The following is a 57,671-nucleotide window of genomic DNA, read 5'->3' as shown; positions in this document are numbered from 1 at the left end:
ATTTTATGGTTATGGGCAAGAAATAGCAAGATACGTAACAGACACTTCTAAGGTATTAAATGATGCTTTAGATGAAGGTCGTCGAGTATTATTTGAAGGCGCTCAAGGGGTTATGCTGGATATCGACCAAGGAACATATCCTTTCGTAACGTCTTCTAACCCTGTTGCTGGTGGAGTAACTATTGGTGCAGGTGTAGGACCTACTAAGATTTCTCAAGTGGTGGGTGTATGCAAGGCTTATACATCTCGAGTAGGAGATGGACCATTCCCAACCGAACTATTTGACGAGGTAGGAAATCAAATAAGAGAAGTTGGGAAAGAATATGGTACAACTACTGGGCGTCCACGTCGTATAGGTTGGTTTGATACAGTAGTTGTGAGACATGCTGCGAGAGTAAGTGGTCTTACGGATCTAACAGTAAATTCAATCGACGTATTAACGGGGCTTGAAACAGTAAAAATCTGTACTGCTTATAAATATAAAGGGGAAGTCATTACGGAGTATCCTGCAAACCTACGCATTCTTTCTGAATGTGAGCCGGTTTATGAGGAGCTTCCTGGATGGTCTGAAGATATTACAGGCTGCAAGTCATTAGATGAGCTTCCAGCAACAGCGAGACATTATTTAGAGCGAATCTCCCAGCTAACAGGAGTGCCTCTCTCTATATTCTCTGTTGGACCAGATAGAAAACAAACAAACATTGTATCCAGTGTCTGGAGATAAATAGTTCCTAATGCCACCAATAAGACTTGGTGGCATTTTTTTATGCTTGAAGCATAGTAGTTGGGTAAAGGAAGGCCCATAACATCATTAACTAGTAGGGGGGAAGTGAGAACTTGTCACTCACTTCCCCCATTTTTCTATCTTTCATTTCCACTGTGTTATGGCTGAACTTGAGGAAGAAAACATCATCACTATAAATACCACTTTTTTGATTTGTTTATTTCGATTTTCTCAGAGTAGTTATTATCTCTACCTACTTGTTGGTTCGAAGAAAGGAGTAAGTTCTTATCTTATATGTCCATTCTATTAGAACCGATTATGACAATTGTAACAAAAAGAGAAAAGAGAGGATGGGGAGAGAAATAAAATAAAGAGGAAAAATATAAAAATACACAGTATTACTTACTAGTTAATAGCATTTATTTTCCAAATAAAATATCTAAATAGGAAATATTGGGATGAAAAATACATTTTCTTTACAAGATAGATTATATTAACACAGACCTATTAAAAATATGATAAATTAGTGGAGTGTGAAAAAAGTAGTTTGGAAGGGGCTTTATCATGTTTTGGAAGATAAAGAAAGAAGGACTATCGTCATTTAAGACAGCACCTTCTAACAGAAAAACTAATATAGCAAAAAAAGCATCTATAGCTATGTTACTAATATTATGTCTATCCTTTAATATGGCGTTTGCCAAGGAAGACAGACAACATAACGTAAAAGAGATTTATCATATATACTTAGAAGATCAATATTTAGGGGCATTATCTAATAAAGAAAAAATGCAAGCATTATTAGATTCTAAGCTTAAAGAATCTAGCTCCCAGCATGAAGCTCTTCCCTTGAAAATAGGAACTGATTTATCAGTAGTTCCAGAGCAAGTATTCACTCCTACTACAAATGATGAAGCAACTCTTCAAAAGTTAAACGAACAGGTTGAAGTAAAGACATCAGCATTTGCGCTTCTAGTTAATGACGAGATGGCGGTCTACGTTAGAGACATAGAAGAATACCAAGAAGTGATACGTAAGGTAAAACTAAATTATATTTCAGAAGAAGAATATTCTATACTTGAAGCTAGAAAAAATGCTAATGAAGATTTACCCAAATTAAAAGAGGGTGAAACCCGAATTGCGGATTTAATTTTAAAGCAAAAGGTTTCAGGAGTAACAGTAGAAGTCGAGCCGAATAAAGTAATGGCTGTGGATGAAGCTGTGCAGTTTTTATTAGACGGCACACTGAAACAAGAAACGTATCAAGTTCAAGAAGGCGATGTGTTAGGTAAGATTGCGAGCAAGTTCAATCTATCTATATCTGAATTGAAGGAAATCAATCCTGGAATTACAGAAGACAGCTTATTGAAAATAGGACAAGATATAAATGTTACGGTATTAAAACCTCTTATTAATGTAGAAGTCCACTATGAGAAAAAAGAGTTAGAAGTTATCCCACATGCAAAAGAAGTTATTGAAACTGATGACATGTTTAAAGGGGATAAAAAAGTAAAACAAGAAGGTTCTGATGGTAAAAGGCTTGCTACTTATCTAATAAGAAAAGAAAATGGAGTGCAAGTAGGATCTTCTACGATGGAAGAGAAGGTTCTTGTAGAGCCTCAAAACCGTATTGTATTAAAAGGAACAAAAGTGATACCTTCTCGTGGATCCGGTTCATTTGCATGGCCAGCTGAGGGAGGCTATATTTCTAGTAAAATGGGTTATCGTTGGGGACGTAAGCATGAAGGAATTGATATAGCTCGTCCAAGTGGTTATAATATTAAGGCCGCTGACAATGGTGTAGTAGTGGCTGCAGGTAGAGACGGCACATATGGCAATCGTGTTATTATTAATCACCAAAATGGATATAAAACAACCTATGCCCATCTATCTTCTATAAGCGTAAGCGTAGGGGATGTCGTTCCACAAGGCTCTGTAATAGGAGTAATGGGGAACACGGGAAGATCAACAGGAATTCATTTGCATTTTGAGGTAGAAAAGAATGGTGTAACCATCAATCCTCTTTCTGTGTTAAGATAATAAATAGAGAAAAAGACAGTCAATTGTTTGGCTGTTTTTTTTTATAGATTAAGCGAGAAAACCAAGTAATGACTAGTTTAGATTTAATAGAGTAGTCCACGATTCTATCGTTTCTTTAAAAAGAGTGTATGTATAAAACGCAATACCTCATCATGTGAAAATGGAAGATGAAATTATTCCTCGCTAAATTTCCTGGGAAATAATCCGACAAAACTCGACTGAAGGGTCCAAACAGTTTCAAGGATGCATCTAGATTAAAAGCATGATAGAGTAAAGGAAAGATTACTTGATTACAATAATTTAATTTGCTACAAATATATATTTTCAAGAGAGAAAGGGGTCTATCATGATGAGTAAGAAAATTTTAGTCGTAGATGATGAAAAACCAATTGCAGATATTCTACAGTTCAATCTTAAAAAAGAGGGCTATCAGGTATATTGTGCATATGACGGAGACGAAGCTTTAAAAAAAGTAGACGAAATACAACCAGATTTAATGCTTTTAGATATTATGTTACCGAACAGAGATGGTATGGAGGTTTGCCGAGAAATAAGGAAACGTTTCAATTTCCCTATTATTATGCTGACAGCGAAGGACTCAGAAATTGATAAAGTACTTGGATTAGAGCTTGGTGCAGATGACTATGTAACAAAGCCATTTAGCACAAGAGAACTAATTGCTCGAGTGAAAGCTAACATGAGAAGACATCAAACAGTTCAAGAGGATACCGAAGTTGTAACCAATGATATTACCATTGGTCCTTTAACTATTCAGCCAGACGCTTATTTAGTATTAAAGCGTGACGAGACAATCGAGCTTACTCATCGTGAGTTTGAACTACTACATTATCTAGCAAAGCACATAGGTCAAGTAATGACTCGTGAGCATTTATTGCAAACTGTATGGGGCTATGATTATTTTGGAGACGTAAGAACAGTCGATGTTACGATTAGGCGTTTAAGAGAAAAAATCGAGGATAATCCAAGTCATCCAAACTGGATAGTGACAAGAAGAGGCGTCGGCTACTATTTACGTAATCCTGAACAGGAGTAACGAAATGCAAAAAGTAGGTTATTTCAAATCAATACACACGAAGATCGTGTTTATTTATATCTTACTGATTCTTATTGCCATGCAGATAATTGGGCTTTACTTTGTCAAGGAGCTTGAAGAAAAGTTAACAGATAATTTTCAGGATTCCATTAGAGATAGAGCAGGGCTACTAGAATTTAGTGCTAGAGAAGAAATATTAAGGGTGCGAAATGAAGGGGACGTAACGCTGGAACAAAGCTTACGTTCTATTTTAACAGGTCTAAATTCCGAGGATATCAAAGAAGTTCGTGTAATCGATGCAAACTATCAGGTTTTAGCTACTTCTAATCATAACAACCAGGATATAGTTGGGCAAAAATCTATGGATGAACTGGTCCGTCTTTCCATCAGTCTACCGGACGAGTTTAATGGAATAGCCCTTGACGATGGGAAAAGAATTTGGAAGCTAGCAACTCCTATCGTTTCCGAAAATGAGGCAATAGGGACACTTTATATTGAATCAAATATAGAAAATGTTTATGCACAAATGAATGAGATTAATCAAATTCTTGCAGTAGGAACTGGTATTGCTTTAGTTATTACAGTCATTCTAGGAATACTAATTGCTCAAACCATTACTCGTCCAATTTCTGATATGAGAAAACAAGCTCAAGCAATGGCTAAGGGGAACTTCTCAAGAAAAGTAAGGGTTTATGGAAATGACGAAATTGGTCATTTAGCTATCGCCTTTAACCACTTGACTAATCGATTACAGGAAGCAACCTCTACTACGGAGGCGGAAAGAAGGAAACTGTCTTCTGTACTAACGAATATGACAGACGGTGTAATTGCCACTGACCGTAAAGGGCGCATTATCCTTATTAATGACCCGGCCTTGCGTCTACTTCGAACTCCAAGAGAATTAGTTTTAAATAGACCAATACATTCCGTTCTAGGATTAGACTCTCAATATTCCTTTGAGGATCTTATTCATTTAAATGAATTTTTAACCTTAGATTTTAGTACACAGGAACAGCCTTTTGTCCTTCGTGCTAGCTTCTCTGTTATTCAAAAAGAAACAGGCTTTGTCAATGGACTCATTGCAGTTTTACATGATAATACGGAGCAGGAGAAAATTGATATGGAACGAAGAGAGTTTGTTGCTAATGTATCTCATGAGCTACGGACCCCACTTACTACAATGAGTAGTTATTTAGAGGCTCTAGCAGATGGGGCTTGGAAGGACGAGGAAATAGCTCCTTCCTTCTTGCAAGTGACACAAACGGAAACCCAGCGGATGATTCGCTTGGTAAATGATTTGCTTCAGTTATCAAAAATGGATAGTCACGAATATGATTTGAATAGAGAAATTGTAAACTTTAACAAGTTTTTCGACCGAATAATAGACCGTTTTGAAATGGCTAAATCTCAAAATGTCACCTTCCAACGTATGCTCCCGGAAACACCATATTACGTTGATATTGATACCGACAAGCTAACACAGGTTATTGATAATATCATCTCAAATGCTATTAAATATTCTCCAGATGGAGGAAATATACGGTTTGGCTGTGTAGTCAAGGATAACCAGCTGCAGGTAATGGTCTCAGATGATGGAATGGGTATACCTTCAGAAAATGTAAATCGAATCTTTGATCGCTTCTATCGTGTAGACCGTGCAAGAGCAAGGTCAATGGGAGGTACTGGTCTTGGACTAGCAATTGCCCGGGAAATGATAGAGGCACATGGCGGAAAGATATGGGCAGAGAGTGAAGAGGGCAATGGAACAACTATTTTCTTTACGTTAGATATTGTAATGGACGAGGAAGGTGAGTGGGAATGAAATATCTAGAGCATGTAAAATCTGCTGTTTTACTGTTGTTGATAATTATGAGCCTAACTCTCACCTTCTCTATTTGGACATACTCTCCATCCTATGAGAAAATTGAGGATCCCGTTGTAAATATAGCAATAGCAGAGAAAAAGAGGATGGAGGATGTCATTAAGCCTTATCGTCTAATAGTCAATCAAGGGGACGTCCTTCGAGGTACTAGCTCCTCTACAGTCATTGAAAGAGAAATAAATATCATAAAGGCGTGGGAAGTACAAACAGTGACTCTGCTTAATAATCAGGCAAATGCAAAGCAAATAAATGAATATGTAAGTGGACCAGATAGAATGACCTTCTTTTATCCAGCAGGGGTTCCAATTAAGACACTTGCAACTATCTTACCTTTCACGGATACTGTTTTTCCGGAAAGCTCCTTTAATCAATTGGTCATTGACTGGTCTAAGGGAGCGAAAGAAGGTATCTATGTATATTTCATCAATACCACAACCCATAAGGTGTATCAAGCTGCGGTAGACAAAGAAGATAGAGATGCTTATGTTGAACGTCTTAATAGTCAATTAACGTCACTGCCAGTGTATAATGAAATAGAGAGAGCAGGAAAACTTTCTCTATATATTTCTGCATCACCTGAGAAACTGACAAGATCTACTTATTACATGGAGGATATACCGACAGATCGCTTTAAAAATGCTTTGTTTAGTAATCCATCCTTAGTCCGAACAAATCCTCTGCGAACAAATGGCTTAGAGTATACGGATGATAGCGCGATGATGGAGGTAGATTTTCAGAATCGCAGCTTAAATTATGTTCATCCAGCATCTGAGAGTAACATTTCTATAAATCCTTCAGATTTAATCCAAAATAGCTTAAGCTTTGTAAATGAGCATGATGGATGGACAGATGATTATCGTTATAGCAGGCTTAATATAAACAATCAGCAGGTGGTCTATCAGCTTTATTTTAGTGGTTTGCCAGTTTTCAGTAATGATACTGCAACAGAAATAATTCAATATTGGGGCGTAAATCGAGTATATCGGTACAACCGTCCTTATTATACGTTAAGTCCGCTTCCTACAAAGCAGGAGGTTGTGTTGCCCTCTGGACAGGAAGTATACGATTTGCTGTCTTCTATTCCAGATGTTTCAATCTCATCGATAATGGATTTAACACTTGGCTATCAGTTATCGAGAAATGAAAACCAACCTTTAATAACTTTGGAGCCGAATTGGTACTATTCCTTAAACGGGACATGGATTCGTGTTTCAGAGGAGATTTTAGGAGGTGGCAGATCTGGACTGGAATAAAACGAAAACGATATTTATTATCGTGTTTTCTATATTAAATGTCTTTCTATTTTCCCTCTATTTAAATCGATATAATGAGCAATACGAGGTAGTAATTGATACTCCATTAGAGGAAAGGCTTTTACTGGAGGATATAGATATTTCAAAGGCGGAAGCAGTCAAAATCCAGGAAGCCTTTTATGTGTCGGGCTTCGTACACCAGTTTGATCCTGAAGAGCTAGAGAGTTTAGAAAACCAACAGGTAGAGATTAAATCTTCTTTTCAACTAATCGGAAATTTTGAGGAGCCAGTTTCCTTTACAGATAAAACAGACCTAACGGAATATATTCATCAAAACATTTTTCAGGGATCGTCCTATCAAATATGGAAGATGGATGAAGAAAAAAACATGGCCACTTTCTTTCAAACTGTAGAGGACCGAGTGGTATTTTATAATCAAAATGCAAAACTAGTTGTTTATTGGAACGAAAATAAAGAACTGACTTCTTATGAGCAAACGCTTCTAGATGATTTAGAAGAATTTAATGAATTGGAAAAGCTTCTTACACCACAAAAGACTATTCAACCTTTGTATAATCGAGGCTTCTTAAAGAGTAAATCCAAAATAGTAGAGTTTGAATTAGGATACTCCACATTAGTACAAGAAGCTGAGACACAAGTATTGGCACCAACTTGGCACATTTTAATTGAGCTTGAAGATGGTACAATAGAAGAGCATTTTGTTAATGCAGTAGAAGGTAAAATAATTGATATACCAAAAGAGATAGAACAAGCAGTAGTTAAATAAGGAGTTTTTCAATATGAAGTTTAGTGTATTAGCTAGTGGGAGCAGCGGTAATGCCATCTATGTAGAAAGTGGCGAGCATTCCTTTCTAGTCGATGTCGGACTAAGCGGTAAGAAAATGGAGGAGCTGTTCCAAGGAATCGGACGAGAAATGAAAAACCTTTCCGGAATCTTTGTGACGCATGAGCATAGCGATCATATTAAAGGTCTTGGTGTCATTGCTCGTAAGTATGGAATCCCTGTTTTTGCGAACAGTAAGACTTGGCAAGCAATGGATCCTTTAGTGGGCAACATTCCTGTGGATCAACGCTTTCATTTTGATATGGAAACAGTCAAAACATTTGGCTCTGTAGATATTCAATCGTTTGCCGTATCGCATGATGCCGCAGATCCTATGTTTTATATATTTCATGAAAATAATCGAAAGCTAGTCCTCATAACAGATACTGGATATGTGAGTGATCGGATGAAAGGCCACATTAAAGGAGCAGATGCTTATGTATTTGAGAGTAATCATGATGTGAGTATGCTTCAAATGGGACGTTATCCTTGGTCAGTTAAACGTAGAATTCTTAGTGATGTAGGACATGTATCTAATGAGGATGCAGCTGTTGCAATGAGTGAGGTTATTGATATCAAGAATACAAATGTGTATTTATCCCACTTGAGTCGAGATAACAATATGAAGGACCTTGCTCGTATGAGCGTTACACAAACTCTTCAATCCTGCGGAATTATCGCAGGGGAATACGTTCACTTACATGATACAGATGCCAATATACCAACAGAATTAGTTTTAGTTTAATCGAAGCACTAAAGGTTTTCATCGCCTTTAGTGCTTTTTATTTAACTTTTAAATAATTTTCATTTAATTTTAATCTCCGATGGGTAAATTAAAGCTATGAATAGCACATATTATAACGTGAACATAGAAAGGGAGAATGAAAATGGAACATGAAACGATATATGGACCTCAGGAGCCACCTAAGGAGCCGAATTCTAAAAGGAAGGAAAAGAAAGGATTAGCAGGTTACTTTATTAGCGGGCTAGCAGGTGTACTTGTTGGTGCTTTGCTGGTATGGTTTTTTATCCCTTCCGTTGTTTCCAACCTGACGGACTCTGGTACAAAAAACTCTACTGGCATTGGAAGTTCAGAGCGGGTGAGTATTGATATTACCACAGATGTTACTACTGCAGTAGAAGAAGTCTCTTCAGCAGTTGTAGGTGTGACCAATATTCAATCGGTTAATAATTTTTGGAGTCACTCAACAAGCCAGCAAGAAGCGGGTACTGGATCGGGTGTTATTTATAAAGTAGATAACGGAAGAGCATTTGTCATCACAAATTACCATGTGATTGAGGGTGCAGAGGCACTGGAGGTAACTTTGGATAATGGTTCAAAGGTAGAAGCAACGCTTGTCGGCAGTGATATATGGACCGATTTAGCTGTGTTAGAAATGGATGCAAAGGGAATCGATACTGTCTTAGAGTTTGGCGATTCAGATGCCCTTAAGCAAGGTGAAACAGTAATTGCTATTGGAAACCCACTTGGCCTCGACTTTTATGGATCAGTGACAACAGGGGTAGTGTCAGGTAAAGACCGTGCTATTCCGGTTGACATTAACGGTGATGGAGTAGAGGATTGGCAGGCAGATGTTTTACAGACAGATGCGGCGATTAATCCAGGAAACAGCGGAGGAGCTCTTATAAACGTTGCAGGACAATTAGTTGGCATTAATTCTATGAAGATTTCTGAATCAACTATTGAAGGAATCGGCCTAGCCATTCCTATTAATTCAGCAATCCCGATTATTGAGGATTTAGAAACAAACGGGAAAGTTAATAGACCTTCAATGGGTGTGACATTGGTTGATTTAACAAATGTACCAGCGTATCATCAACGAGATACTTTAAAATTACCTGTAGAAGTAACTACTGGTGTAGTGGTGGATGAAGTTCTAGAAAATACACCGGCTGCTCAAGCAGGAATGAAAACATACGACGTAATTGTAGAAATGGATGGAGAAAAGATTGAGAGCACAATCGACCTTCGAAAACATTTATATAACGAAAAAGAAATTGGGGATACGATGAAGGTGAAGGTATATCGCCAAGGAGAGTTAGTGGAATTAAACTTAACCTTAAAGGAATCCAACAATTTATAAACATGTGGATAACTTAATGTTACAATTGAAACAAATTCACAACGAGTAGGTGACGGGATATCTTGTCTTTCCTACTCGTTTTCTATTTGTTACAATGGATTGTGGATAAATAATGTGAATTGTGAATAAGTTTGTGAATAGTTAATAAACCGAGAGGAAAGATAAATTATGAGAATATTCAGTTGCGAAACCCATATAAATCAAGCTTTAGACATGTTTGTGGCAGAAGAGAAAACCTTTCCGATGATGGAAAAGATAAAAGAAGAAGAAAAGTTATCCACAACCTGTACCTATTGTAACAGTCCTGCAATATATATTGTGGCACATGAAAAGTGAAACACAATATGTAGATAACTATTGTGGATATGTGTATAAGTGCTGTGAATAACATGTTTGTAAACAAAATGTAAAGGTGGATAACCTGTGAATATACAAATAATAACGGTAGGAAAGTTAAAGGAAAAATATCTAAAAATGGGGATGGACGAGTATACGAAACGATTGGGTAGCTATGCAAAAATGGAGCTAATCGAAGTAGCAGATGAAAAAGCACCCGAGAATCTAAGCGAAGCAGACATGGAGATTGTAAAGAAGAAGGAAGCAGATCGTATCCTTTCCAAGATTGCCCCCGACACTTACGTCATAGCCTTAGCAATTGAAGGAAAAATGAAATCGTCTGAGCAGCTAGCAGCTGATTTGGAGTCATTGATGACATACGGTAAAAGCAAGATTGCTTTCGTAATCGGAGGATCTTTGGGGCTGCATGAGGAAGTCATGAAGCGTAGCGACGAGAAGCTGTCCTTTTCAAAGATGACTTTGCCCCACCAGCTGATGAAGCTAGTGTTACTGGAGCAGATTTACCGAGCATTTCGAATCATGCGAGGGGAACCGTATCATAAGTAGGGACGGTTTTTGAAAAGAGCTTAAAGGACATGAAATATCAATGTCCTTTAAGCTCTTTTGTCATATGGTAACGGGTTGATTTATTAGTTGCAAAATTGTTTCTGGGACAGCTTCCTTTGTGATTTTTTTCGAAGCAAATTGATGCACTTCATTGTCACCAACACATACACTATAATTTGCTTTTTCAAATAAACATTGGTCGTTGCTATCATTTCCGAATGCGATAAAGTCATGTACGTTTAGTTTTTCAAGTCCAAATACTTTATTGATACCTAATGGACTTATATCAATCGCGTCTTCGTTTTTGTAAGCTGTTATAGAAACTGGTAGTTGTTCAAGTAAAGTGATTACCTGGTGTGTAGGATTGAATATGACTAATTTGCACATTTTCTTAAGGTCTTTAATCGTTATATTTCTTGCAGAGCTTTGGTCAATATTTTTATAGATAGGATGTTCTAAACTTCCAGTATAGGTATAGTCCCATTCGCCATCAGCTAAATAAGTAAGCTGGTGAGTTTGAATAATATTATGTAACTGATCTAGCAAATTAGTTGAAAACACAATTGCAGAAACAAAGCTATCGTCTGATATGAAACATCCGTTACCACCAACTAATTTACCTTTTCTATATTGAGCTGGAATAACGGGAACTAAATCGCGAATAGGTCGTGCAGATGCAAAAATAATTTCATGTCCTGCATTGGATAGTTTGGATAAAGCATCTACTATTGATTGATCAATCGTTTTTCCATCAAAGCAAAGTGTACCATCAATATCAAAAACAAAGTTCATTCGAATCGCCTCCTGCAAATAGTATAATAATTACAAATAGCGGCTGAAAGGACAGGTGTCTTGGTAATGGATTTAGAAAAATTTATTCAGTATTATACATATAAGTTTCCAAATGAAGTCATAAAGGACCTTCAACTAAAAAAATATCAACGAAATGAATATATATTAAAAACTGGTGATGAAATTGATGGATTATATTTTTTAATAGAGGGTCAATATTATGTCTCAAGCATTGAAATTACAGGCAGAGAATTGTTGTTGAGGTATTGCAAAGAGCCTGCCATATTAGGGGATATTGAATTAATTGAACGATGTATTATTCAATCAAATTGTATCGCAGCAGAAGCTTGTGAATTTCTATTTATACCGCTTCACACATATAAAAAACATTTACAGTATGATGCCGATTTTACACAGCTCCTTTTAAAAGAACTTGCTTATAAATTAAAAACCTGTACGATATCTTCGAGAGTAAATGCCCTATCTTCTGTATCTACACGTTTAGCAGCCTATTATTGTACATTGGCATCAGTTGAGACAAGTAGTGATTATATTGAAACACGAACTTTAGATGAAGTAGCTTCATTAATTGGAACAACAAAGAGACATTTAAATCGCATATTAAAAAAATGGATTGAAGAAGAGGCTATTATTCGAAATGGAGATACGCTTCAAATTTTAAATTGGGAAAAAATCAAGCAATATTCACATGATGTGAGATTTGAATAATAATTAAAACCGCACTTAGTCCTATTACAGAGAACCGTATCATAAATAAAGGCGGTTTTTTATGAAATAACAGCACCATTCCAGTTAGTGTGGAAGGTGCTATTTTCGAATTTGAGGCATAAATATTGCTTGTATTTTTATCAAAGGTAATTAGGCTTTTATTTTTTTCGATTCGTAATAGGGCAATCCATATGATAAAGGTTTTGGTAACGTGGATTGTGGTGCACTAATTGTTGATGAGTGCCTTCCATTTCAATGCGACCTTGATCAATAAAGAGCACACGGTCCATTTTTTCTATACCTATTAAATGATGAGTAATCCAAATAATAGTTTTTCCTTCTAAATTTCGAAAAATTGTATCGAGTAATTTCTTTTCCGTTATAGTATCTAGGCCAATTGTTGGTTCATCTAAAATAACAATAGGTGTTTTTTGTAATAAAATACGTGCAAGTGCGATTCGTTGGCGTTCTCCACCTGAAAAACGCTCTCCTAATTCTTGCATTTTCGTATAATAGCCATGTGGAAGTGAGTGAATATAATCGTGAAGCTGCACTTGTTTAGCAACTTCAATTACCTCTTCGTCTGTCGCATGGATATTTCCTAAACGTATATTGTTCATTACACTAGAGTCAAATAAATGTGGCTTTTGCTGTAGAACAGAAATAAATTTAAACATCTCATCAGTCAATTTACTTGTTGGAATATGATTGAGTGTTACCTGTCCATTTGTTGCTTTAATAGAGCCAAGCAATAGTTTAGCTATCGTACTTTTTCCAGCACCACTTTTTCCAAGAATCGCAATTTTTTCACCTTGTTCAATTGTTAGATTAAGTTGCTGAAGAACAAGTGGTTGGTTTTCATGATAGCGGAAATCTACATCTTTCATCGTTAGTGTAAAATTCGTATCTTCATTTAAACGTTTTACTATTTCTTCATCCACTTGCTGATGATCGATACTAGACTGTTCAATTTCTTCAAGTCGTTGTAGTGATTGATTGTAATTTGGTAGGTGTGTTACGGCTCCTGAAATGGGGGCAAATGCTTCCATTAACGGGAATACAATAAGCACAAAGGCTGCTATCCATAAATGATTGAATACACCAGCTTCCACATGGTTATAAGCAAAAACAATCATTAACACGACAATGAAAGCAATTATTATTTGAAATAAGAAATCACGCCAGCGATTAAATTGCTCCATCTTGAATTCTAACTCGTCTTGTTGTTTTTCAACGTTTTCATAGGATGCTAAGAAATCTTGTTGGCGACCACTTATTTTCCAATCACTCAATCCCATTACAGCATCTGTTAACGTTTGGTAAAGGTGCGTACGAACAGATTTCATTGTCATTTGTCGTTTTCGATTGGCAAGTACAGAAACAAGTGGAACAAGCACAACTAGTACAAACAACATGATTAGCGTGAATAAGGCGAATGGTATGGAGAAAAAACCAAGAGCAATGACAATTAGAAAATAGAGTACAAACCCAACGACACTTGGAAAAATTGTTTTTAAATATAAATTTTGAAGGTGTTCTAAATCGTCTGCTAATACGCCGAGTAAATCCCCTGTTTTAAAGCGTGATTTGAGCAGTAGGCTTTGTGTTTCTAATTTTTGATACAATCGAACACGCATTTTCGATAAAACTTTTAATACAAAATTATGACTTGTTAATTGTTTACCATAGGCCAAAACGGGTTGTGCAATCCCGAAGGCACGAACTAAAACAATCGGTATATAGACAAGGAAAATATTTTGTGGACGTGTCGCAGATTTCGAAATAAGATAACCCGATGTAAACATTAAAGCACCAGCACTACAAACTGTAAGAACACCTAACAAAATAACGATCAAGAGTAATTTTTTATTTTGTTTCACATACGGTTGGATCCACGAATGGTTTAATATACTTGTTCGACTTTCTTTCAACATCATTCCACCTCCGAATGGAGCCCGGCTTTAACAAAATCATAGTAAGTGCCTTGTTTTGCAAGAAGTTCCTCGTGGGTACCCATCTCTATGAGTCGTCCTTCATCAAGGACAAATATCCAATCCATTTCTAACATCCAATGAAGACGATGTGTAGCAAAAAACACTAATTTGTTATCGAATAGCGGTAACATACTTTGTTTCATTTCATATTCCGTTTCAATATCTAAGTGAGCAGTTGGTTCATCAAACAATAATATATTTCGCGTTTGATCTAAAAAGCCACGAGCGAGTGCAATTCTTTGTTCTTGTCCGCCACTTACGACCCGTCCACTTTCACCAATGACTTCATCCAATCCGTTTGGTAAACGTTCAATCATGTCAGTCAAACCAGCTAATTTGCAAGCATTTTCTATTTGTTCCCTCGTTACATTCGGTGTGTAAAATGATACGTTTTTTGCAATCGTATCATTGAAAATATATGGTTTTTGTGGAATATATAAAATTTGTTGCTGCCAGTTTTCTGCTCTTAAACTTGATATTCTATTACCGTTTACTTCAATTTCACCGTTTGTCGGTTGTAAAAAGCCACTTAACACATTAATGAGTGTCGATTTTCCTGATCCACTTGCACCGACGATCCCTATTTTTCCAAACCCTGTCCATGAAAAGGAAAGCTGTCGTAAAGATGGTTGATTGCTTTCTTTATGTTGGACGGCAACATTCGAAAGGGTGATGGTAGATTGTTCATTCCACCGTTTCAATTCAATCGACTGTTTGTTGTGTTCAGGAAGATTAAGTATGTTATATATAGCACTCATTGCATTTTTTCCGTCTAGTGTTGCGTGATAATCAGTCCCAAAATCACGGATTGGTTGGAAATATTCTGGTGCTAAAATTAAAATCGTTAATGCTGGAAACAATAATATTTCTCCATCTATTAAACCTAGCCCTAAAAACAATGCAACAATGGCTACTGATAAACTTGTGAAAAATTGAAGAGCGAAAGATGATAAAAAAGCAATCGCCAATGTACCCATTGTTGATTTTCGGTAGCGTTCACTTACTTGCTCGACATTTCTATCGTAATTTTTACTTAAGCCAAGTAATTTTAATGTTTCTAACCCTCGAAGAGAATCTACAAAGTGATTAGAAAGAACCTGATATGATTCGTATTGTTTATCCGCTCGAATTCTGGCTGCTCTCCCTAATAAAATAAGGAAAAATAGTAGGGTAGGTAAGACAAGCAGCAAAATAATAGCTGATCGAACATCTAACGATAGTGTGTACAGAAAAATAACAATAGGAATAATCAGCATATTGAATAGTTTTGGTAAAAATAATTTAATATAGTTTTCTACTTGGGAAACCCCTTCTAACGCCATTGTCACAATATTGCCTGTACCCTCTGTTGACGTAATATTTGGACCGAGTTGAAACAATTTTGTGTTTAATTTTTTGCGCAAATCGGCACCACTTTGAATGGAAAAAGTGACCATTATTTTATCGCGTAAAAAGATGAGGAAGTGTTTTCCGACATAGAAAACGATAAACAAAAGTAGGGGAACAAGTTGAGTAGTCAACTTTTCCCCATTAAATAAGTTCGTAATAGTCATTGCGAGAGCAACGGCTTGTAAAACAGTCATTACACTTTGTAAAAGTGCAATGACAAATAAAATGGTTAACGTTTTTTTTATGCCATTTAATGTTAATATTGATCGATTGAGCATTCATCACACAACCTTTTCAGCTATTTCTTAGGATGAATACGTTTACGGAACACGTAGTAACTCCAAATTTGATAACCAACCACAAATGGTAATAATGTAACTGCCACCTTTGTCATAACAGAAAGTGTATATTCACCACTAGCTGAGTTGAAAATCGTTAAGTCAAATGAAGGGCCAAAACTACTAATCATTACGCGTGGGAATAGCCCTATAAATAGCATCGCTACTGTAAAGATAATAGTGAAGCCAGTCATTGCAAAGGCAAATCCTTCTTTCTTTTTATTCACAAAAACGAATCCAAGAATAGCACTAATGACAACTAACACTAAAAGTAATGGTGTTGCGACAGGTCTTGCCTCAAATAAATCTGTTTCTATATACGTTAATACCGCAAATGCAACTAAACCAGCAAATAATACGATATAAACCTTATTTAACATTTTAATTGCTCGATCATGTACAGGCCCTGTTGTACGAAGTCCTATAAATGTTATACCGTGAACAAGTGATAACAGAACAACAGCAAGCCCACCAACAACAGAGTATACGTTCACATAGTCAGAAAAACTTCCGTATAGCGTCATCGTTTCATCGATTGGCATGCCACGCACTAAGCTAGTAAATAACATCCCTAATAAGAAAGGGGATAAGAAACTACCAATCGCTATACACCAATGCCAAACATTTATATACTTGTCCGTTTTGGTATGGTGAACATATTCGATCCCTACTCCTCGAGCGATAAGCGCAAGTAGGAAAATAACGAATACTGTATAATATCCGCTAAACATAGTTGCATACCAGTTAGGGAATGCAGCAAACAAAGCACCACCAGCTGTTATTAACCATACTTCATTGGCATCCCAGAACGGTCCAATTGTTTTTAAAAGCTGTTCACGCTCCAGTTTGTTTTTTGCGATTAAGCGAGTGGACATCCCGACACCGAAGTCAAATCCTTCAAGGAAAAAGAACCCGATAAATAATACGGCAATTAGGACAAACCATAATTCAGGTAAACTCATGACTCAAACGCCTCCTTGCTCAATAAATCAACATCATTGTTATTTTCAACTTGTTGATCTGGTCCTTGTTTCGCAACGCGAGCTGTCATATAAATCATAACAATCGCTAAAACAATATAGGCAGTTGAGAAGGAAATAGTTGAAAATAAAATTTGACCTGCCGATACATTCGGTGAAACCGATTGAGCTGTTGTATAGTAACCAAATACTGTCCATGGTTGACGTCCGATTTCTGTCATAATCCAACCTGCCGTATTTGCAATGAATGGCAGTGGAATAGTGTAAAGTAATACTTTTAATAACCATGATTTCTTCTCAAGTGTTTTTTTGTAAGAGAAGAATAGACCTAACATACTTAGTAAAACCATTAATCCACCGAAAACAACCATTATTCGGAAGCTCCAGAATACCGTCTTAACAGGAGGAATATAATTGATTCCTTCACCATATTTCTCTTCATATTCTTCTTGAAGTGTCAGCATTCCTGGGACAGCACCTTCGAACTTGTTATATGCTAGAAAGCTCAAAGCATAAGGTACATCAATTTGCCATGTGTTTTGATGATTTTCTACATCAATACCACCAACGACAGTCCAACCTGCAGGGTCTTCACTATCTTCCCACAGCGCTTCACTTGCTGCCATTTTCATTGGCTGTGATTGCATTAGATGTTGTGCTTGCGAGTGACCAGTAAATGCAATTGCAACTCCACTAATAAAAGCAATAACCATCGCGATATTAAACGATTTACGGAAAAATTCCATGTGACGTTTTTTTAATAAGTTATATGCACTAATACCGCCGACTACTAAACCACCAGTTGCAAGTGCTCCAAAGATAGTATGTGGAAATTCAACGAGTAATTGTGGATTTGTTAAAAGCGCCATAAAGTCAGTTAGTACTGCTTTTCCGTTTTGAATTTCAAATCCGACAGGCTCTTGCATAAATGAGTTGGCAGCTAAAATCCAAAGAGCGGATATCATCGTACCAATACTTACAAGCCACGCTGATGCTGCAATAGCCCATTTAGGTAGTTTGTCGCGACCAAACATCCAAACCCCGATAAAGGTAGATTCCATAAAGAATGCAAGTAATGCCTCTACCGCTAACGGTGCTCCGAAAACATCTCCCATAAAGCGAGAGTATTCAGACCAGTTCATTCCAAATTGAAATTCTTGTAAAATCCCTGTTACAACACCAACTGCAAAGGATAATAGAAATATTTTTCCCCAAAACTTAGACATCTGTAGATAAACTTCTTTTTTCTTCACAGCATACAATGTTTCCATAATGGCCACTATAAAAATCGTTCCGATTGATAGCGGAACAAAAAAGAAGTGGAAAATAGTTGTAATTGCATACTGTAATCGTGCTAACTCAAGTATGTCCAAGATTCTTCCTCCTTTTTTTAATAAAATGGTAAATTCAAAAAATAATATATCTAATTATTATTATATTTATATTATGTTAGAATAGCTTTTTCCTTTAAGGAGAAACAGTTACAAAACTGTGTTTGAATTGTGTCTGAAGAGAAAACTATGTGTAAAATTTGTATTAAGATACAAAATTTATGGTTCTTCACCGAAAGGTGGGGATGACAAATAAGAATTGAAGTGTCGGCTGGCGACTCCTTGGGGATAAGAGCATCCGAAACAAGATGGGAAACTAAGAACGGCACATCGTGTGCCAACGTTTTCCTGAACAACATCCTGTTGTCCCGAAGCCGCGGCCCCAGGAAAGCGTCCAGCCAGAACGGAAATCAACTCTAGTGATTTAACATGGAGGTGTATTGTGGATGTTTACTTATACAAGATATTTAGCATGTGACAAGGATATAGCCGAAGAAATTGCGCAAAATACATTTTTTAGGACGTTGAAATCATCGAACTACATTAGACCGCATTTAGCAAATAGCGGAGAACTGTATTATATGTAAGTGCAGTTTTTAATAAACGATCCAGAATGTAGGGGTAACTAATATTCTTGGTGTTTTTTATTTAAACTAATTTTCTTATGCAACAAAAACCGTTGTCTCTCTAGTTTTTTTCATCTATTTTTAGCTTGTCTAAAATGAAATATTACTTCAAATATAAACTAACAATATTTGCATTAGGAAAACAGATTGACATTGATTTTATATCATATTAGTATATTCAAATAATCAAATATACTAATATAAAGAGAGATGATTTTAGGTTGAATTCGGGAATATTCAGTGATTATTCACTAGAAAAATTTCGGAAGGATTTGATTTCAGGGATAATTGTGGGCGTTATTGCTGTTCCACTTGGGATGGCGTTTGCGATAGCGTCAGGTGTGAAACCAGAGTACGGTATTTACACAACAATTATTGCGGGTATTATCGTATCTATTTTTGGTGGATCCAAATTTCAAATCGCAGGACCTACGGGTGCCTTTATTCCGATTCTATTAGGTATCGTTATTAGTTATGGATACGAAAATCTATTAATTGCAGGATTTTTAGCGGGAATACTGCTGGTTTTAATGGGGATATTTAAGCTTGGAGAATTAATAAAATATATCCCGAGACCAGTGACCATTGGTTTCACGACGGGGATAGCAGTCACTATTTTTTCAGGTCAAATCAGTAACTTTTTAGGGCTTACTGGTATAAAGAACCAAGAACACTTCACAGAAAAAATGAAAGAAATTTATCTACATTTAGATACAATCAATATATACAGTGTAATTGTAGCTGTAATTGGCCTAATTCTTATTTTAATTACACGTAAGTGTCTACCTAAAGTTCCAGGAGCTTTAGTGGGATTGATAGGATCAAGTTTAGTAGCAACGATATTTTTTCCTGAGCAACTAGCTACAATAGGTTCTACCTATGGGGAGATTCCTAATACTTTACCGAGCCTTCAATTTCCTGAAATAACATGGGATCGAATTGTAATGTTAATTGGTCCTGCTTTAGTTATTGCTATGCTAGGGGGTATAGAGTCATTATTATCTGCTGTCGTGGCTGATGAAATGACAGGTACTAAGCACAATAGTAATCGTGAATTAATCGGTCAAGGGATTGCCAATATGGTAACACCTTTATTTGGTGGGATTCCTGCCACGGGGGCTGTCGCTCGAACAGCAACCAATGTAAAGAACGGGGCAGCAACCCCGGTATCGGGTATTATTCATGGGTTAGTCGTCTTAGCTGTGCTTTTATTATTAGCGCCGCTTGCATCTAATATTCCTTTAGCTAGTATGGCGCCTATCTTGATGGTCGTGGCGTGGAATATGAGTGAAATTGAAAAGTTTGGCCAAATTCTCAAAACGAGAACGTGGGATTCTGTTATCCTTGTCACTATATTTTTATTAACTGTTTTTGTTGATTTAACTACTGCTGTTGGAGTAGGTATATTACTTTCCATGATACTCTTTGTAAAAACAATGAGTGAATTACATGTCGTTTCAAAGGTGCTGCCAGATCCGACAGATAAGCGCCAAAGAGTAACACCTCATGTCTTAAATGATGAACACGACTGCCCACAAATTAATATTTGTACGATTGAAGGACCATTATTTTTTGGCTCGGCACAGATGTTTGAAAAAACATTACGAGGGGTTGTCCATCCTGAAGCGAAAATAGTAATTTTGCGTCTAGGTAAGGTACCCTATATGGATACTACAGGGGGATCCACTCTTTCAAGTATCGTAAAAACGATGAAAGCAAGTGGGGGAACTATTCTTGTATCAGGCTTGCAAGCTCAACCAAGATCTATATTGAAAAAAACAGGATTATATGATGAAATTGGAGAAAGTAATTTTTATGAACACACGGGAGAAGCTATAAATTATGCGCTTAATCATATAAACTTAGACAAATGTATAGGTTGTAAGCATTTTGCATTCCGAGAATGTAGTCGTTTATCCCGCATTAACGGGCAGTAAGACACGCACCTCTAAGCTTAAGTAATACGAGAAGCGAAGGTGGGAGATTAACTGCCCGTGAAAGCCCGATTGGTTCAACTGATAATCAGTGGGAGTGTCGCCGACTAAAGCCCATCAACCATGTGACTTAGTGGGCATTAGCACGTCCCGGGAGTCAAAACTCTCACTGGTTAAAGTTGACTTTATCCAAACCAGAAAAACAATAAACATGTAGTCAAAGGAGAAGCTATGAATTTAGAATTACAAAAATTTAAGGCTGATTTTTTCAAGGCGCTTTCCCATCCTTTACGAATAAGAATATTAGAGTTGCTTGCCGAGGGAGAGAAAAATGTAAATGAACTACAAACACTAATAGGTTCTGAAGGCTCCTCTGTTTCGCAGCAATTAAGTATTTTAAGGAGTAAAAACATTGTAGACAGTAAAAAAGAAGGAAATCGCGTCCTATATTCATTGCGAGATCCTATGATAATTGATCTGTTAAATATAGCACGTCAAATTTTCAATAATCATTTAATCGAAACGATTTCGATGTTAGATAAATTCACGGAAGCTGATGAAGAAGTCGAAGAAAAGCAATAAGAGGTCTATCTACATTCTCTACAGAGAATCAAATCATAAGTAAAATAAGGATAAAAAAGCCGAAGAGATCTATATCTAGATTCTTCGGCTTTTTCCATTATGCAAATTATATCAATTACTTAATTTCGAATAAGATAGTCAAATGCACCGAGTGCTGTAGTAGCGCCGGATCCCATGGAAATGATAATTTGCTTGTAAGGACTGTCTGTGCAATCGCCTGCAGCAAATACTCCCGGGATACTCGTAGCACCACGTTTATCTACAACTATTTCACCTATTTTCGTGCGTTCAAGTGTGTCGCCTAGCCATTCGGTATTTGGGACAAGGCCAATCTGAACAAACACACCTTCTACCTCTATGTGGTGTTCTTCCTCTGTTTCACGATTAACGTAGGTAATCCCATTTACTTTTTCGTTACCGGTAATTTCTTTCGTTTGTGCATTCGTGATGACCGTGGCATTAGGAAGGCTGTTAAGGCGTTCTTGCAGGACTGTATCCGCTTTTAGCTCTGAAGCGAATTCAAGGACAGTTACATGCTTCACAATTCCCGCTAAATCGATTGCTGCTTCGACCCCGGAATTGCCTCCACCGATTACGGCTACATTTCTGCCTTCAAATAAAGGTCCATCACAGTGAGGACAGTAAGCTACCCCTTTATTTTTAAATTCATTTTCACCAGGAACACCGAGATTACGCCAGCGTGCCCCAGTGGAAAGGATGACGGTCTTACTTGTAAGAACCGCGCCATTTTCTAATTCAATTTCAATTAGATCTTTCTTTTCCAGACGTACTGTTCGCTGACCTTTCATCACGTCGATATCATATTCTTTGATATGTTCTTCCAAGCTGGCAGCAAGCTTTGGACCTTCTGTGTATTTGGTCCCAATGAAGTTTTCAATTCCTAGGGTGTCTAGGATTTGACCACCGAAACGTTCAGCAACAAGTCCAGTACGAATGCCTTTACGTGCCGCATAAATGGCTGCACTAGCACCAGCAGGACCACCACCAACCACGAGAACATCGTACGGTTCTTTATTTGTGAACTCGGAGGCATCCTGTGTATTGCCCATTTTTGCTAGGATTTCATCTATTGTCATACGACCGCTTCCAAAGGCTTCCCCATTTAAGAAGACAGTTGGTACAGCCAGAATGTTTTTCTTTTCGATTTCCTCTTTGAAGACTGCCCCGTCAATCATCGTATGAGTAATGCCAGGGTTGAGAATGCTCATTATGTTTAGTGCTTGCACAACATCTGGGCAGTTATGACAGCTTAGGCTGACATAGGTTTCAAAATGGTATGTGCCTTCCATCGCCTTTATTCGGTTCATGACACTTTGATCAATCTTCGGAGCTCGTCCACTTACTTGAAGCAAGGCTAATACGAGGGAAGTAAATTCATGTCCTAGAGGAATACCCGCAAACGTAACCCCTGTATCTTCCTTGACACGATTTATACTAAAACTCGGAGTTCTAGGAAGAGAAGCCTTCTCTATCGTAATTTTAGCTGACATAGAAGCCAGTTCATCAAGAAGAGCCTGCATATCACTTGATACTTTATCAGAGCCAGCGCTGACTTTTAGTACGATGTCGTTTTCTACTAGCTGAAGGTACTGATGTAATTGTGCTTTTAAATCTGCATCAAGAATCATTTGCTCTACTCCTTAAATTTTCCCTACAAGGTCAAGGCTTGGCTTAAGTGTTTCAGCGCCTTCCTTCCATTTAGCTGGGCAGACTTCACCTGGGTTGTTGCGAACATATTGAGCAGCCTTAATTTTATTAATTAATGTGCTCGCATCACGGCCGATTCCATCCGCATTAATTTCAATTGCTTGGATAATACCATCTGGGTCAATGATGAAAGTACCACGGTCAGCTTGTCCTAGCTCTTCGATATATACATCAAAGTTGCGGGAAAGAATATGAGCAGGGTCACCAATCATTGTATACGTAATCTTTCCGATTGCCTCAGAAGTATCATGCCAAGCTTTGTGTGTGAAGTGAGAATCTCTAGAAACGGAGAATACTTCAACTCCTAATTCTTGAAGTGCAGGATACTGATCTTGAAGGTCTTCAAGCTCCGTTGGACAAACAAACGTAAAATCTGCAGGATAGAAGCACACAACGCTCCATTTACCTTTTAAATCTTGTTCCGTAACTTCGATAAAATCACCATTTCGATATGCTTGTGCTTTAAATGGCAGTATTTCTTTTCCTATCAATGACATAGTTAAAATCCTCCTAAAATCCAGTTAACTTAATGAAAGCTTAATTAAGCTATCTTATGTTAATCTGTCCTGATAAAAATTATGTAAACATCCAATTAAATAATTTACTTCAAAATGCAGAAAAAGGGTATATTTACATAATGGTGGAAAAGGTAAAATAACCCTTCTGGCGTATAATTAGCCAGATCCTGAAAGAGAAAAATAACTATAGTTACTTATAAACTTTCTCCATGTTAACAGTAAGTCAAAGCATATTTATGCATTTTTAGAGAGACGTCCTTTATAATAAAAAAGTAATAATATTTAGAAAGGAGCTGCTTACATGGCACAATCATTAAAAGGGAAAGTAGCAATTATTACAGGTGCGGCGAGAGGAATAGGGAAAGCAACTGCAATTGCATTGGCAAAAGAAGGTGTGAATGTCGGTCTTCTAGCTAGAACAGAGTCAACATTAAAAGAAGTGGCTGCTGAAATAAAGAGCCTTGGTGTGAAAGTAGCATATGCAACTGCTGACGTATCTTCAAAAGAACAAGTAGAGGCAGCTATATCAGCATTAACCAATGACCTAGGAGCTGCTGATATCTTAATAAATAACGCAGGTATTGGAAGCTTTGGAACTCTTCTAGACATGGATCCAGAAGAATGGAAAAGCATCGTTGATACAAACTTAATGGGAACATATTATGTAACTCGTGCAGTATTACCTCAATTAATAGAGAAAAATGGTGGAGACATTATTAATATCTCATCTACTAATGGATTGAGCGGTGCAGCTACGTCAAGTGCATACAGTGCATCTAAGTTTGGTGTAATTGGTTTAACAGAATCTCTAGCACAGGAGGTTCGTCGAAATAATATTCGCGTATCTGCTTTAACTCCAAGTACAGTTGCAACAGATTTAGCTATTGATACTAATCTGATTAAAGAAAACGATGACTCTAAATTTATGCAGCCAGAGGACATAGCGGAATTTATTGTAAATCAATTAAAACTAAACCCACGTATTTATGTGAAAACGGCAAGTTTTATTGCAACAAATCCTTACTAAACTATTCTTTGTAGAGTTGGAGACTAATAGCTTCAACTCTTTTTCGCTTATTTTCAATAATAGTGTCATAATAAAAAGATTAGGGACAGAAAAGGATGTGGCAAGATGAAATACAGCAAAACGGTTATGACTAAGCTGATTAACGAGCACCGTGATTTACATGACGAGCTTAAAAAAATAAAAGCTGAAATGGGCCTAGAGAAAAACTTAGCGATTAAAGCGCTATACCACTCAGCAGTCGCAGATAATGGTCGTTATATGAAGGAATATCAAGACTTGGAACGTCTACACTAAAAGAAGCTCAGGCTGTATTCCTGAGCTTTTATTCTCCGTCATATTTCCTACGTTCTATTTTCATTTCTTCTATTTTTTTCATTTGCTCCTGATAATCCTTCTCCATTTCGGATGTAGAAGGAAGAAAGGACTCTGTATTAAAGTCAACTCTTTTTCCGTAACGAAGCATTTCGTAGATAATCATGCCATTGTTAGGTTTTCCATTAAAGGTGATCATCGGCACTGCATCAAAAAGTACATAATAGAAAGCATAAAAAACAAAGCGCTCCCAAAACGTTTTATATTCCTCCGCCCATCCGTTAGCGATGAAAAAATTAATGATTAACGCTAAGGATAAATTCATAAGAATGGGAGCAGAGTAAATGCAAATGTAAGCAAACTTACTTTTTCGTTTCAACTCATCATAGGAAAACCAGCTATATAAATGATAATATTTATGAATGTCTATCATGCCAAACTTCAAAATCCTCGGACCAGAGCCTATCGTTAGTCTTGGATTAATAACCCCAAATAACCAGCTGACTAGTAAATAACCAAACTCCCGAAGAAATATCACCACAGGTAGAATAATAAATGCGGAAATTACTAATGATACTAAATCAGATATTCCAAACATGATTATTCACATCCCTCATATAAGTCTCAAAGCTTTCCTTATACCCGTTTTAGTAGATTTAAATCTCAAGCGAATATTTTCAAACCATCCTCCTATACTAAAGAAGCATGAGAAAAGGAGGAGCTATTATGGCTAAGCATACAGATCAAAGCTGGAAAAAGGATCACCCAGTAACCTTATCGACTAATTCAGTGGAGAAGGCTGACCGTGCAGTGAAGCAGGCAATGTCACATCCAGAAGAGATGGCGGTAGAGCATGCATTCAACTCTATTTCGCATGCAGAAAATTCTCTTTCTAATGCAGAGAAGCATAACGAACACTTAGATATAGTGGACCAGAACAAAGAGCATTTAGAAACGATTAAACGTCAATTAGGCGAAGTCGAAGAGTAATAACCCGGCATAGAAAAAACCGATTATCTTTTTAGGATAATCGGTTTTTTTATAAACTTAGCCGTTTAAATAGTATACGTACACCTTTCTATCTTCATCATATTCAAGCGATAAACGTTTATATGTACTGTTTTCAATGGTAACGCTGTCTAAGGATAACGCTAGCATGATATCCTCTAAATTCTTTTCAGTAGCTTCCCTGATAATCTTTCTGTCTGAATAAAATAAGCGATATTCAATCGTGTTGGGTGTTTTTTCAATAGTGTCGGTATATGGCTGTTCATTCTTGCAATCATATAAATCAATAAAATAAGTATCATCTTGAATTTAGAGCCCTCCCTATTTTTTGCTTTATTATTCCATTAAGTGGTTTTCATATAAAGCCGTAATACCGGTTAAATTACTATTAATAAAAGCGATCCGCCATGTAAATTAGCTAAAATAATTATACCATTTTATGTAAAATTGATTATACAATTACCAAAAAGAATAAAAGATTTCTCTGTTAAGATAAAAAGTAATAAAGAATAGTTATTAATCTCTATGCAAAGAGAATTATTTCAAAAGGAGATTGCAAATGAAATCGGAAAAAAACTATTTGGTTACATTGCTTCTTTGTTTCTTTCTAGGTAGTGTTGGTATCCATAGATTCTATGTTGGAAAAGTTGGTACAGGAATACTAATGCTTCTAACTGCTGGCGGCTTTGGTTTATGGACTATAATAGATTTTCTAGTTATAGCGTTTGGAAATTTCAAGGATAAAGATGGAAGAAAGATAAAAGCATAATTTGTGAAAGGGTTGCCCTGTAAGTAGAAACTTATAGGACAACCTTCTTTTTTTGTAACCAAGCATTATTTTCATTTTTTCACTATAACAGCAAGAAATAGGAGGAAGAATAAGACATTTACTAGTAGAATAATGGATAAGAAAGGCGGGTGGTCTAATGAAGAGGCTTAATCTAACCTTTGATGAAAAATGGGAGATTTTTTTAGCTTGTGACAGCACATATGACGGACTGTTTTATACGGCAGTTAAAACAACTAAAATCTATTGTCGGCCATCTTGCAAATCACGTAAGCCAAAAAAGATGAATGTAGCATTCTATGAAACAGTGCAGGCAGCAGAGCAGGCTGGTTTTCGTGCATGCAAAAGGTGTCAGCCAGAGGTAGTGCGTTCCCCTCAAGAGGAGCTTGTTAAAAAGGTGACGGAGTTTTTAATTAACAATCATAAACAGAAGCTTACTTTGCAGGATATAGCTAACCACGTTGGTATAAGCCCGTTTCATTTAGACCGAACGTTTAAGCAGCTAATGAAAGAAACACCACGTTCCTATCTAGAGAAAATTCGAGTTAATCGAGCAGTTTATCTTCTAAGGCATACAGACCGATCCAATTTGGAAATTTGCTACGAGGTGGGGTTTCAAAGTCAGTCCAGCTTCTACCAATCCTTTCGTAAGCTAACAGCAGTAACTCCAAGTCAGCTTCGAGAGGAGGATGTAACATGAATTGGTCTTCTATAGCGGGTATGGTAGAAATCTATCCACCTAATGAATTTAATTTTGAAGAATGCCTCTTATTTCTGAATAGGTCTTCTAAGGAAGTGTTACATCGAATAAAGGAAGGCCATTTGTATAAGCTTCTGAAAGTGGATGAATCGCTCGTTCTATGTAAAATTAGCTGGCTGGACCCAATCATTCGGGTAGAATTTCCCCTTCGTTCTGTCTCTAGAATGGGGCAGGAGTATGTGGTGTCTTATATATGGGAGTGGTTTGACTTAGAATATGATATTGATCAATTTTACAAAGGCTCTTCTGAGGACAAACTGTTAAAAGAACTGGTCAAAAATTATAGAGGTCTTCGGATAATAGGAATTCCAGACTTGTTTGAAGCACTTTGCTGGGCAATACTAGGACAGCAAATTACACTTTCCTTTGCCTATACACTAAAGAAACGTTTTGTTGAATGCTATGGAGAATCTCTCTCTTTTGAACAGGAGGATTATTGGACTTTTCCTAGTGCTCACGTAATTGCTAAGCTAAATGTAGAGGAGTTAAAGGAGCTGCAATTTTCTACTAGGAAGGCTGAATATATTATCGATATTGCAAAGGCTATTTCCATTGGACAGTTGTCAAAGGAAGAGCTGCTTGCATTGAATGATTATCATCTAGTGAAAAAACGGTTAGTTGCTCAAAGAGGAATCGGTCCATGGACAGCAGACTATGTCATGATGAAATGTCTACATTTCCCTAATGCTTTTCCAATAGGGGATGTTGGTCTTCACAATGCTATAAAAGCTCAAGCTAGGCTGGAACGTAAGCCAACCTTAGAGGAGCTTACTGCTATATCAATGAATTGGAAAGGATTTGAGGCTTATGCAACCTTCTATTTATGGAGATCATTATACGAACCAAATTAGTATGCTGGATTACCAGTCTCCCATTGGAATTATAGAAATTCTAGGAACAAAGGAAGCGATACTTTCTATCCTCTTTTCAGAAAAGGAGCTTCCAGAACATTCCATAACGGGTGAAACGCCTTCCGTATTAGTAGAGTGCTTTCATCAGCTAGATGAATACTTTCGAGGAACACGAATGGATTTTACATTTCCCATTCTGTACGAGGGAACGGAATTTCAGCAGAAGGTGTGGGGAGCACTCACAAGTATTCCTTACTCAAAGACAGGCTCCTACAAGGAAATTGCCGAGTCAATTGGTCACCATAAAGCAGTGAGAGCAGTGGGGACGGCTAATGGAAGAAACAAGCTAAGCATCGTCATACCGTGCCATCGAATTATTGGCGCAAATGGTACACTAACCGGGTACGCTGGTGGTGTATGGAGAAAGGAATGGCTGCTCGAGCATGAAAGGAAGCATTATAAGGGAGAATAAATAATTATAGCTATTCAATCAAACATGGGAAAAGGTGATCTATCTGCATATTAAATATTTTTATAGGTTAATGGTCTTTAAAGCTTCACGTAAAGAATTAGAGGAAGTATTGCTTCAATTTGGAGTCCATGTTCGCCCTAAATATGAGAACGGAGAAGAGTTACCTCCATTTTATAATCCCGAGCAAGAAGATAGTTTATATTATGACTTTCAATTACTATCTTCCTTTCCTAATATCCAAAAGTTCAATGAAGAATTAGCTGACTTAATCCCTAAAATTAGTGATGGTGGTAGCTACCAACCTTCTGCAGGGTTCGTGTTTTACGAAAGTGACTATAAAAATGCCCCATTCTTTAAATTAATGGGGACAGGTAATTCAAGCCGTGCTTTTATAGATAGTCGGAAGAAAAAAATTGATAAACACATTTTTTGTACCACCTGCTCTATTCATTCCAGAAATTTGTTATCTCCACTTGAAGTGAATTATTCAAAAGCAGGAAAGCGTTTAATGGCAAATGTAGACCAAGAATATTGGGTCATAACAGAAAAGTTTGCCAACCTTTTAGATGAGTGGAAACTGACAGGTTATGAATTAAAAGAAGTGATTGATAAAAGTCCCAATCCCCAAAAACTATTTAGATTAATTCCGACTGTGGAAATGCCTAATTGGTCAAAAGATATGAAATTCCATTATATTGATCGTGGCTGTCCTAAGTGTGAATATAGAGACTGGGTTCCTTTGACTTTTCATTATGACCATTCCACTTTGAATGGTTTACAAACAGATTTTGCTTTTACGAAAGAGTACGTTTTTTCAGGAAGTATAGCTTATAAACCACTGTTAGTTAGCGCACGCTTTCGAAATTTAATTATTGAAAATAAGATTTCCAATGAAATTATTAACTTAGATGATAAACAATATAAATCCAGTAGTTGGTTTTTTCAACCAATTACGGTCTCCGGATAAAGGTAATTTTCCACATTGTAGAATCTTTTAAATCGGAATGATGTTGTCTTGTTCGCAAGTCCTCTTTATATCTGTGCTTCTAAAAAAAGCTGTCTGAAATTGTCTAATCATTAACTATTTTTATTTTAAGAATTTTTTACAATGTGTTACTATTTACTTGGTAAGATGAAGAGTTACTGCATAACCAAAGCCACCATCCTTGCAATTAGCTTGGTATAGGCTTTGTTTTTTGTGTTATCCTTGGATGGAAGGTATTCTTCTTCTATGTAAGCTTTCAAAAATCTTATTATTATAATATAATATAGTATAAATTCTCAAACTAATACTAATTTTATTGCATTATGACATGGGTATAGGTGTGTGAATAGGCACCAAGAAATCGCCTATATCATTCCTAAAAATCTTAAGATATAAGGATGGTAAAAATGAGCAATATAGAACCAAGTACAGACGTTATCTTAATTGGTGCTGGAATTATGAGTGCGACCTTAGGGACAATCTTAAAAGAGCTTGCGCCAGAAATGAATATCAAAGTGTTTGAAAAGCTAGACAAAGCAGGCGAAGAAAGCTCAAACGAGTGGAATAATGCAGGTACAGGACATGCTGCTCTTTGTGAGCTCAACTATACTACAGAAAAACCAGACGGTTCTATTGATATTAGTAAAGCAATCAATGTCAATGAACAGTTCCAGGTTTCTATGCAATTCTGGGCACATCTTGTGAAAAATAAGCTAATTAACAATCCAGAAGACTTCATCATGCCACTTCCACATATGAGTATGGTTCAGGGCGAGGAAAACGTGAAGTTCTTGAAAAAACGCTTTGAAGCTATGTCTAAAAACCCTCTTTTCCAAGGCATGGAATACTCAGAGGATGCAGAGCAATTAAAAGAATGGATCCCGTTAATTATGGAAAATCGTGAAGCAAATCAAGCAATTGCTGCAACAAAGATTGATACAGGAACAGATGTTAACTTCGGTTCTCTAACTCGTATGCTATTTACACATTTGAAATCACAGGGTGTGGAGATCAGCTATAACAATTCTGTTGAAAACTTAAATCGTACCACTGACGGCAAGTGGGAAGTAAAAGTGAAAAACAATGCTGAAGGAAAGCTAGAAACCCATAAAGCTAAATTTGTCTTCATTGGTGGTGGAGGCGGAAGCTTACACTTATTACAAAAATCAGGGATACCTGAAGGAAAACATATTGGTGGATTCCCAGTAAGTGGTATCTTCTTAGTGTGTAAAAATCCAGAGGTTATTGCGCAGCATCATGCGAAGGTATACGGAAAAGCAGCAGTTGGTGCTCCACCGATGTCCGTTCCTCACCTAGATACGCGCTTTATCGATAATAAAAAATCCTTATTGTTTGGACCATTTGCTGGCTTCTCTCCTAAGTTCTTGAAGACAGGCTCTATGATGGACTTAGTAACTTCTGTTAAGCCACATAATCTTTTCACTATGTTAGCAGCAGGTGCAAAAGAAATGTCCTTAACGAAGTATTTAGTTCAACAATTAATGCTTTCAAAAGAGCAACGTATGGAAGAACTTCGCCTATTTATTCCTAACGCCAAAAGCGAAGATTGGGATTTAATCGTAGCAGGACAACGTGTACAGGTTATTAAAGATACAGAGGCTGGCGGTAAAGGGACCCTTCAATTTGGTACAGAGGTAATCACTGCAGCTGACGGTTCCATTGCAGCTTTACTAGGAGCTTCTCCAGGGGCTTCAACAGCAGTTCCAGTAATGTTGAATGTCATTCAGCGCTGCTTCCCAGACCAATTTAAAGAATGGGAGCCAAAAATTAAAGAGATGATTCCATCGTTCGGATTATCCTTAATGGCAAATCCTGATTTATTGAAGGAAGTACATGCATCTACAGCAGAAGTTTTGTTTAAGAAAACAGAATTAGTATAAAATCTTAGCCTTCAACTCCTTCCGAGTTGAAGGTTTTTGCTTTTTCTGTCGAATAAATTTACGCTGACCAGCGCGATAGCTAGATAGGGTAATGGAAAGACTAGTGTTCAAATGATAGTAGCATGGTTGTTATATTTGCTGCTAGTTTGTTTTGGGGACTAAATCTCTTTTCCGAATTTTATAGTATAATAGGGATAACGTATGAAATAGAAAAGGATCCTGCTATATGAAACGTTTTAAAATCAGATTAATAGTTGGAGTGGCAGCCATCCTCCTCCTATCTCTTACCAGTATAAATATTTATACTTCTTACATAAAGACTATTGAAACGGTGGAGGAAACAATAGCCAACCAAAGCTTAGAAGCTGCAAAATCCATTGCTTCTGACATGGATTTACATACATACGAACAATTCTTGCAAAATCCTGTAGAGAATGAATACTATGATGAAATAACCGAATATTTAAATGATGCCAGAAATAAGCTAGGTGTCCTATATGTATACGTTCTAGAGATAGATAACCCTACTGTATCAAGAGCGCTGGCTATGGGTGGTCCGCCAAAGATGCAGGAAAACTTCCAAATAGGAGATCCTTGTACGGTTCCTACCCAGGATGTGAAGAAGGCGTATGCGGGTAATACTTACATAACAGAGGTGATTGAGGATCCTACCTATGGCAATTACCTTTCAGTTGGGGCACCTATTAAGGATGAAGAAAATCAGATACTTGGATATATAGGAATTGATATTAGTACGGAGTCATTAAATTCTATCAAAAAAGAAGTAATTAAAAGTAACATTCCTCTTTTTATTTTTAATGGACTATTCATCTTAATTGTTATCATTTTGTTCTCCTTCATACAAAAATGGTATAGGAAGGAGTTGAAAAAGGAAGTAGGCTATACAGAGGATACATATCAAAATGAAATAAAAACTCTCATTACCTCTATTGCTTCCATACGTCATGACTATGTAAATCACATGCAGGTAGTGCATGGATTTTTAAAGCTTGGGGCTTCTGATAAGGCGTTGCAGTATCTAAATTCGCTGTTGAAGGAGACTCAGCCGCTTCAAACCGAAGCTTCTTTTTCTAATCATCCCGGACTTTCCATTTTACTGCAGATTAAAAAGCTTGCAGCTCAAAATAATCATGTAGAGATGGAGCTTTCCATTTCAGAAGATTCTTTTCAGCATATTAAAACAACAGATCTTATTAAAATTTTATCGAATCTAATAGATAATGCGATTGAAGCGACGATTGAATTACCAGAGGATGAGCGTTATGTATCTATTCATTGTGAAGCAAATGATACTCACTATATATTTATCGTAACAAATACTGGTCCTATGATTATGGATAAAGAGGAAATCTTTAAGCAAGGCTATTCAACTAAAAAAGGTAGAACGAAGGAAGCAAGAGGACAGGGATTATTCATTGTAAAAGAAGTAGTGAAAAAATACGCTGGAGATATCGATGTCAGCTCCTCAGCTACTCTAAAAACTACTGCTATTGTAAAAATACCGAAGAGTTAAGGCAGGGACAAACCTCTTATAATTCTTTATGAAGGGAATAGATTTTGTCCCAGCTTTTAAATAAGAATATAAAAGCCAGTAAATTCTACTCGCTGTAGAACTTATTGGCTTTTTCATATTAACGTTGGTTTGCCCCATGTCTGTTCTAGTAATTATTGTTGACCGTTAATTAAGACAGATTCAGTGATAGAGTCAAAGACGTCTAAATGCTTTTCATAGTTCTCAGGTAAGCTAGCATAAGTAAATATGAAAGCTCTATCCTCATGTATAAATGTTCGTTGGTTTAGCTGAGTTCCTTCCTGCGTGTTAAAGCTTACAGCCTCGTTCCAATCCATCCCATTTACATTGTAGTAATCAATACTTTCATAATCGAACCCTGTAATATTTGTAGCTGCCTCAATATAATCCTTTAATTCCATTTTCATTGGTAGCTGTTCCACTACCACGTTAACATTTGAACGATCATTTTGGTCTATGATATATAATGCAACTGGCATTCCTTGATCCGGTACTTCCACCTGCTCAGCGTTTTCGGGTAAATTAAAATTGATTCCTTCAAATTCTATATTTCCTTGTATATTGCTTTCTATAGTGTTTTCTTCATCCTGGGTAGCAGAGTCATCTTCTACCTTTTCCTCTTCTTCAACAGGGCTATCAGCGGATGCTTCTTCCAATAGTTCAACGTCAGCTTCAAACGTATCATCCTCTTTAGCTCCATCTGTTTCAGAGTCAGAACAGCCAGTTAGAATGACAGTTCCCAACAACAAACCTGCTACTAAATCTTTAACAGACATGTTTTCACTCCTCTTTCCTGAATTATCTGTCTATCATATTAGGAAAAATATAATAAACTAGTATTACAATGTTTCTATTCACTTTTTTAGGTAAATTGAAACCTATTTATTTAAAAAATGTAAAGAACGTTATAAAAATGAAATATTGTTAATGTAAAATCTATAGCTTTTCTACTTAGGCAACATATTTGTGGGGGGAGAGAAATTGGGAGCACTGATTGAATTAAGAAATGTAACGAAATAAAAAGAAGCAGGTAAGATAGATAACCAATTTTCCCATTGGTGCCTTCCACCTCTACGTTCAGCCCTTGAAATAATGAGTATGAGAGATGAAGAGTTCTCTTTTTCTATATATATGTATGGACAATTTGATTGGATTTTTCTTTATAGTCTACTGTTAATTGCTTTCTTATAGCTATTGTGACAAAAAGAAGGAAAGCATAAGAAATTCACATAATCCCCTATTAAAGAGCCAAGCTATAAAAAAATGGAGGGATTATTGTGTATCATAATTATTCAGCAGGAGATATCGTATATGTTTTTTATCGCAATCCACATACGCAAGATGTTGCCAATGTCCAGCAGGCAGCAGTTGTAAATAATCCAGAGCAACCGGAGGAGCTTGCTATTTTTCTTTATGAGACCTATTATCCTTTAACAGTGGATTTAGCTGTTTATACTACCGAGATGGAAGCGGAAAATGCTTACCGTCAGTACTTTCAATGAGGGAAAGAGTATGAGAAAGCCTTTCACACCGCAATTGGTTTATTTTGAGCCGAAAGCATTAGATTATCCTTTAGGGATGGAATTGCTAGAGAAGTTTAGAAACATGGGAACAGAAATACGGTATACAACCTCACATAATCAGGTAAGAGATTTACCAGGAGAAAATGATTTCCAAAAGTATCGAATTGCAAAATCTACGCTTGTAGTAGGGATAAGAAAGACCCTAAAATTTGATACTTCTAAGCCCTCCGCAGAATATGCCATTCCTTTTGCGACAGGTTGTATGGGCCATTGCCATTATTGCTACTTGCAGACTACAATGGGGAGCAAGCCATATATCCGAACTTATGTGAATGTGGAGGAAATATTAGAGCAAGCGGATGAATATATGGCAGAGCGAGCACCGGAGATTACACGATTTGAAGCTTCCTGCACCTCTGATATTGTAGGAATCGATCATTTAACACATACACTGAAGCGTGCCATCGAGCATTTTGGACAGTCAGAGCTAGGGAGGTTGCGTTTCGTTACGAAGTTTCATTACGTAGACCATCTGCTTGACGCTAAGCATAACGGTCGTACAAGATTTCGTTTTAGCATAAATGCTGATTATGTGATTAAAAATTTTGAGCCAGGAACCTCTCCTTTAAAAAAGCGAATTGAGGCTGCTGGCAAGGTAGCACGAGCTGGGTATCCTCTCGGCTTTATTGTTGCTCCTATCTATTTGCATGAAGGATGGGAGGAAGGCTATTACCACATGTTTGAACAGTTAGATGCAGAGCTTCCAAAGGATGCACGAGATGATATTACCTTTGAATTTATTCAGCATCGATTCACGAAGCCTGCTAAAAAGATCATACAAAAAAATTATCCGATGACAAAGCTTGAGCTAGATGAAGAAGCTCGTAGACTTAAGTGGGGTAAATATGGTATTGGGAAGTATGTGTATAAAAAAGAGGACGAAGAGGATATTAAGGAGCATCTATCTCAATACATGGAGAAGTTTTTTCCAAATGCAAAGTTTGAATATTTTACTTAAGGGGGCCTACAAAAGGCCCTTTTATATTGGCAAGCCAGCTATAGAGACAAGTGCTAAAGGAAGGGCTAAGTGTTAATATAAGCTTCTTTTTTGAAGAGCTGTTTAGGTCCATCAATCACAAAGAAGAAGCACTGACTCTAAATTAGATTCGTCAGTGCTTCTGCATTTTTCAAAAGTTATTCTTTTCTCATAATAAAGCTTACATGACGACCCGCTTTCCTATCCTCTCTATAAGAAAATCCTTCTTCACTGAGGAATGTACAAGTACGATCTATCAAAATATTATCGGAAGGGATTCCGATAAGCTCACACTGACGTTTTACTGTCAGTTGATTATCAATATGATATTTATTTGTTTCCTCATTAAAATAAATAAACTCATCTGCATAGCCCAATTCTTTAAACTTCGTATAAACGTCCTCATCTACTTCAAATTTTTTCTGACTTAAAGCAGGCCCAATGAATACAAAGAAATCTACTGCATCACAATTTTCTACTTGGATCAGATGTTGAAAAAGCTTGGTAGTTATTTCTTTCACTGTTCCTTGCCAACCGGAATGGACAGCTCCTACTAGATTCTTCTTTTTATTATAAAAAAGCATTGGAACACAATCCGCTGTAAAGCTAGTTAACAATAAATTTGGCTCAAATGTATATAAGGCATCAGTGTCCGGGATTGCTGTGTCTAAGGCGGTTGCTCCTCTGCCACTGTCCTTTTTTGTTACTTTGTAAAAATTTTCACTGTGCGTTTGGTTGGCACAGACCATTTGATCAACATTACAATGTAAGGTTGCGGTGAGGTTTTTCCTGTTGCTCAAAACATCTTCTGGCTTCTGACAAGTATGGAGAGCCATATTATTTTGTTCGGGAGCAGTTACATCCTTTAAAGTAATACCAGCAATAAAATTATCATCATTTCTATACAATCTTGTTTTCATCTTGTCACCTGTTTTCTGTTTATTTTTATTTAGTATACCTTTATTTATGTATTTTTTAAGTATATTAACCAAATTACTATTATTATACCTTGAAATGGTAAAAATATTATAGTAAGATAGTTTCTGTTGTTTTTAAAAATTAAGAATTTTATCTTATCGATTGTTTTTTTATTAAGGGTAATTTTACCTATAAGGATAAATGAAGGGAAGAAAACAAAGTATGAAAAAGGTTTTAAATTTTTCTATTCAAAAGAAGCTGATATTAGCATTTGTAACAGTTTTATTAGTACCAAGTATAGCGATAGGGGGATTTTCCTATACATCTGCTAAGAGTAAGGTAGAGGAGCAAATGCTCAACGCTGCATCTCAAAATGTTGAGCTAATAAACCAGAACGTCAACCTGTATTTTGAAGATAGAATGCGATTAATTATTTACCTAGCTAATTTTATAGAAGGTAAAAATGCGGAACAATCATACCCTATATTTCAAGATATGTTAAAAGAATATCCTGAAGTGCAGTCTTTCTACATAGGTACCACCGATGGAACGATTATTAGCTCTTCCACAAACTCTGATAGGATAGCCACTTCGCAAGAATGGTATAAACAAGCAAATAACGATCCTTCTAAAGTATATATAAGTGAACCATTTACAAAAGAAGATTCACAAGCTGCTTTCATTACTTTATCGAAAAAACTAACCGATGGTAGTGGTGTAGTTGCTTTTGAAATGAAAATTGATCAATTGAAGGAAATGATCAATAAAGCCAAGATAGGGAATGAAGGATATCCTCAGGTTCTCGACCAGAATAGTAAATTCCTTATCCATCCTAATCAACCAGTAGGAGCACCAGCTAATAATGCAGAGCATAAGTATATGTTTGAGCATGAATCAGGCACGACAGAATATATGCTAGAAAAAGAAGAGAAGAAGCTAATGTTTACCACGAATGAGCTTACTGGATGGAAAATATCTGGAACAATGTATTCGAAGGAAATTACGGAAGAAGCAAGCTCTATTCTTGTAAATACATTAACTGTCATTGGAATTGCTTTTATAGGTGGAGCGCTTCTTGTTACCCTTATTCTAAGATCTATACTTCGTCCATTAAAACGTTTAATGAGTGCAACAGAAAAAATTAATAGCGGGAATCTTAACGAACAAATAGAAGTGCATTCTTATGATGAATTAGGTCAACTAAGCAATAGCTTTAATGACATGGTGGACTCTCTCCGTTCGATGGTAGATCAAGTGAATCTTTCATCTGCTACTTTAACGGCATCTTCAGAAGAGCTGCTAGCAAGTGCAGAGGAAAGTAATCATTCTGCTAAGGAAATAGCGGAAAAAACCGAACAGATGGCCATTGGTTCAGAGGAGCAGTTAAATAGTATCAATGGTGCAGCGACAGCCATTAACCAAATGTCAGCAGGCATACAGCAGATAGCAGCACATAGCGAAGAAGTTTCTGGTTTAACAACTAGCACATTAGAGCTTTCTGCTAATGGAGCAAGTAGTGTAAGAAATGTGATTCATCAGATGAATGACATCCATCACACAGTCCAAGACACAGCAAAAATTATTACAAGTCTAGGTAACAGATCAAAGGAGATCGTGAGCATTGTTTCTATTATAACGGAAATATCTAGCCAAACGAATCTTCTTGCATTGAACGCTGCGATTGAAGCAGCGCGTGCTGGAGAGCATGGTAAGGGATTTGCTGTTGTGGCCGACGAGGTTAGAAAATTAGCAGAACAATCTACTACTTCTGCACAACAGATTTCAGAGCTCATTATGTCTATACAGAAGGAAACAGAGCAGGCTGTATCCTCCATGCAAAGTGGAACTGCTAAGGTGGTAAGTGGGGTGGAGACAACCCAAAAGTTTGGGGAACTATTTAAGACCATTAATGAGCGAGTGACAGAGGTAAGTGAAAGAGTTCAAGAGGTAGCTGCCTCTATTAACCAAATGTCAGCGGGAAGTGAGCAAATTGTAGAGTCTATTGAAGTTGTAAAAGAATTGGCTGAGGAAGGCTCAAAAGTAAGTAGAAATAATACTCAAATTAGCGAAAATCAATTACAAACAATCGAAGAAGTTACAGCAGCAGCTCAGTCTCTTGCACACTTAGCAGAAGAAATGCAAACTACTCTATCAAGATTCACCCTTTAGATGGAGTATTGGCACAACTCTTTTAAGTTTTCAAATACATCTATTCTAGACTAGTACAAATGAATATCTACATTGAAGTAAACACGTACGATTAATCCAGTGGATATCGTGCGTGTTTTTATTAGGCTTAGTTTATCCATATTATGGTCGAGAAAGAATTACCAAAAGCTTTATATTACATTCGTATTACATAAATGGAAGGGTCTAAACTTTTGACCTTTCCACCTTTTTGAAGCATATAGCTTTCTCTGTAATCTAACTGTAAAATTTCTTCCAAATATTTTGGTGTGAGTAGGTGAAATTATTACTTTAGTATGGAGGTATAAAAAATGAAAGGATTGATAGAATGCTAAAGAAAATTATTCTAGCTTCACTATTATCATTACTATTACCTCTTTCCGCTATGGCGGCAAACACATATACAGTAGTATCAGGAGATACTCTTTGGAAGATTGCTGTAAAAACAGAAACAGGGATATCTGAATTGATTGAAGCAAATCCTCAGATTAGTAATATCAATTTAATTTATCCAGGACAAAAAATAAATGTACCAAGCAACCAAGAATATTCAGTAGAGCAAGAGGTTATTCGCTTAGTAAATGCGGAGCGTACAAAAGCTGGCTTGTCCTCCTTAAAATATGATTGGGAGCTTGCAAGAGTAGCAAAATATAAATCTCAGGATATGCATGATAAGAATTACTTTAGTCATACAAGCCCAACTTACGGTTCCCCATTTACTATGTTGAAAAATTTCGGTATTAACTATAAGTCGGCGGGCGAAAACATTGCTATGGGGCAACGTTCTGCTCAAGCAGTAGTTAATGCATGGATGAATAGTGAAGGTCATCGTGCCAATATTTTAAATAAAAATTATACTCATATTGGAATCGGGTATGTAAAAGACGGTCACTACTGGACACAAATGTTTATACAAAAGTAAGGGAAAAGGGATATCCCATAAGTAGAAAAATTATGGGACAATCTTTCCTTCTTTGATAGATATATGCTATTTACCCTGCTCCTCCGATGCTCGCATGGGGAGATAGAAGAAGTAGATAAAAACATATATAGAAAAAAACAGGGTTGAGAACCTCTCTAATTAGTCATCGACTTTTTAGAGAGGTTTTTTATTTGATTAACAGCTTAAAAAGTAAGTTACAAAGCTATGACAAGTACCCAGAAAAGGTTTGTTTTGAGTTTACTCGGGAATAGGAAGGACACATTATAGAACGGGAAAGCAGAAGAGGAGGTAGATTCTTTGCAACTTCGTCGTTACCTTGTAGTTATTCTGTTTGGGATAATAAGTGTTGGTTTTGTCAGCATGCAGATAGAGGAGGTAGAATCCAAGAGTGATGAGGAAATGCAGATGATAGAAGCTAGAAAGAAGTTCTTTGGCAAGCGGTATGTAGATGAGAACACCGGTAAAATTAGCCCCGATCAAGTAATTTTCTCATGGGTAGGGGTCTCCAATTTTGCCGTGGCTGTAAATGGCCAAGTCATTTTACTGGATGCATGGATACCTGGAGAGGATTCTAACTATGTTCCTGCAACTGCCGAGGAGCTAGCTGCTCTTCAGCCAGAAGCAATCTTCATCGGGCATTCTCATTTTGATCATGCAGATCATGCGGCGGAGATAATAGAAAAGACAGGGGCCACATTAGTAGGCACTCCAGATCATTGTGAGCAAATAAAACAGGATGTAGAGACCGAAGCTGCTATAAATTGCGTAGAAGCGATAAAAGCGGATTCGGCTCCTGGGGCGATTCAAAAACTTAAATTTCTAGAGGGTGTAAAAATTACAGCGATTTCTCACGTTCATTCAGCTCTAGAGCTACCAGATACAGATGACCAATCAGCTCCGCTATTTTCAAAGAAAGATAGAAACAGTGAGGCTCCTAAGGGGGATATAAAGGAATTACTTGCTTCTGTAGGGGAAGACGAGGGAGGTACGGTCATGTACCAATTCCAAGTAGGAGAGTTTACCTTTGCTTGGAATGATTCTGCTGGACCAATTAAAGAAGAGGCACCAGAGTTAACAAACATTCTAGCTTCTTTATCTGAGACAGATGTTCAGCTAGGAGCGATTATGGGCTTTAACCAATATACAAATGGGTTAAGAGACCCGCGAATGTATATAGAGGCTTTAAATCCTAAGGTGTTTGTGCCTACCCACCATGATAATTGGTCTCCACCAATTACTACTAGCGCAGAAAACTATCGTGAAGCTCTTGAAAAGGAGCTGGACAACCTTTCAGGAAATATTCCCGAGCTTATATTCTTATCGGATCCAGATGACTACGTCAAACCCGAGCGTTTAACCTTTAATATATTAGATGAAAAGTGGCGATAAAAAAGTGGTGAGTAGAGAAAGATATAGTCGCTTTCTCTACTCATTTTTATGGTAAGCAGTCATTTTGTATGTAACGTTTCTTTCCTTTATTGCGTCTATTATAGTAACTGTGTATAGGAGCTGAAAAATGAAAAAGCTACTGTTTATTTTGTTACTATTCCTGGTCGCTGGATGTGAAAGTATAAACGAATCTCACCAAGAATACCTATCCTCGTTAGGCTGGGAGATAAAGGCGTCGGGTGAAGTAAAAAAGTATATATTAGATGTTCCGGAAGAGATGCTTGAAAATTATCGAGCAAGTGGTGTGACGTTTATCGAGCAATATAACGGAAAAGAAATAACAAGATATGAATATAAACTTAAGGAAAAAACGGTAGACAATCAGCATTTAATGGCATATGTCTATGAGTATGAGGAGGAAATTATAGGAGGAAGTGGTTCTCTGCCAACTCATACCCCAGGAACCTTCAACTTGGAGAATAAAGAGAGATTGGTAAAGGAGAAATTAATTAAAAAGTAGAAGAAAATTAATGGAAATATGAATTTATATATGGATTGAAAAGAAAAAAATGTAATATAGAATCATTGACAGATAGAAAATGGTCATGTAGACTATGAACAATAATTGAATAAAACCTCGCTTACATAAGTGAGGTAGAGGCGCGATATTTAACAGTTCCTAGAGGAGCAGGAGAAAGCCATGATGCTAGGAAGAAGGAAATGTCGCCGAAGTGTGTAATAATCTCGTTATTACATGCTGGGTCTACAGTGAATAACTGTAGGACTGTCCATGTGAAACATCCCGGTTTCTCATGGTGTGCTATCTCATTAGGGAAAAGTAGAGGAATTCTGGGCAACCATACATAACGGACCTGAGTTCATCTCAGGGCTTTTTTTGTATGTTTGTCCTTTTTTTATTGCTTGAAACATATCATTTATAAAAAAGGAGATTCATAGACATGAAAAACAAGATAACTATTTTCTTAACCATTCTAATTGCTACCATGCTATTAGCGTCATGCGGTACATCTAATCAAGAAGAGACAGGAAATGCTAGTGCTAGCGAGGAAAAAGAAGTGTTTCGAATTGGCTTAGAAGCAGGATATCCTCCTTTTAACTGGACGCAAATGGATGAGTCAAATGGAGCAATAAAAATTAATGGAGCTGCAGAATACGCAGGAGGCTATGATGTAGAAATTGCTAAAAGAATTGCAGAAGGGCTTGGAAGAGAATTAGAAGTGGTGAAATTAGAATGGGATGGCTTAGTTCCAGCTTTAACTTCTGGAAAAATTGATGCTATTATTGCCGGAATGTCTCCAACGGAAGAAAGAAAGAAAACGATTGATTTCTCCGATAATTACTATACCTCTAATTTTGTCATGGTCGTAAAAAAGGGTAGTGCTTATGAGGAAGCAACCTCTATTCAGGACTTTAAAGGTGCTAAAATAACGGGACAATTAAATACTTCTCATTATAATGTGATTGATCAAATCAATGGAGTAAAGAAGCAGCCTGCATCTGATAATTTCCCTGCAATGAGAGTAGCCCTAGAATCTGGCATGATTGATGGCTATGTATCGGAGCGGCCAGAGGGAGTAAGTGCATCCACTGCAAATGAAAACTTTGTGATGATAGAGTTTACTGAAGGTTTTAAAGCAGATCCAGTAGAAACAGCTACAGCTGTTGGATTGCAAAAAGGAAATCCAGATATCGATAAAATTAATGAGATTCTAGCTGGAATAAGTGAAGAAGAACGTCAAAAGCTGATGGATACAGCAATACTTAATCAGCCAGCAGCTGAATAAAAAAGATGGACCAGCTGCCTAAATTAGCAGCTGGTTTTTAAACAGATAAACGAACGAATGTCTTAAATAGGGGGAAAACATGAGTGTAGAGTGGATCATATCAATCGTAACAAATTACTGGCCAATGTTTCTTCGAGGCGCCGGCATTACCTTGCTAATCTCTATTATAGGAACCATTATTGGAGGGGCGATTGGCTTACTTACTGGGGTTATTCGTACAATTCCAAAGCCTTCAAGAGGTATTAAGAAATTTATTTTAACATGTATCAATTTCTTTTTATCAGCTTATATAGAGTTCTTTAGAGGAACACCTATGATTGTACAAGCGATGGTTATCTTTTATGGCTCCGCTTTAGCCTTTGGATGGAACCTGCATACTTTAGTAGCTGCCTTACTGATTGTTTCCATAAACACGGGAGCTTACATGGCTGAAATAGTTAGAGGAGGAATCATCTCCATAGACAAAGGACAGTTTGAAGCCTCCCAAGCAATTGGTATGAATCATTTTCAAACAATGTTCCACGTGGTACTTCCACAAGTAATTCGCAATATTTTACCAGCAACGGGAAATCAGTTCATTATTAATATAAAAGATACTTCTGTGCTTAACGTAATTGGTGTAACAGAACTATTTTTCCAAACAAAATCTATCGCAGGAAATAACTTTCGGTACTTTGAGTCTTTCTTTGTAGCTTGTATCCTCTATTTTGTCATGACGTATGCAGTCACATTAATTTTAAGATATTTTGAGAGGAAGCTAGATGGTCCTGAAAATTACACAATGATAGTTGGCCAACCCCAACAGCTCACTATTCCAGTAAGTAAGAATGAAAACCACTAAAGGAGGAGCAGAAATGGAAAAAGTAATTGATATTCAACATCTAAGCAAATCCTTTGGCACACATGAGGTTCTGCGGGATATAAATTTCTCTGTCCAAAAAGGAGAAGTAGTTTGTATGATCGGCTCCTCTGGCTCAGGTAAATCCACTTTATTGCGTTGTGTGAATCTCCTAGAACAGCCAAGTGGTGGGCAAATTATATATAACGGAGAAAATATTTTAACCTCTAACCAAGACATAAACAGCTATCGAACGAAGCTTGGTATGGTGTTTCAGCAATTTAACTTATTCAACAATCACACTGTATTAGGAAATTGCACAGTTGGCCAAATAAAAGTTTTAAAACGCTCTAAAGAAGAAGCAGAAAGAATTGCGCTTAAGTATTTACAGGTAGTAGGAATGGACCAATACATTCATGCAAAGCCTAAGCAGCTTTCTGGAGGTCAAAAGCAACGAGTAGCTATAGCCAGAGCGTTGTCTATGGAGCCAGACGTTCTATTATTTGATGAACCAACCTCTGCTCTTGATCCTGAAATGGTAGGAGAGGTCTTAAAGGTAATGAAGGAGCTTGCGGAGTCCGGGCTGACCATGCTTATTGTTACTCATGAAATGGATTTTGCTAGAGAAGTATCTCATCGAGTAGTTTTTATGGACAAGGGTGTGATAGCAGAGGAAGGGAGACCAGAGCAGCTCTTTAATAATCCTACTCAGGCATGAACAAAGGAGTTTTTAAAGAGAGTAGTCAGATGATAAATAGGTGCATTGTTGCATTTCCTTTATTCAACTAGAAAATTATAAGATAAACTAGTATATTAGAAGTAGATATTTTTGGAAAATATACTAATGACTTGATAGGCTTCCCTTCTTTACTGATGTGGGAGCTATTTTTTTAAATGGAGATGAACAAGAATTCTGTCCAGAGGTGTGTATATGGTGAATGTGCTAGAAAGGAACAATGTACAAGTAATCGGAAATGGTGAAAAAACATTGGTTTTTGCTCATGGATTTGGGTGTGATCAGACAATGTGGAGATATATTACTCACGCATTTAAACAGGACTATCGAATTGTCTTATTTGATTATGTAGGCTCTGGAAACTCTGATTTATCCTTTTATGACTTTCAAAAATACAACTCGTTAACTGGGTATGTAGAGGATCTCTATGACGTGTTAACCTCCTTGCGATTAAAAGAGGTTATTTTCGTTGGACATTCCATTAGTTCTATGATTGGAATGCTAACAGCCATAAAATATCCTGAGCTTTTTAAAAAGATGATTATGATTGGTCCGTCTCCAAGATATTTAAATGATTTAGATGGCTACTATGGTGGCTTTGAGGAGCCGGATATCTTAGAGTTATTAGAAATGATGGAGATGAACTTTGTGGGATGGGCGACCTCTATGGCACCGAAAGTAGTAGACAAGGAAGACAGTCCGTTAGTTGCAAAGGAAGTAGAGACTAGCTTTCGTTCCAATGACCCGGCAGTTTCCAGACAGTTTGCAGAAGTAACCTTTTATAGTGATCACCGTCGTGAACTTAACGATCTGGATATTCCAGTTTTAATCATCCAATGCTCGGAGGATAGCATTGTGCCGATTGAGGTAGGGCAATACCTGCACTGTCATTTAAAACATAGTAGCCTTCAAATTATGGAGGTAAAAGGGCATTATCCGCATCTTAGTCACCCAGAGGAAACTGCTCAACTGATTTATAATTTTTTGTTGGATTAAGAGGAGATAGCTAAAATGGATGAGCGTTTAAATAATGCCCCTTGTGGCTTTTTCACTATTACGCAAAAAGGCATAATTCAAGAAGTGAACGAGACATTCTTGCAGATGGTTGGTTATAAGAAAGAGGAGCTTATTCAAAAGCATATAGAAATAATTCTAACTGCGGCCAATAAGTTTATATTTCATACTTACTTTTACCCATATATAGAGCTATACGGTAGGGTGGAGGAAATGTTCTTGAGCTTGAAAAATAAAGAAGGTCAAGTTGTGCCAATTCTGCTTAATGGTGTTTACGTAGAAAGGGAAGACACTAAGCTGATTGATTGTGTTGTCGTCTCTATGGGAAAAAGGATGAGTTATGAGAGAGAGATTCGGCAGGCAAAAAAACAGGCGGAAGAAGCATATCGAGAAAAGGAAGAGGCACTTACTAAGCTAGAACAATTACATATAGAAATAGAGAAGAAGCAAGAGAGTCTTATCAGTTTAAATACAAAGCTGGAGGAACTAGCAATAACAGATAAGCTAACAGGTTTGAGAAATCGTCGCTATTTTCATCTAAAGCTGGAGGAACTGATCATTGATTTTGAGAAGGGGCAAGTTCCATTTTCCTTATGCATCTTTGACATTGATTATTTTAAAAAGATAAATGATACGTATGGACATCAAGTAGGAGACAAGGTTCTAGTACAGCTAGCTGGATTGGTAAAAGATATTATAAGAGAAGAAGATTCTGTACTTCGTTATGGAGGAGAGGAATTTATTATTTTATACCCACGTGCAAGTGAAGCAATAGCTCAGAAGGAAGCAGAGAAGGTTAGAAGAGCAATAGAAGAATCCAATTGGGATGCTGGAAGTGTCACCATTAGTATGGGTATCTCTACTTACGGAAAGAATGATACTCATTCGTCCATTGTAGAAAGTGCGGATAAGGCGCTTTATTATTCAAAAGCAAATGGCCGAAATCGAGTGACACACATAGATCAGATCGGAGAAGATACAGATGCTTTTTAATACGATAAAAAAAGATAAAGAGTATTGGCTTGTGGACCAAAGGAAGATGAAGGGTGTGTCAACGGAGGAATATCAACAATCCTTCGCTGTACTCTTGGAACAGTGGAAATACGAGCAAGTAGCATACCTTTCCCTTCTCATGAATCAAGAACTGGAAGAATGGTTACTGGAAAAAGGATTTCATAAAGTATCCTCCATAGTGGAATATACTCGCCAGCTTGATGAGCATTTCTTAACAGAAAGCTTGGTTACCTATGAATCGTTAGAGGAAAGTGAAATGGATGATGTTGATTTTGCGAAGCTTTATGACGTATGTCGAAGTGGCTCGGCAAACAAAAATAACTTATTTTCGATAGAGCAGATTATGGATTCTTTAGAGAGCGAGCTGGGAAGCGGCTGGAGATCCCACTGCTTTATCTTTTCAAAGGATAGAAGCGTACTTGGAATAAGTGTTCCTCACGTCGAAGAGGGGACAAAGGATGAGGGAAGGCTATTCTATTTTGGAGTCATTCCAGAGGAGCGTGGAAAGGGCTACGGAAAAGTATTTCATCGCATATCATTGGAATTAATGAAGAAATTTCATGCCACCTATTATGTTGGAAGTACAGATGAGAACAATAAGCATATGATTCATATCTTTGAAGCAAATGGCTGTAAACTACGCGATAAAAAAGGAATTTATCGAATAAATAAGATCATATAAAAGAGTACAGACAAGAGAGTCTGTACTCTTTTCCTTACATATGAGAAATTGCTTTTACCGTGCTCGCCACTTTTGAGATGATTAACTCGCTTCCAAGTAGAGGAGATTCTTTAGGAGCTTCTCCCTCCTTTGGTTCAGGACGCTTATGTGCTTCTTTGAAAATATCACTATTTCTCCATGCTTGGAAATCCTCTTCTGTTTCCCAATACATATTCACATTCATTTCATCATATTCAGTAGGTCCTTGTGTAATCGTTACCTCTACCTTGATAAAGCCTTTCATTTCTTGGAGAGGACCTGGCTTCGTAAAATTAGGAGCCATTTTTTCAGCAAATCCTGGTTTTGTTTTAATACGGTTTGTTACAATGATCATTACGCATTCTCCTTTCCATGTTTCATAGAATAATTATATCATTATTCTGAGAAACTAACCTTTCGGGGAGGTAGCAGACACCACCCGACAGCCAATACTTCCTATATTTTCATTTTTTCTAATAAACATAATTGAATTTTAGTCAAGACTCCTTCATTATTAAAGATAGACCCTTTTCCTAACGTAATGATGGTGGAGAAGAAATAAACGTATAAAAGGAAGTAGCTTATGTCAGAAGAAAACGTTACTCGGCTAGTAGTAGATGGCAAGGAAGTTATTTTAATAGGTACAGCCCATGTGTCACGATTAAGTGCGGAGCAGGTAAAAGAGGTAATAGAGAGAGAAAAGCCTGATTCTGTTTGTATAGAACTAGACGAACAAAGATATCAATCTATTTCTGATACAAAAAAGTGGAAAGAGATGGATATATTTAAGGTGATAAAAGAAAAGAAAGCAACCCTTTTGTTAATGAATTTAGCGATTTCCTCCTTCCAAAACAGAATGGCTAAGCAGTTTGATATCCAACCAGGCCAAGAAATGATTCAAGGAATAGCAAGCGCGAAAGAAATTGGAGCAGAATTAGTTTTAGCTGACCGTAATATACAAACAACTTTCTCACGTATCTGGGGTAACCTTGGTCTTATGGGAAAATCTCAGCTTCTATCCTCTGTTTTCTTTAGTATCTTTAGTAAGGATACAATATCGGAGGAAGAGCTAGAAAAAATGAAAACCCAGGATACACTGAATGCGGTCTTAGCTGAATTTACGGAAGCGTTTCCTAAGTTGAAAACACCGCTGATTGATGAGCGAGATCAATACCTTGCTCAAAAAATTAAGGAGGCTCCGGGGGGAAAAGTAGTTGCCGTACTAGGAGCAGCCCATGTCCCTGGGATCACAAAGGAAATATATAAGGAACAGGATTTAGGGAAGCTTTCCGAATTGCCTCCTAAGTCTATTGTTCCTAAAATTCTTGGCTGGTCCTTGCCTATATTGATCATTGCATTAATAGCATATACATTTATCATAAATCCGACTGCTGGCTTCGACCAAGCGCTTAGCTGGATATTATGGACTGGAACGACAGCGGCAATTGGTACGGCTGTTGCGTTTGGGCACCCACTGGCAATTCTTACAGCCTTTGTAGCAGCACCGATTACGACACTTCATCCTATCTTAGCATCGGGTTGGGCTTCTGGACTTGTTCAAGCGTTTGTCAAACGACCAACGATAGGAGATTTTGAAAATCTCACAGAGGATGTTTTTACAATTAAAGGATTCTGGAGAAACAAAGTAACCCGTATTTTACTAGTAGTAGTTTTGACGAATATTTTTGGCTCTTTTGGAACATTGATTGGTGGAGCAGATGTAGTTCGTTTATTCTTTAAAAATCTATAATATAAGGGGGTGGCATAAATATATGTCCTACCTCCTGTAGGCCATCATGATGTTCACATCCTGATGGCCTTGTTATTTTATTCGAGTTTTTAGTTAAGCTATATATAAAAATAGCCGAGCTAGTAGCTCGGCTATCCATTATGCTTTCTTTTTATCTGCGTCTTTATCTTCCATTTTAAACTCATCTGTTACGTCATCTACGATTTCTTTCGTAGAGTTCTTGAACTCTTTCAATGTTTGTCCAACTGCTCTACCTAGTTGAGGCAATTTAGATGGACCAAAAACGATTAATGCGATGACTAAAATAATGATTAAACCCGGTAAGCCGATATTTGGCATATGAGTTCCTCCTAAAGTTAGTTTCTATATATATCAAGTGGCAAATTGACAATTAGTTAACGTTGATAGTATAACACATTGGAAGAATTTACTTAAGTAATTAATTTTCCAACTTTTTTTGCTCTTCCGCTTCTTTTGCTAGCCGTTTTTTATACGCCCAGTTAGAAACTAATATACTTATTTCAAACAGTAGCAACAAAGGCACCACGATAATAAAGTCCGAGATAAAATCTGGAGGAGTGATAGAAACACCGACTACAACCAGGACAAAATAGGACACCTTTCTCATTTTTCTTAACCGATCTGGTGTTATAATTCCGAGCTTCGTTAAAAATAAGATAATGACAGGGAGCTCGAAAACGATTCCTACCGGGATGATTAAATTAAACATAAACGTAAAATATTGTTGCATTCCATAGGTTTCAATTGCACCTATCGATTCGTTAATATTAGACATAAAGTTTAACATCAAGGGGAATAAAATAAAGTAACTAAAGCTGATCCCAGTTAGAAATAGCAAGAAGGAAGCAGGAATAAAATAAGCAGTTCCTTTTGCCTCTTTTTCTAGTAAACCAGGCTTTACGAATAACCAAATTTGATGCATGGCAATCGGTAATGTGATTAAGATAGCAAGAATTAATGCACATTTTACATAAATCATCAGCCCATCTGTATACCCAAACACGTTCCATTCTACGTGCGCAGCAGTAGGCTGTTGCTTGAGAAAGTTTAAAGTTTTGGGAGCCATCCAGAATCCAAGAGCAAGGGTAAGAATAAAGGTGGAAACGATAACGATCAGCCTTTTTCTAAGCTCTGATAAATGCTCTACAAGCGTCTGCTCTTGTTCTTGAGTTTTTTCCATTGTATTTTCACCCCGTCTACTTAAACCAAGTAAATTCTTTTAATACAGGATATATAATCCATCTGTATCAACTCTTCATTATACTCCTTCCAAGCATTTTGTAAATATAACTAGCTTGTATAAAAGGAATTATTAGTTAAATTTAACATTTCCGACACTAAATAAAGTAGATTAGCGATTAGCAAATGGAAAGGAGACAGAAATCAAAAATAGAAATAAAGATATTTTTAGTTTAATTTACACTTTTTTCTATACAATCCAATAACTATTGTAGTAAAATATTTAACGGTGCTTTATCTGTAATGGTTAAAAATGCCGCTAAGAAAGGAGTAGAGTCATGACACAGTATAATATAGAAGAGCTCAAGTTAATGAATCAAGTGTTCCTAGCACTTTTTCTAGTAGCTGATTTTGCTTTATTCTTATATTTTTCCAATACAACTTTTCCATGGTTTGCACTAGTGGGAGCCGGAGTAGGTTTAGCCATAATAGTGCTTTGTTGGAGCGGGAAAAAATATCCTTATTTTATAGGGAGTCTTTTGGTAGCTACCACACTGTTTTCTGTTGTATATAATTGGCAATATATAATTCATTAAATTTTTTTTAATCTAATATTTATCTAGTTAAATACTAAAGAACTTATTTACTTCTTACCAGCGGTAGGAAGTTTTTTTATTTTTTTCTCTTGCTATTGTAGTTAATAGCAAGAGAAAAATTAATATCCTGGAAGGCACTTGTATTCTTCCAAATGAGGTATATAATTCAAGCTATACTAGTAAGAATGGACGACTAATATGAGAACTATAAATGAGAAGATTAGCATATATCACGGTATGGCTTCTACAGTAGCGACAAATACTTCTAATAACTATTTTCCTATATTTGCAATTACAATCTTGGGAGCTTCGAATTATCAGGTGGGGCTAATCAGCTCACTTCCTCCATTAGTCGCATTGCTCATGACCATCCCCGCAGCAATACTGCTGAATAGGACCATCACACAAAAAAAGTTAGTGGCATTGGCTATTTTGTTTGCGCGCTTACTATTGTTATTTATCGCTTTTGTCGTATATATGCCAGATCCTCTTACAAGGACTTGGGCATTCTTATTAATCGTAGCTTTGATAAGTGTACCAAACACTGTAGCCAATGTAGGATGGCAGACCCTTATTAGTGGATTAATAGAGGAAAAACGGCGTGGTCAATTTTTTAGCGACCGAAATAGGATGCTAACAATTGTAGGATTATTCGCTACCCTTATTATCGGTGTCATAATGAGAGACTCTGAAACCGATTCACTAGCCTATCAAATTCTTTTTACGCTAGCTTTTGGATTTGGAGTGTTAGAAGTCTACTTTTTAATGAAACATGACGAGCCCGCTACGTCGATTGAGCAGAATGTAATTAAACGTAAGTCGATGGATTGGTCTATTTTCCATAACAAAAATTATGTTTATTTTTTAGTAGCTGCCTTATTTTTTAACTTTGCTTGGCAGATGGCCTGGGGCTTATTTAATATTTATAATGTTCGAGTTGCAGGAGCAACAATATTTTGGATTAGTATGTTCTCGGTCGGTAGTGCACTTGTCCAGTTTCTGACATTTCCACTTTGGAAGAAATGGGCTGAAAAATATACGAATATGCGTGTCTTTATATGGGCTGCAGTTGGTATGGCTACTACACCTTTTTTAGTTGTATTATCTACAAATTTATATTACTTAACTTTTATCAATACTGTAACAGGCTTTTTTCTCGCGGGTACTGTCTTAATACTCTTTAATTTATTGCTAGAACAGTCACCAGAGGAGTCAAGGACATACTGTATCACAACATATAATGTATTGCTGGCTCTTATTGCTTTCATTGCACCACAAGTGGGTATCTTCCTTTTAGAGTTAATGGGGATGGATATTGCAATGTTTATCAGTTCGGCCCTGCGTTTATTAAGTGCCGGAGGATTCTTTTATGTGTATATTCGACAGCGTAGACGTCAAGGATAGGGAAAGGAGGCTTGTAGCATGAAAATATTCTTACCCATTCTTGCGGTAATATGTTCATTTATTTCTCTACCTATCTTTATTAGTCCTGAGACATTTGGAGAAGAATTTAAAGGAAAAGAAGTTACTAATTTTCATCTAATTTACGAGGAGAAAACAATAGAAATTGGTATGATAGGTGATATTCTTCTCCATAGTCCACTATATCACTATCCAAATTTCCTTCCTTCATTTGAAGCGGTAGAAAAAGAGCTTGCAAGCATTGATTTTTTATTAGCAAATCAAGAATCTATACCAGCCGGAGTAGAGTTTGGATTGTCGGGTTATCCAAACTTCTCAAGCCCTTCTCATATTATTCGAGATTTAAAGAGGTTAGGGGTCGATCTAATTTCTATTGCTAACAATCATACGTTAGATCAAAAGGAAGCCGGCTTATTATCAGCCATTCAAACAATGGAAGAGGAAGAAATGCCCTACTTGGGGGCTTTTAAATCGTTAGAGGACCAGCAAAGAAACCGTATATTTGAGGTGAAAGGTGTTTCGATTGGATTTTTAAATTATACCTATGGCACAAATGGCCATACAATTCCGGAAGGCAAAGAGTACTTAATCAATTTGATTGATCCGGAAAAGATAACGAGTGACATCCAAGATTTAAAGGAGAAAGCAGATATTGTAGTGGTAAGCATGCACTGGGGTAATGAATATGAGCTTGAAACAAATAGCACACAAAGAGAACTAGCCAAGTTGATTTCTGAGGCAGGTGGTGATATTATTTTTGGTCATCACCCACATGTTATCCAGCCATATGAAAAGATTGTATCTTCTACGGGAAAGGAAACACATGTATTTTATTCTCTAGGAAATTTTTTATCTGCTCAGCAATTTGACTATACAAGCATCGGTGGTATAGGGAAGGTAGAAGTGAAGCTAAAGAAAATACAAGATAAAAAAATAATCCAAGTGAAAAACCCATCATTTATACCAACTGCAGTAGTAAAGGGAAACCCTTATAAAATTTTTCCGTTAGAAGAAGTATCAAACCCAGTTGTATCTCCGGAATGGGTACAAGAACATGTATTTAATCAGTAGGAGGGAGTGTATGAAGGAATCCGAATTTGATCGATTACTGCGTATTCAAACCAGCGGGCTCAAAGAATTCAGATATCAAACGACTCATTATCATCGTTACGAAGCAACACCTTATGTCGCATTAGAAACGTTGTTTGAAGAATACCCTATTAATACCTCAAGCTGGTTCGTGGATTTTGGATGTGGAAAGGGACGATTCCCTTTCTATGTTCACCATTTTCTACATGCCTCAGCAACAGGTATAGAAATGAATGGACAGCTTTACCAAGCAGCCATGGAGAACTTAGCAAATTACTTAACAAAGGCAAAAATCTCTAATGCGACTCTTAGTTTTGAATGCTGTCTAGCCGAGGAATACGAGATAAACCCTCAGGAAAATGTATTTTACTTTTTTAATCCCTTTTCTACCGCTATATTTCGAAAGGTTATCCATCGTATATTGCGTTCTGTTGAACAGTCTCCAAGAGCGGTGGATGTCATTCTTTATTATCCAACGGAGGCTTATCTGCAATTTCTAGAGACTGAGACTCCTTTTCATTTTTTTCGAGAGGTGAAAGTCCCCGGGATGTATGAGCGAGATGAAAATGAAAGATTTATGATTTATCGGTTCTAATGATAAAGACATTATTATTTTTAGGGATTGCTATTAATGAATAGGAAAGAAGATGACTCCTACACAGCAAAGGAGTCATCTTTTCATTTTTCTTATCGTACTTATTTCAAACAATGCATAGCAGCTTCTGCTTCATACCAGGGTACCTTGTATCCTGTACCTTTCGCACAAAAGATAGAGGTGGATGTATATTCAGGATCTGCATCCTTGTTATAGCTGATTTTTTCGATTACCTCGTTTGTATTATGGCAGATGTCATAGCCGCTAAATTGTAGGTTTAGTACTCCCTTGCCGTGTGTGTAAGATGCAAACGTTGTACTGTAATGCATAAAGGTAGCCACTGGTACCTTCCCCTTCACTACTACCTTGTCTCCTAATGTTTCCGGAGGCTCAAAAGTGCCATGAGCTAGTTGTATATCGGATAATACTTTTCCGATGAGATCTTGCTCCACTTTTATCTTAAAATCATAATAAGGCTCTAAAAGTATATTTTTCGCTTTTTCTAAGCCTTGCCGTAGTGCCCGATAAGATGCCTCTCGAAAGTCTCCACCTGATGTGTGCTCATTATGCCCGCGCCCTGTTAACAAGGTAATCTTCACATCTGTTAAAGCAGAGCCTGTTAGTATGCCATGGTGATCTTTTTCGAGTAAATGATGTTTCACGAGGTTCTGATTACCAATTGATAAATCATTAGCATGACAGACATTATGAAAGCTAACGCCACTTCCACGAGGTGTTGGTTCTATGAGTAGATGGACCTCCGCATAATGCTTTAACGGCTCGAAATGCCCATAGCCCTTTACTGGCTCCTCAATCGTTTCTTTATAGAGTATTTTAGGCTCTCCAAAAGTTACATCTAAGGAAAAGCGTTCCTTCATAATTTGGATTAGTACCTCTAGTTGTATGGTGCCCATGACATGCACGTGAATTTCTTGAAAATGCTCCTCCCAGACAACAGATAGGGAAGGATCCTCTGCGTCTAACATCTTAAAATACTGCAATACATCCTTAACTGAGATGGTAGGATCAAATTCTACCTTCGATTTCAAGGTCGGAATTAATTCGAAGGAGACTTTTTCCTCCTGACTACCAATGATTTCTCCGATAGCTGCATTGCTTAGTCCGATTATCCCAATAAGCTCACCGGCCACTGCCTGGTCTACTGTCTTAAATTTGTTTCCATTATAAGTGCGCAGCTGGGTTACTTTTTCAGATGACTCTCTGTATGTTAATACATCTCTAACTCTTAATTTTCCCCTAAGAATTTTTATAAAAGTGATTCGACTGCCCGTGTCGTCATGCCGAATTTTATACACTCTTCCTACAAATTCTTCCTCTGGGGAATAGCTTGTCATTGTCAGTTTATCTAGAGAGGCTAAAAATTCTAATACTCCAATATCCTTTAAAGCGGAGCCGCTTGCACAAGGGAACACCTCACCTTGCTGAATCATCCTTTGAAAGGCATTCGTCCAGAGTTGCTGATCAAAACCACTTTCCATATAAACGTCTAATAGTTCTTCATCTCTCTCTGCAATGAATTCAATAAGCTCCTCCGTATACAGATCATCAATCTTGCATACTTCAGAGGAAAGACTTTCTTGTATTTCTTTGAAAACTTGATCTGGGTCTGTATCTATATAGTCTGTTTTATTAATAAAAAAGAAGGTAGGCACCTGGTGCTTTCTAAGAAGCTGCCATACTGTTTCCGTATGCCCCTCTACTCCATCTACTGCACTGATAAGAATGATTGCGTAATCCATCGCCTGTATCGCTCGCTCCATCTCAGGAGAGAAGTCGACGTGTCCAGGAGTATCTATTAAAAAATACGTAGAATTGTTATAGGTAAAAGTTGCTTGATCGGCGAAAATCGTAATCCCACGATTCTTTTCAATAGAATGTGTATCTAGAAAGGAATCCTGGTGATCAACTCGCCCTCTTTGTCTAATTGTCTTTGTATGAAATAGTAACTGTTCTGAAAAGGTTGTTTTTCCTGCGTCAACATGCGCAAGAATGCCAATTGTTTTATACAAAAAATCACCTCTGTTCTATCTCTTCATTATAGCAAATGAAGGTAGAAGAGAGGTGAACCCTTAAGAGAAGCTCTTTAATGTATTCATTTTTACTTTTTTTCTTTTTCTCCAAAGAAGCCCAATGCTTGGGTAGAACAGAAATACTAGAAGGAACAGAACACCAACCATGCCCGCCATCATCCCTGCAATGGAAGTATTCCAGAGCTTCGCAACATAATAGCCTGATATGGCCGCAGTTACTCCAAAGATCATACTCCAAGTAATCATTCCGCGGACACTTTTACTGATTAAATAAGCAGTCGCTGCAGGTCCGATTAACATGGCTACTACTAGCACTGCCCCTACACTATCAAAAGCAGAAACTGTTGTTAACGAAACAAGGGTCATATAAGCATAGTGCATGACGATTATTGGAAGCCCAATTGACATCGCAAAGACAGGATCAAAGGTAGTCACTTTTAGTTCCTTATAAAATAGGAACAAAAATAAGATATTTAGCGCCAAAACAAATAGGAGCATCCAAACTGCTTTTGGCATTTCAAAGCCAAAGAGACTCCATGTATCCCATGGAACAAATGCTATTTCTCCCATTAGAACATGCTCTACATCTAAGTGAACATTTCCTGCGAACAAGGTGATGAATAAAACACCAAGAGCAAATAGAGAGGTAAAGACTACCCCGATTGCGGCATCCTCCTGTAAACCGCCTGTTTGGAGCAATTGTACAAGATAGGTGGTAAGTACCCCTGCAATTGCAGCCCCTACTAGCATCCAGAAGCCATTTAATGATTGAGTCACCATAAAGGCAACAACAATGCCAAAAAGCACGGTATGACTAATAGCATCAGCAATCATAGCTGTTTTTCTCAATATGAGATATACGCCTGTCATCCCGCAGGTAATGCCAACCAAGGAGCCGGTAAGTAGGACCCAAAACTCATTCATGGCTAGTCACCTCTATCGCATGCTTTCTTTGCTTGAAGGCAAGCTTCTTTCTATATTTAGATATAAGCCCTCGATTCGGAGCAAAGAAATAAGATAAGAGAAAGAGAGATGCTGCACAAAGAACAATAATGGGACCAGTGGATAAGCCAGTTTTCAAAGAGCTTACGAACGTACCAAAGGCTCCTGACAGACCACCAAAAAAAGCACTTGTTACAAGAATCACACCTAGATGATTAGACCAAAATCTGGCTGCAGCAGCAGGGATGATAAGCATAGCGGCCATCAAAATAACCCCTACTGCTTGAATTCCGGTAACAATAGTGAGAACGGTAAGAGCAGTCAAGATACTTCTTAAACGTTCAACGGGCATTCCAATCCCCTTTGCAAAGACTGGATCAAATATCATGAGCTTCCATTCCTTAAAGAATAAAAGACACATGCTAATAATTAATAAAGCACTTCCTGAAAGCCAGATGAGATCAGTCTTTGCCATAGTTGCCGCTTTTCCAAAAATAAAATCGTTTAATCCACTTTGGTTTCCGG

The 57,671-nt window shown here is 37.1% G+C and carries 57 protein-coding genes and 1 riboswitch (2 of these 58 cut by a window edge); of the genes, 40 read left to right on the top strand and 17 right to left on the bottom strand.

Going from position 1 to position 57,671, the window contains the following annotated elements; genetic code table 11:
* The 10 genes from AC1ECF_RS09875 to rlmH form a co-directional block, all read left to right on the top strand.
* Nucleotides 1-724, top strand: the 3' portion of a protein-coding gene (locus AC1ECF_RS09875) for an adenylosuccinate synthase (protein ID WP_480389241.1). Its footprint begins 563 nt before the window's first position; only the last 724 of its 1,287 coding nucleotides appear in the window; its start codon lies off the left edge, out of view; the stop codon is at nucleotides 722-724.
* A gap of 564 nt (nucleotides 725-1,288) precedes the next feature.
* Nucleotides 1,289-2,761: a peptidoglycan DD-metalloendopeptidase family protein gene (locus AC1ECF_RS09870; RefSeq protein WP_480389240.1), complete on the top strand. Its 1,473-nt coding sequence runs from the start codon at nucleotides 1,289-1,291 to the stop codon at nucleotides 2,759-2,761.
* Nucleotides 2,762-3,110: 349 nt separating this feature from the next.
* On the top strand, nucleotides 3,111-3,815 hold the full coding sequence (yycF, locus tag AC1ECF_RS09865) for a response regulator YycF (protein ID WP_480389239.1): 705 nt from the start codon (nucleotides 3,111-3,113) through the stop codon (nucleotides 3,813-3,815).
* A 4-nt stretch (nucleotides 3,816-3,819) separates the two neighbouring features.
* Complete coding sequence (walK, locus tag AC1ECF_RS09860) at nucleotides 3,820-5,637, top strand: cell wall metabolism sensor histidine kinase WalK (protein ID WP_480389238.1); 1,818 nt, start codon at nucleotides 3,820-3,822, stop codon at nucleotides 5,635-5,637.
* Entirely contained in the window at nucleotides 5,634-6,950 is a 1,317-nt protein-coding gene (locus tag AC1ECF_RS09855; protein WP_480389237.1) for a YycH family regulatory protein, read from the top strand. The genes walK and AC1ECF_RS09855 overlap by 4 nt, the downstream gene beginning before the upstream one ends.
* Nucleotides 6,928-7,737, top strand: coding sequence for a two-component system regulatory protein YycI (locus tag AC1ECF_RS09850; protein WP_480389236.1), 810 nt, complete (start codon nucleotides 6,928-6,930; stop codon nucleotides 7,735-7,737). Before AC1ECF_RS09855 ends, AC1ECF_RS09850 begins: the two co-directional genes overlap by 23 nt.
* Nucleotides 7,738-7,750: 13 nt before the next feature.
* On the top strand, nucleotides 7,751-8,539 hold the full coding sequence (locus tag AC1ECF_RS09845; RefSeq protein ID WP_480389235.1) for an MBL fold metallo-hydrolase: 789 nt from the start codon (nucleotides 7,751-7,753) through the stop codon (nucleotides 8,537-8,539).
* Nucleotides 8,540-8,675: 136 nt separating this feature from the next.
* Entirely contained in the window at nucleotides 8,676-9,899 is a 1,224-nt protein-coding gene (locus AC1ECF_RS09840) for a S1C family serine protease (RefSeq protein ID WP_480389234.1), read from the top strand.
* A gap of 168 nt (nucleotides 9,900-10,067) precedes the next feature.
* On the top strand, nucleotides 10,068-10,235 hold the full coding sequence (locus AC1ECF_RS09835) for a CxxH/CxxC protein (RefSeq protein ID WP_480389233.1): 168 nt from the start codon (nucleotides 10,068-10,070) through the stop codon (nucleotides 10,233-10,235).
* An 87-nt stretch (nucleotides 10,236-10,322) separates the two neighbouring features.
* Nucleotides 10,323-10,802 (top strand): 23S rRNA (pseudouridine(1915)-N(3))-methyltransferase RlmH, encoded by a 480-nt coding sequence (gene rlmH, locus AC1ECF_RS09830; protein WP_480389232.1) that lies wholly within the window; start codon nucleotides 10,323-10,325, stop codon nucleotides 10,800-10,802.
* 60 nt (nucleotides 10,803-10,862) lie between these two features.
* On the opposite strand, the gene AC1ECF_RS09825 is transcribed toward rlmH, so the two are convergent.
* Nucleotides 10,863-11,594, bottom strand: a complete 732-nt coding sequence (locus AC1ECF_RS09825; protein WP_480389231.1) for an HAD-IIB family hydrolase — start codon at nucleotides 11,592-11,594, stop codon at nucleotides 10,863-10,865.
* A 66-nt stretch (nucleotides 11,595-11,660) separates the two neighbouring features.
* On the opposite strand from AC1ECF_RS09825, the gene AC1ECF_RS09820 reads away from it, so the two are divergent.
* On the top strand, nucleotides 11,661-12,323 hold the full coding sequence (locus tag AC1ECF_RS09820) for a Crp/Fnr family transcriptional regulator (RefSeq protein ID WP_480389230.1): 663 nt from the start codon (nucleotides 11,661-11,663) through the stop codon (nucleotides 12,321-12,323).
* A 158-nt stretch (nucleotides 12,324-12,481) separates the two neighbouring features.
* On the opposite strand, the gene cydC is transcribed toward AC1ECF_RS09820, so the two are convergent.
* The 4 genes from cydC to AC1ECF_RS09800 are packed head-to-tail and all read right to left on the bottom strand — an operon-like array spanning nucleotide 12,482 to nucleotide 18,397.
* Nucleotides 12,482-14,233, bottom strand: coding sequence for a thiol reductant ABC exporter subunit CydC (gene cydC / locus AC1ECF_RS09815; protein WP_480389277.1), 1,752 nt, complete (start codon nucleotides 14,231-14,233; stop codon nucleotides 12,482-12,484).
* A 23-nt stretch (nucleotides 14,234-14,256) separates the two neighbouring features.
* Nucleotides 14,257-15,984 (bottom strand): thiol reductant ABC exporter subunit CydD, encoded by a 1,728-nt coding sequence (gene cydD, locus AC1ECF_RS09810; protein WP_480389229.1) that lies wholly within the window; start codon nucleotides 15,982-15,984, stop codon nucleotides 14,257-14,259.
* 20 nt (nucleotides 15,985-16,004) lie between these two features.
* On the bottom strand, nucleotides 16,005-17,006 hold the full coding sequence (cydB, locus tag AC1ECF_RS09805; RefSeq protein WP_480389228.1) for a cytochrome d ubiquinol oxidase subunit II: 1,002 nt from the start codon (nucleotides 17,004-17,006) through the stop codon (nucleotides 16,005-16,007).
* Nucleotides 17,003-18,397, bottom strand: coding sequence for a cytochrome ubiquinol oxidase subunit I (locus tag AC1ECF_RS09800; protein WP_480389227.1), 1,395 nt, complete (start codon nucleotides 18,395-18,397; stop codon nucleotides 17,003-17,005). The genes cydB and AC1ECF_RS09800 overlap by 4 nt, the downstream gene beginning before the upstream one ends.
* 805 nt (nucleotides 18,398-19,202) lie before the next feature.
* Between AC1ECF_RS09800 and AC1ECF_RS09795 the strand changes: the two genes are divergently transcribed.
* Both AC1ECF_RS09795 and AC1ECF_RS09790 read left to right on the top strand, forming a co-directional pair.
* On the top strand, nucleotides 19,203-20,918 hold the full coding sequence (locus AC1ECF_RS09795) for a SulP family inorganic anion transporter (protein WP_480389226.1): 1,716 nt from the start codon (nucleotides 19,203-19,205) through the stop codon (nucleotides 20,916-20,918).
* Between the two features lie 228 nt (nucleotides 20,919-21,146).
* A complete protein-coding gene (locus AC1ECF_RS09790) occupies nucleotides 21,147-21,497 on the top strand; it encodes an ArsR/SmtB family transcription factor (RefSeq protein ID WP_480389225.1) in 351 nt (116 codons plus the stop codon).
* A gap of 119 nt (nucleotides 21,498-21,616) precedes the next feature.
* Here the strand turns inward: AC1ECF_RS09790 and ahpF are convergent, their stop codons facing one another.
* A complete protein-coding gene (gene ahpF, locus AC1ECF_RS09785; RefSeq protein WP_480389224.1) occupies nucleotides 21,617-23,146 on the bottom strand; it encodes an alkyl hydroperoxide reductase subunit F in 1,530 nt (509 codons plus the stop codon).
* Between the two features lie 12 nt (nucleotides 23,147-23,158).
* Nucleotides 23,159-23,722 carry an alkyl hydroperoxide reductase subunit C gene (gene ahpC / locus AC1ECF_RS09780; RefSeq protein ID WP_480389223.1) on the bottom strand — a complete coding sequence of 188 codons (564 nt, stop codon included), beginning with the start codon at nucleotides 23,720-23,722 and terminating at the stop codon, nucleotides 23,159-23,161.
* Nucleotides 23,723-24,044: 322 nt separating this feature from the next.
* On the opposite strand from ahpC, the gene AC1ECF_RS09775 reads away from it, so the two are divergent.
* Nucleotides 24,045-24,770 (top strand): 3-ketoacyl-ACP reductase, encoded by a 726-nt coding sequence (locus AC1ECF_RS09775; RefSeq protein WP_480389222.1) that lies wholly within the window; start codon nucleotides 24,045-24,047, stop codon nucleotides 24,768-24,770.
* Nucleotides 24,771-24,875: 105 nt separating this feature from the next.
* A complete protein-coding gene (locus tag AC1ECF_RS09770) occupies nucleotides 24,876-25,064 on the top strand; it encodes a hypothetical protein (protein ID WP_480389221.1) in 189 nt (62 codons plus the stop codon).
* Between the two features lie 28 nt (nucleotides 25,065-25,092).
* Here the strand turns inward: AC1ECF_RS09770 and AC1ECF_RS09765 are convergent, their stop codons facing one another.
* Nucleotides 25,093-25,680: a hypothetical protein gene (locus tag AC1ECF_RS09765; protein ID WP_480389220.1), complete on the bottom strand. Its 588-nt coding sequence runs from the start codon at nucleotides 25,678-25,680 to the stop codon at nucleotides 25,093-25,095.
* A 128-nt stretch (nucleotides 25,681-25,808) separates the two neighbouring features.
* Between AC1ECF_RS09765 and AC1ECF_RS09760 the strand changes: the two genes are divergently transcribed.
* Nucleotides 25,809-26,072: a DUF2564 family protein gene (locus AC1ECF_RS09760; RefSeq protein ID WP_480389219.1), complete on the top strand. Its 264-nt coding sequence runs from the start codon at nucleotides 25,809-25,811 to the stop codon at nucleotides 26,070-26,072.
* A gap of 176 nt (nucleotides 26,073-26,248) precedes the next feature.
* Here the strand turns inward: AC1ECF_RS09760 and AC1ECF_RS09755 are convergent, their stop codons facing one another.
* Complete coding sequence (locus AC1ECF_RS09755) at nucleotides 26,249-26,392, bottom strand: hypothetical protein (protein WP_480389218.1); 144 nt, start codon at nucleotides 26,390-26,392, stop codon at nucleotides 26,249-26,251.
* A 257-nt stretch (nucleotides 26,393-26,649) separates the two neighbouring features.
* Between AC1ECF_RS09755 and AC1ECF_RS09750 the strand changes: the two genes are divergently transcribed.
* The 7 genes from AC1ECF_RS09750 to AC1ECF_RS09720 all read left to right on the top strand — a co-directional run bounded on the left by AC1ECF_RS09750 (nucleotide 26,650) and on the right by AC1ECF_RS09720 (nucleotide 33,380).
* Nucleotides 26,650-26,859, top strand: a complete 210-nt coding sequence (locus AC1ECF_RS09750) for a TM2 domain-containing protein (RefSeq protein WP_480389217.1) — start codon at nucleotides 26,650-26,652, stop codon at nucleotides 26,857-26,859.
* A gap of 157 nt (nucleotides 26,860-27,016) precedes the next feature.
* On the top strand, nucleotides 27,017-27,577 hold the full coding sequence (locus AC1ECF_RS09745) for a bifunctional transcriptional activator/DNA repair enzyme AdaA (RefSeq protein WP_480389216.1): 561 nt from the start codon (nucleotides 27,017-27,019) through the stop codon (nucleotides 27,575-27,577).
* On the top strand, nucleotides 27,574-28,488 hold the full coding sequence (locus tag AC1ECF_RS09740; RefSeq protein WP_480389215.1) for a DNA-3-methyladenine glycosylase family protein: 915 nt from the start codon (nucleotides 27,574-27,576) through the stop codon (nucleotides 28,486-28,488). The genes AC1ECF_RS09745 and AC1ECF_RS09740 overlap by 4 nt, the downstream gene beginning before the upstream one ends.
* On the top strand, nucleotides 28,445-28,960 hold the full coding sequence (locus AC1ECF_RS09735; protein WP_480389214.1) for a methylated-DNA--[protein]-cysteine S-methyltransferase: 516 nt from the start codon (nucleotides 28,445-28,447) through the stop codon (nucleotides 28,958-28,960). The genes AC1ECF_RS09740 and AC1ECF_RS09735 overlap by 44 nt, the downstream gene beginning before the upstream one ends.
* Before the next feature lie 109 nt (nucleotides 28,961-29,069).
* Nucleotides 29,070-29,927 carry a hypothetical protein gene (locus tag AC1ECF_RS09730; RefSeq protein WP_480389213.1) on the top strand — a complete coding sequence of 286 codons (858 nt, stop codon included), beginning with the start codon at nucleotides 29,070-29,072 and terminating at the stop codon, nucleotides 29,925-29,927.
* Nucleotides 29,928-30,352: 425 nt separating this feature from the next.
* The gene (locus tag AC1ECF_RS09725; protein WP_480389212.1) at nucleotides 30,353-31,846 is read left to right on the top strand and encodes a malate:quinone oxidoreductase; all 1,494 of its coding nucleotides are present in this window, start codon (nucleotides 30,353-30,355) and stop codon (nucleotides 31,844-31,846) included.
* 226 nt (nucleotides 31,847-32,072) lie between these two features.
* Nucleotides 32,073-33,380 carry a Spo0B domain-containing protein gene (locus tag AC1ECF_RS09720; protein WP_480389211.1) on the top strand — a complete coding sequence of 436 codons (1,308 nt, stop codon included), beginning with the start codon at nucleotides 32,073-32,075 and terminating at the stop codon, nucleotides 33,378-33,380.
* Between the two features lie 152 nt (nucleotides 33,381-33,532).
* Here the strand turns inward: AC1ECF_RS09720 and AC1ECF_RS09715 are convergent, their stop codons facing one another.
* Nucleotides 33,533-34,174 (bottom strand): hypothetical protein, encoded by a 642-nt coding sequence (locus tag AC1ECF_RS09715; protein ID WP_480389210.1) that lies wholly within the window; start codon nucleotides 34,172-34,174, stop codon nucleotides 33,533-33,535.
* Between the two features lie 501 nt (nucleotides 34,175-34,675).
* Between AC1ECF_RS09715 and AC1ECF_RS09710 the strand changes: the two genes are divergently transcribed.
* Both AC1ECF_RS09710 and splB read left to right on the top strand, forming a co-directional pair.
* Entirely contained in the window at nucleotides 34,676-34,900 is a 225-nt protein-coding gene (locus AC1ECF_RS09710; protein ID WP_480389209.1) for a transcriptional regulator SplA domain-containing protein, read from the top strand.
* 10 nt (nucleotides 34,901-34,910) lie between these two features.
* A complete protein-coding gene (splB, locus tag AC1ECF_RS09705; protein WP_480389208.1) occupies nucleotides 34,911-35,939 on the top strand; it encodes a spore photoproduct lyase in 1,029 nt (342 codons plus the stop codon).
* Nucleotides 35,940-36,115: 176 nt separating this feature from the next.
* On the opposite strand, the gene pgeF is transcribed toward splB, so the two are convergent.
* Complete coding sequence (gene pgeF / locus AC1ECF_RS09700; RefSeq protein ID WP_480389207.1) at nucleotides 36,116-36,877, bottom strand: peptidoglycan editing factor PgeF; 762 nt, start codon at nucleotides 36,875-36,877, stop codon at nucleotides 36,116-36,118.
* Between the two features lie 220 nt (nucleotides 36,878-37,097).
* Here pgeF and AC1ECF_RS09695 point away from each other — a divergent pair, with 220 nt between their 5' ends.
* The 10 genes from AC1ECF_RS09695 to AC1ECF_RS09650 all read left to right on the top strand — a co-directional run bounded on the left by AC1ECF_RS09695 (nucleotide 37,098) and on the right by AC1ECF_RS09650 (nucleotide 47,483).
* A complete protein-coding gene (locus AC1ECF_RS09695; protein ID WP_480389206.1) occupies nucleotides 37,098-39,044 on the top strand; it encodes a methyl-accepting chemotaxis protein in 1,947 nt (648 codons plus the stop codon).
* Nucleotides 39,045-39,390: 346 nt separating this feature from the next.
* Nucleotides 39,391-39,984, top strand: a complete 594-nt coding sequence (safA, locus tag AC1ECF_RS09690; protein ID WP_480389205.1) for a SafA/ExsA family spore coat assembly protein — start codon at nucleotides 39,391-39,393, stop codon at nucleotides 39,982-39,984.
* Between the two features lie 318 nt (nucleotides 39,985-40,302).
* On the top strand, nucleotides 40,303-41,394 hold the full coding sequence (locus AC1ECF_RS09685) for an MBL fold metallo-hydrolase (protein ID WP_480389204.1): 1,092 nt from the start codon (nucleotides 40,303-40,305) through the stop codon (nucleotides 41,392-41,394).
* Between the two features lie 127 nt (nucleotides 41,395-41,521).
* Complete coding sequence (locus AC1ECF_RS09680; protein WP_480389203.1) at nucleotides 41,522-41,914, top strand: hypothetical protein; 393 nt, start codon at nucleotides 41,522-41,524, stop codon at nucleotides 41,912-41,914.
* A gap of 127 nt (nucleotides 41,915-42,041) precedes the next feature.
* Nucleotides 42,042-42,225: riboswitch (Lysine riboswitch) on the top strand.
* Nucleotides 42,226-42,353: 128 nt separating this feature from the next.
* Complete coding sequence (locus AC1ECF_RS09675; protein ID WP_480389202.1) at nucleotides 42,354-43,199, top strand: transporter substrate-binding domain-containing protein; 846 nt, start codon at nucleotides 42,354-42,356, stop codon at nucleotides 43,197-43,199.
* A gap of 79 nt (nucleotides 43,200-43,278) precedes the next feature.
* Entirely contained in the window at nucleotides 43,279-44,040 is a 762-nt protein-coding gene (locus AC1ECF_RS09670; protein ID WP_480389201.1) for an amino acid ABC transporter permease, read from the top strand.
* 13 nt (nucleotides 44,041-44,053) lie between these two features.
* Nucleotides 44,054-44,755: an amino acid ABC transporter ATP-binding protein gene (locus AC1ECF_RS09665; protein WP_480389200.1), complete on the top strand. Its 702-nt coding sequence runs from the start codon at nucleotides 44,054-44,056 to the stop codon at nucleotides 44,753-44,755.
* A gap of 213 nt (nucleotides 44,756-44,968) precedes the next feature.
* Nucleotides 44,969-45,769: an alpha/beta fold hydrolase gene (locus AC1ECF_RS09660; RefSeq protein WP_480389199.1), complete on the top strand. Its 801-nt coding sequence runs from the start codon at nucleotides 44,969-44,971 to the stop codon at nucleotides 45,767-45,769.
* Nucleotides 45,770-45,784: 15 nt separating this feature from the next.
* Nucleotides 45,785-46,780: a sensor domain-containing diguanylate cyclase gene (locus AC1ECF_RS09655; protein WP_480389198.1), complete on the top strand. Its 996-nt coding sequence runs from the start codon at nucleotides 45,785-45,787 to the stop codon at nucleotides 46,778-46,780.
* Nucleotides 46,770-47,483 carry a GNAT family N-acetyltransferase gene (locus tag AC1ECF_RS09650; RefSeq protein WP_480389197.1) on the top strand — a complete coding sequence of 238 codons (714 nt, stop codon included), beginning with the start codon at nucleotides 46,770-46,772 and terminating at the stop codon, nucleotides 47,481-47,483. The genes AC1ECF_RS09655 and AC1ECF_RS09650 overlap by 11 nt, the downstream gene beginning before the upstream one ends.
* A gap of 34 nt (nucleotides 47,484-47,517) precedes the next feature.
* Here the strand turns inward: AC1ECF_RS09650 and AC1ECF_RS09645 are convergent, their stop codons facing one another.
* Complete coding sequence (locus AC1ECF_RS09645) at nucleotides 47,518-47,856, bottom strand: heme oxygenase (RefSeq protein WP_480389196.1); 339 nt, start codon at nucleotides 47,854-47,856, stop codon at nucleotides 47,518-47,520.
* Nucleotides 47,857-48,084: 228 nt separating this feature from the next.
* Here AC1ECF_RS09645 and AC1ECF_RS09640 point away from each other — a divergent pair, with 228 nt between their 5' ends.
* A complete protein-coding gene (locus AC1ECF_RS09640; RefSeq protein ID WP_480389195.1) occupies nucleotides 48,085-49,251 on the top strand; it encodes a TraB/GumN family protein in 1,167 nt (388 codons plus the stop codon).
* Between the two features lie 138 nt (nucleotides 49,252-49,389).
* Here the strand turns inward: AC1ECF_RS09640 and tatA are convergent, their stop codons facing one another.
* Together tatA and tatC are read right to left on the bottom strand one after the other, a co-directional pair.
* On the bottom strand, nucleotides 49,390-49,590 hold the full coding sequence (gene tatA, locus AC1ECF_RS09635) for a twin-arginine translocase TatA/TatE family subunit (protein WP_480389194.1): 201 nt from the start codon (nucleotides 49,588-49,590) through the stop codon (nucleotides 49,390-49,392).
* A gap of 100 nt (nucleotides 49,591-49,690) precedes the next feature.
* Complete coding sequence (gene tatC, locus AC1ECF_RS09630; protein WP_480389193.1) at nucleotides 49,691-50,452, bottom strand: twin-arginine translocase subunit TatC; 762 nt, start codon at nucleotides 50,450-50,452, stop codon at nucleotides 49,691-49,693.
* A gap of 337 nt (nucleotides 50,453-50,789) precedes the next feature.
* Between tatC and AC1ECF_RS09625 the strand changes: the two genes are divergently transcribed.
* The 4 genes from AC1ECF_RS09625 to AC1ECF_RS09610 all read left to right on the top strand — a co-directional run bounded on the left by AC1ECF_RS09625 (nucleotide 50,790) and on the right by AC1ECF_RS09610 (nucleotide 54,153).
* Entirely contained in the window at nucleotides 50,790-51,047 is a 258-nt protein-coding gene (locus AC1ECF_RS09625) for a hypothetical protein (protein WP_480389192.1), read from the top strand.
* 198 nt (nucleotides 51,048-51,245) lie between these two features.
* Nucleotides 51,246-52,451, top strand: coding sequence for an MFS transporter (locus tag AC1ECF_RS09620; protein ID WP_480389191.1), 1,206 nt, complete (start codon nucleotides 51,246-51,248; stop codon nucleotides 52,449-52,451).
* Nucleotides 52,452-52,469: 18 nt separating this feature from the next.
* Nucleotides 52,470-53,540 carry a CapA family protein gene (locus tag AC1ECF_RS09615; protein ID WP_480389190.1) on the top strand — a complete coding sequence of 357 codons (1,071 nt, stop codon included), beginning with the start codon at nucleotides 52,470-52,472 and terminating at the stop codon, nucleotides 53,538-53,540.
* Nucleotides 53,541-53,550: 10 nt separating this feature from the next.
* The gene (locus AC1ECF_RS09610; protein WP_480389189.1) at nucleotides 53,551-54,153 is read left to right on the top strand and encodes an SAM-dependent methyltransferase; all 603 of its coding nucleotides are present in this window, start codon (nucleotides 53,551-53,553) and stop codon (nucleotides 54,151-54,153) included.
* 101 nt (nucleotides 54,154-54,254) lie between these two features.
* Here AC1ECF_RS09610 and AC1ECF_RS09605 read toward each other — a convergent pair whose 3' ends face one another.
* The 3 genes in view from AC1ECF_RS09605 to AC1ECF_RS09595 are tightly spaced (at most 60 nt apart) and all read right to left on the bottom strand, a layout consistent with a single transcriptional unit that may run on beyond the window.
* Nucleotides 54,255-56,183 carry a GTP-binding protein gene (locus AC1ECF_RS09605; protein WP_480389188.1) on the bottom strand — a complete coding sequence of 643 codons (1,929 nt, stop codon included), beginning with the start codon at nucleotides 56,181-56,183 and terminating at the stop codon, nucleotides 54,255-54,257.
* 60 nt (nucleotides 56,184-56,243) lie between these two features.
* The gene (locus AC1ECF_RS09600) at nucleotides 56,244-57,128 is read right to left on the bottom strand and encodes a metal ABC transporter permease (protein WP_480389187.1); all 885 of its coding nucleotides are present in this window, start codon (nucleotides 57,126-57,128) and stop codon (nucleotides 56,244-56,246) included.
* Nucleotides 57,121-57,671, bottom strand: partial view of a metal ABC transporter permease gene (locus AC1ECF_RS09595; protein WP_480389186.1) — the 3' portion only. The gene runs 349 nt beyond the window's last position; only the last 551 of its 900 coding nucleotides appear in the window; its start codon lies off the right edge, out of view; it ends in the stop codon at nucleotides 57,121-57,123. The genes AC1ECF_RS09600 and AC1ECF_RS09595 overlap by 8 nt, the downstream gene beginning before the upstream one ends.

The organism is Psychrobacillus sp. Z3-81, from assembly GCF_056620325.1.
This window is presented reverse-complemented; position numbering and strand designations above follow the sequence as displayed.

Bases quoted from the DNA above. Each gene is read 5' to 3' on its own strand.
- AC1ECF_RS09870 (WP_480389240.1), top strand. From the start codon at position 1,289: ATGTTTTGGAAGATAAAGAAAGAAGGACTATCGTCATTTAAGACAGCA.
- yycF (WP_480389239.1), top strand. From the start codon at position 3,111: ATGAGTAAGAAAATTTTAGTCGTAGATGATGAAAAACCAATTGCAGAT.
- walK (WP_480389238.1), top strand. From the start codon at position 3,820: ATGCAAAAAGTAGGTTATTTCAAATCAATACACACGAAGATCGTGTTT.
- AC1ECF_RS09855 (WP_480389237.1), top strand. From the start codon at position 5,634: ATGAAATATCTAGAGCATGTAAAATCTGCTGTTTTACTGTTGTTGATA.
- AC1ECF_RS09845 (WP_480389235.1), top strand. From the start codon at position 7,751: ATGAAGTTTAGTGTATTAGCTAGTGGGAGCAGCGGTAATGCCATCTAT.
- AC1ECF_RS09840 (WP_480389234.1), top strand. From the start codon at position 8,676: ATGAAAATGGAACATGAAACGATATATGGACCTCAGGAGCCACCTAAG.
- AC1ECF_RS09835 (WP_480389233.1), top strand. From the start codon at position 10,068: ATGAGAATATTCAGTTGCGAAACCCATATAAATCAAGCTTTAGACATG.
- AC1ECF_RS09825 (WP_480389231.1), bottom strand. From the start codon at position 11,594: ATGAACTTTGTTTTTGATATTGATGGTACACTTTGCTTTGATGGAAAA.
- AC1ECF_RS09820 (WP_480389230.1), top strand. From the start codon at position 11,661: ATGGATTTAGAAAAATTTATTCAGTATTATACATATAAGTTTCCAAAT.
- cydD (WP_480389229.1), bottom strand. From the start codon at position 15,984: ATGCTCAATCGATCAATATTAACATTAAATGGCATAAAAAAAACGTTA.
- cydB (WP_480389228.1), bottom strand. From the start codon at position 17,006: ATGAGTTTACCTGAATTATGGTTTGTCCTAATTGCCGTATTATTTATC.
- AC1ECF_RS09790 (WP_480389225.1), top strand. From the start codon at position 21,147: ATGAATTTAGAATTACAAAAATTTAAGGCTGATTTTTTCAAGGCGCTT.
- ahpF (WP_480389224.1), bottom strand. From the start codon at position 23,146: ATGATTCTTGATGCAGATTTAAAAGCACAATTACATCAGTACCTTCAG.
- ahpC (WP_480389223.1), bottom strand. From the start codon at position 23,722: ATGTCATTGATAGGAAAAGAAATACTGCCATTTAAAGCACAAGCATAT.
- AC1ECF_RS09775 (WP_480389222.1), top strand. From the start codon at position 24,045: ATGGCACAATCATTAAAAGGGAAAGTAGCAATTATTACAGGTGCGGCG.
- AC1ECF_RS09770 (WP_480389221.1), top strand. From the start codon at position 24,876: ATGAAATACAGCAAAACGGTTATGACTAAGCTGATTAACGAGCACCGT.
- AC1ECF_RS09765 (WP_480389220.1), bottom strand. From the start codon at position 25,680: ATGTTTGGAATATCTGATTTAGTATCATTAGTAATTTCCGCATTTATT.
- AC1ECF_RS09760 (WP_480389219.1), top strand. From the start codon at position 25,809: ATGGCTAAGCATACAGATCAAAGCTGGAAAAAGGATCACCCAGTAACC.
- AC1ECF_RS09755 (WP_480389218.1), bottom strand. From the start codon at position 26,392: ATGATACTTATTTTATTGATTTATATGATTGCAAGAATGAACAGCCAT.
- AC1ECF_RS09750 (WP_480389217.1), top strand. From the start codon at position 26,650: ATGAAATCGGAAAAAAACTATTTGGTTACATTGCTTCTTTGTTTCTTT.
- AC1ECF_RS09745 (WP_480389216.1), top strand. From the start codon at position 27,017: ATGAAGAGGCTTAATCTAACCTTTGATGAAAAATGGGAGATTTTTTTA.
- AC1ECF_RS09740 (WP_480389215.1), top strand. From the start codon at position 27,574: ATGAATTGGTCTTCTATAGCGGGTATGGTAGAAATCTATCCACCTAAT.
- AC1ECF_RS09735 (WP_480389214.1), top strand. From the start codon at position 28,445: ATGCAACCTTCTATTTATGGAGATCATTATACGAACCAAATTAGTATG.
- AC1ECF_RS09725 (WP_480389212.1), top strand. From the start codon at position 30,353: ATGAGCAATATAGAACCAAGTACAGACGTTATCTTAATTGGTGCTGGA.
- AC1ECF_RS09720 (WP_480389211.1), top strand. From the start codon at position 32,073: ATGAAACGTTTTAAAATCAGATTAATAGTTGGAGTGGCAGCCATCCTC.
- AC1ECF_RS09715 (WP_480389210.1), bottom strand. From the start codon at position 34,174: ATGTCTGTTAAAGATTTAGTAGCAGGTTTGTTGTTGGGAACTGTCATT.
- splB (WP_480389208.1), top strand. From the start codon at position 34,911: ATGAGAAAGCCTTTCACACCGCAATTGGTTTATTTTGAGCCGAAAGCA.
- pgeF (WP_480389207.1), bottom strand. From the start codon at position 36,877: ATGAAAACAAGATTGTATAGAAATGATGATAATTTTATTGCTGGTATT.
- AC1ECF_RS09695 (WP_480389206.1), top strand. From the start codon at position 37,098: ATGAAAAAGGTTTTAAATTTTTCTATTCAAAAGAAGCTGATATTAGCA.
- safA (WP_480389205.1), top strand. From the start codon at position 39,391: ATGCTAAAGAAAATTATTCTAGCTTCACTATTATCATTACTATTACCT.
- AC1ECF_RS09680 (WP_480389203.1), top strand. From the start codon at position 41,522: ATGAAAAAGCTACTGTTTATTTTGTTACTATTCCTGGTCGCTGGATGT.
- AC1ECF_RS09675 (WP_480389202.1), top strand. From the start codon at position 42,354: ATGAAAAACAAGATAACTATTTTCTTAACCATTCTAATTGCTACCATG.
- AC1ECF_RS09670 (WP_480389201.1), top strand. From the start codon at position 43,279: ATGAGTGTAGAGTGGATCATATCAATCGTAACAAATTACTGGCCAATG.
- AC1ECF_RS09665 (WP_480389200.1), top strand. From the start codon at position 44,054: ATGGAAAAAGTAATTGATATTCAACATCTAAGCAAATCCTTTGGCACA.
- AC1ECF_RS09660 (WP_480389199.1), top strand. From the start codon at position 44,969: ATGGTGAATGTGCTAGAAAGGAACAATGTACAAGTAATCGGAAATGGT.
- AC1ECF_RS09655 (WP_480389198.1), top strand. From the start codon at position 45,785: ATGGATGAGCGTTTAAATAATGCCCCTTGTGGCTTTTTCACTATTACG.
- AC1ECF_RS09650 (WP_480389197.1), top strand. From the start codon at position 46,770: ATGCTTTTTAATACGATAAAAAAAGATAAAGAGTATTGGCTTGTGGAC.
- AC1ECF_RS09645 (WP_480389196.1), bottom strand. From the start codon at position 47,856: ATGATCATTGTAACAAACCGTATTAAAACAAAACCAGGATTTGCTGAA.
- AC1ECF_RS09640 (WP_480389195.1), top strand. From the start codon at position 48,085: ATGTCAGAAGAAAACGTTACTCGGCTAGTAGTAGATGGCAAGGAAGTT.
- tatA (WP_480389194.1), bottom strand. From the start codon at position 49,590: ATGCCAAATATCGGCTTACCGGGTTTAATCATTATTTTAGTCATCGCA.
- tatC (WP_480389193.1), bottom strand. From the start codon at position 50,452: ATGGAAAAAACTCAAGAACAAGAGCAGACGCTTGTAGAGCATTTATCA.
- AC1ECF_RS09625 (WP_480389192.1), top strand. From the start codon at position 50,790: ATGACACAGTATAATATAGAAGAGCTCAAGTTAATGAATCAAGTGTTC.
- AC1ECF_RS09620 (WP_480389191.1), top strand. From the start codon at position 51,246: ATGAGAACTATAAATGAGAAGATTAGCATATATCACGGTATGGCTTCT.
- AC1ECF_RS09615 (WP_480389190.1), top strand. From the start codon at position 52,470: ATGAAAATATTCTTACCCATTCTTGCGGTAATATGTTCATTTATTTCT.
- AC1ECF_RS09610 (WP_480389189.1), top strand. From the start codon at position 53,551: ATGAAGGAATCCGAATTTGATCGATTACTGCGTATTCAAACCAGCGGG.
- AC1ECF_RS09600 (WP_480389187.1), bottom strand. From the start codon at position 57,128: ATGAATGAGTTTTGGGTCCTACTTACCGGCTCCTTGGTTGGCATTACC.